The 42,731-nt window shown below is 70.7% G+C and carries 41 protein-coding genes; 15 read left to right on the forward strand and 26 right to left on the reverse strand.

Annotated elements, in window-relative coordinates; translation table 11 throughout:
• Positions 1–113: 113 nt before the first annotated feature.
• Complete coding sequence (locus ACFXI4_RS27950; protein WP_384995985.1) at positions 114–638, reverse strand: DUF4245 domain-containing protein; 525 nt, start codon at positions 636–638, stop codon at positions 114–116.
• 125 nt (positions 639–763) lie between these two features.
• Between ACFXI4_RS27950 and glpX the strand changes: the two genes are divergently transcribed.
• Positions 764–1,798 (forward strand): class II fructose-bisphosphatase, encoded by a 1,035-nt coding sequence (gene glpX, locus ACFXI4_RS27955; RefSeq protein ID WP_362730269.1) that lies wholly within the window; start codon positions 764–766, stop codon positions 1,796–1,798.
• A 163-nt stretch (positions 1,799–1,961) separates the two neighbouring features.
• Here glpX and ACFXI4_RS27960 read toward each other — a convergent pair whose 3' ends face one another.
• Positions 1,962–2,345 carry a WhiB family transcriptional regulator gene (locus ACFXI4_RS27960; protein WP_362730266.1) on the reverse strand — a complete coding sequence of 128 codons (384 nt, stop codon included), beginning with the start codon at positions 2,343–2,345 and terminating at the stop codon, positions 1,962–1,964.
• Positions 2,346–2,497: 152 nt separating this feature from the next.
• Positions 2,498–3,199 carry a DUF1707 domain-containing protein gene (locus ACFXI4_RS27965; protein ID WP_384995987.1) on the reverse strand — a complete coding sequence of 234 codons (702 nt, stop codon included), beginning with the start codon at positions 3,197–3,199 and terminating at the stop codon, positions 2,498–2,500.
• A gap of 169 nt (positions 3,200–3,368) precedes the next feature.
• Here ACFXI4_RS27965 and ACFXI4_RS27970 point away from each other — a divergent pair, with 169 nt between their 5' ends.
• Positions 3,369–5,039 (forward strand): fumarate hydratase, encoded by a 1,671-nt coding sequence (locus ACFXI4_RS27970; RefSeq protein ID WP_384995989.1) that lies wholly within the window; start codon positions 3,369–3,371, stop codon positions 5,037–5,039.
• 164 nt (positions 5,040–5,203) lie between these two features.
• On the opposite strand, the gene ACFXI4_RS27975 is transcribed toward ACFXI4_RS27970, so the two are convergent.
• Complete coding sequence (locus ACFXI4_RS27975; protein ID WP_362729402.1) at positions 5,204–5,581, reverse strand: hypothetical protein; 378 nt, start codon at positions 5,579–5,581, stop codon at positions 5,204–5,206.
• Between the two features lie 182 nt (positions 5,582–5,763).
• Between ACFXI4_RS27975 and ACFXI4_RS27980 the strand changes: the two genes are divergently transcribed.
• The 3 genes from ACFXI4_RS27980 (at position 5,764) to ACFXI4_RS27990 (ending at position 10,344) form a co-directional block, all read left to right on the forward strand.
• Positions 5,764–7,149 (forward strand): class II fumarate hydratase, encoded by a 1,386-nt coding sequence (locus ACFXI4_RS27980; protein WP_384995991.1) that lies wholly within the window; start codon positions 5,764–5,766, stop codon positions 7,147–7,149.
• An 84-nt stretch (positions 7,150–7,233) separates the two neighbouring features.
• Positions 7,234–7,947, forward strand: coding sequence for a DUF402 domain-containing protein (locus tag ACFXI4_RS27985; RefSeq protein ID WP_384995993.1), 714 nt, complete (start codon positions 7,234–7,236; stop codon positions 7,945–7,947).
• Positions 7,948–8,253: 306 nt separating this feature from the next.
• Entirely contained in the window at positions 8,254–10,344 is a 2,091-nt protein-coding gene (locus ACFXI4_RS27990) for a SpoIIE family protein phosphatase (protein ID WP_384995994.1), read from the forward strand.
• A gap of 164 nt (positions 10,345–10,508) precedes the next feature.
• On the opposite strand, the gene ACFXI4_RS27995 is transcribed toward ACFXI4_RS27990, so the two are convergent.
• A complete protein-coding gene (locus ACFXI4_RS27995; protein WP_384995996.1) occupies positions 10,509–12,917 on the reverse strand; it encodes a transglycosylase domain-containing protein in 2,409 nt (802 codons plus the stop codon).
• Positions 12,918–13,181: 264 nt separating this feature from the next.
• Between ACFXI4_RS27995 and ACFXI4_RS28000 the strand changes: the two genes are divergently transcribed.
• From ACFXI4_RS28000 to ACFXI4_RS28020, 5 genes are all read left to right on the forward strand, one after another.
• Positions 13,182–14,099, forward strand: coding sequence for an SPFH domain-containing protein (locus tag ACFXI4_RS28000; protein WP_384995997.1), 918 nt, complete (start codon positions 13,182–13,184; stop codon positions 14,097–14,099).
• On the forward strand, positions 14,096–14,350 hold the full coding sequence (locus tag ACFXI4_RS28005) for a hypothetical protein (protein WP_384995998.1): 255 nt from the start codon (positions 14,096–14,098) through the stop codon (positions 14,348–14,350). Before ACFXI4_RS28000 ends, ACFXI4_RS28005 begins: the two co-directional genes overlap by 4 nt.
• Before the next feature lie 200 nt (positions 14,351–14,550).
• A complete protein-coding gene (locus ACFXI4_RS28010) occupies positions 14,551–15,075 on the forward strand; it encodes a PadR family transcriptional regulator (protein ID WP_384996000.1) in 525 nt (174 codons plus the stop codon).
• Positions 15,072–15,761 (forward strand): ABC transporter ATP-binding protein, encoded by a 690-nt coding sequence (locus ACFXI4_RS28015; RefSeq protein WP_384996002.1) that lies wholly within the window; start codon positions 15,072–15,074, stop codon positions 15,759–15,761. The genes ACFXI4_RS28010 and ACFXI4_RS28015 overlap by 4 nt, the downstream gene beginning before the upstream one ends.
• Positions 15,758–18,103, forward strand: a complete 2,346-nt coding sequence (locus ACFXI4_RS28020; protein ID WP_384996004.1) for an ABC transporter permease — start codon at positions 15,758–15,760, stop codon at positions 18,101–18,103. Before ACFXI4_RS28015 ends, ACFXI4_RS28020 begins: the two co-directional genes overlap by 4 nt.
• Before the next feature lie 3 nt (positions 18,104–18,106).
• Here ACFXI4_RS28020 and ACFXI4_RS28025 read toward each other — a convergent pair whose 3' ends face one another.
• Positions 18,107–19,135: a LysR substrate-binding domain-containing protein gene (locus ACFXI4_RS28025; RefSeq protein WP_384996007.1), complete on the reverse strand. Its 1,029-nt coding sequence runs from the start codon at positions 19,133–19,135 to the stop codon at positions 18,107–18,109.
• A gap of 142 nt (positions 19,136–19,277) precedes the next feature.
• Between ACFXI4_RS28025 and ACFXI4_RS28030 the strand changes: the two genes are divergently transcribed.
• Entirely contained in the window at positions 19,278–19,829 is a 552-nt protein-coding gene (locus ACFXI4_RS28030) for a peroxiredoxin (RefSeq protein WP_384996010.1), read from the forward strand.
• 1 nt (position 19,830) lies between these two features.
• Positions 19,831–20,370, forward strand: coding sequence for an alkyl hydroperoxide reductase (locus tag ACFXI4_RS28035; RefSeq protein ID WP_384996272.1), 540 nt, complete (start codon positions 19,831–19,833; stop codon positions 20,368–20,370).
• Between the two features lie 29 nt (positions 20,371–20,399).
• Here ACFXI4_RS28035 and ACFXI4_RS28040 read toward each other — a convergent pair whose 3' ends face one another.
• From ACFXI4_RS28040 to ACFXI4_RS28060, 5 genes are all read right to left on the reverse strand, one after another.
• Positions 20,400–21,749: an AI-2E family transporter gene (locus ACFXI4_RS28040; RefSeq protein WP_384996012.1), complete on the reverse strand. Its 1,350-nt coding sequence runs from the start codon at positions 21,747–21,749 to the stop codon at positions 20,400–20,402.
• A 138-nt stretch (positions 21,750–21,887) separates the two neighbouring features.
• Positions 21,888–22,571 (reverse strand): transglycosylase SLT domain-containing protein, encoded by a 684-nt coding sequence (locus ACFXI4_RS28045; protein ID WP_362721732.1) that lies wholly within the window; start codon positions 22,569–22,571, stop codon positions 21,888–21,890.
• 427 nt (positions 22,572–22,998) lie between these two features.
• Entirely contained in the window at positions 22,999–24,324 is a 1,326-nt protein-coding gene (locus tag ACFXI4_RS28050; protein WP_384996016.1) for a PhoH family protein, read from the reverse strand.
• Between the two features lie 409 nt (positions 24,325–24,733).
• Positions 24,734–25,507, reverse strand: coding sequence for an isoprenyl transferase (locus ACFXI4_RS28055; RefSeq protein ID WP_362721737.1), 774 nt, complete (start codon positions 25,505–25,507; stop codon positions 24,734–24,736).
• Positions 25,508–26,475: 968 nt separating this feature from the next.
• Positions 26,476–27,282: a class I SAM-dependent methyltransferase gene (locus ACFXI4_RS28060; protein ID WP_384996018.1), complete on the reverse strand. Its 807-nt coding sequence runs from the start codon at positions 27,280–27,282 to the stop codon at positions 26,476–26,478.
• Between the two features lie 52 nt (positions 27,283–27,334).
• On the opposite strand from ACFXI4_RS28060, the gene ACFXI4_RS28065 reads away from it, so the two are divergent.
• Positions 27,335–27,856, forward strand: coding sequence for a DinB family protein (locus ACFXI4_RS28065; RefSeq protein WP_362732856.1), 522 nt, complete (start codon positions 27,335–27,337; stop codon positions 27,854–27,856).
• Between the two features lie 30 nt (positions 27,857–27,886).
• On the opposite strand, the gene ACFXI4_RS28070 is transcribed toward ACFXI4_RS28065, so the two are convergent.
• On the reverse strand, positions 27,887–28,765 hold the full coding sequence (locus tag ACFXI4_RS28070; RefSeq protein ID WP_384996020.1) for an LLM class flavin-dependent oxidoreductase: 879 nt from the start codon (positions 28,763–28,765) through the stop codon (positions 27,887–27,889).
• A gap of 274 nt (positions 28,766–29,039) precedes the next feature.
• On the opposite strand from ACFXI4_RS28070, the gene ACFXI4_RS28075 reads away from it, so the two are divergent.
• On the forward strand, positions 29,040–29,408 hold the full coding sequence (locus ACFXI4_RS28075) for a DUF192 domain-containing protein (protein ID WP_384996023.1): 369 nt from the start codon (positions 29,040–29,042) through the stop codon (positions 29,406–29,408).
• 4 nt (positions 29,409–29,412) lie between these two features.
• Here the strand turns inward: ACFXI4_RS28075 and ACFXI4_RS28080 are convergent, their stop codons facing one another.
• The 14 genes from ACFXI4_RS28080 to ACFXI4_RS28145 all read right to left on the reverse strand — a co-directional run bounded on the left by ACFXI4_RS28080 (position 29,413) and on the right by ACFXI4_RS28145 (position 40,665).
• Positions 29,413–30,039: an OmpA family protein gene (locus ACFXI4_RS28080; protein WP_384996026.1), complete on the reverse strand. Its 627-nt coding sequence runs from the start codon at positions 30,037–30,039 to the stop codon at positions 29,413–29,415.
• 7 nt (positions 30,040–30,046) lie between these two features.
• Positions 30,047–30,628 carry a hypothetical protein gene (locus ACFXI4_RS28085; protein WP_384996029.1) on the reverse strand — a complete coding sequence of 194 codons (582 nt, stop codon included), beginning with the start codon at positions 30,626–30,628 and terminating at the stop codon, positions 30,047–30,049.
• 36 nt (positions 30,629–30,664) lie between these two features.
• Positions 30,665–31,249 carry a pilus assembly protein TadG-related protein gene (locus tag ACFXI4_RS28090; protein ID WP_384996032.1) on the reverse strand — a complete coding sequence of 195 codons (585 nt, stop codon included), beginning with the start codon at positions 31,247–31,249 and terminating at the stop codon, positions 30,665–30,667.
• On the reverse strand, positions 31,246–31,431 hold the full coding sequence (locus ACFXI4_RS28095; RefSeq protein WP_362716182.1) for a hypothetical protein: 186 nt from the start codon (positions 31,429–31,431) through the stop codon (positions 31,246–31,248). Before ACFXI4_RS28095 ends, ACFXI4_RS28090 begins: the two co-directional genes overlap by 4 nt.
• Before the next feature lie 102 nt (positions 31,432–31,533).
• On the reverse strand, positions 31,534–32,295 hold the full coding sequence (locus ACFXI4_RS28100; protein WP_384996036.1) for a response regulator: 762 nt from the start codon (positions 32,293–32,295) through the stop codon (positions 31,534–31,536).
• 41 nt (positions 32,296–32,336) lie between these two features.
• Complete coding sequence (locus ACFXI4_RS28105) at positions 32,337–33,545, reverse strand: sensor histidine kinase (protein WP_384996038.1); 1,209 nt, start codon at positions 33,543–33,545, stop codon at positions 32,337–32,339.
• A 35-nt stretch (positions 33,546–33,580) separates the two neighbouring features.
• The gene (locus ACFXI4_RS28110; protein ID WP_384996040.1) at positions 33,581–34,468 is read right to left on the reverse strand and encodes a DUF5936 domain-containing protein; all 888 of its coding nucleotides are present in this window, start codon (positions 34,466–34,468) and stop codon (positions 33,581–33,583) included.
• 12 nt (positions 34,469–34,480) lie between these two features.
• Entirely contained in the window at positions 34,481–35,425 is a 945-nt protein-coding gene (locus ACFXI4_RS28115) for a type II secretion system F family protein (RefSeq protein ID WP_362716194.1), read from the reverse strand.
• A gap of 3 nt (positions 35,426–35,428) precedes the next feature.
• Positions 35,429–36,766, reverse strand: a complete 1,338-nt coding sequence (locus tag ACFXI4_RS28120; protein ID WP_362716197.1) for a CpaF family protein — start codon at positions 36,764–36,766, stop codon at positions 35,429–35,431.
• An 18-nt stretch (positions 36,767–36,784) separates the two neighbouring features.
• On the reverse strand, positions 36,785–37,141 hold the full coding sequence (locus ACFXI4_RS28125; protein ID WP_362716200.1) for a TadE/TadG family type IV pilus assembly protein: 357 nt from the start codon (positions 37,139–37,141) through the stop codon (positions 36,785–36,787).
• Entirely contained in the window at positions 37,138–37,467 is a 330-nt protein-coding gene (locus tag ACFXI4_RS28130; protein WP_362716202.1) for a pilus assembly protein, read from the reverse strand. Before ACFXI4_RS28130 ends, ACFXI4_RS28125 begins: the two co-directional genes overlap by 4 nt.
• 215 nt (positions 37,468–37,682) lie before the next feature.
• Complete coding sequence (locus tag ACFXI4_RS28135) at positions 37,683–38,945, reverse strand: CpaE family protein (RefSeq protein WP_384996045.1); 1,263 nt, start codon at positions 38,943–38,945, stop codon at positions 37,683–37,685.
• Between the two features lie 12 nt (positions 38,946–38,957).
• Positions 38,958–39,662, reverse strand: coding sequence for a Flp pilus assembly protein CpaB (cpaB, locus tag ACFXI4_RS28140; RefSeq protein ID WP_384996048.1), 705 nt, complete (start codon positions 39,660–39,662; stop codon positions 38,958–38,960).
• 70 nt (positions 39,663–39,732) lie between these two features.
• Entirely contained in the window at positions 39,733–40,665 is a 933-nt protein-coding gene (locus ACFXI4_RS28145) for a hypothetical protein (protein WP_384996050.1), read from the reverse strand.
• A gap of 202 nt (positions 40,666–40,867) precedes the next feature.
• Between ACFXI4_RS28145 and ACFXI4_RS28150 the strand changes: the two genes are divergently transcribed.
• Positions 40,868–42,592: a chitinase gene (locus tag ACFXI4_RS28150; RefSeq protein ID WP_384996052.1), complete on the forward strand. Its 1,725-nt coding sequence runs from the start codon at positions 40,868–40,870 to the stop codon at positions 42,590–42,592.
• Positions 42,593–42,731 lie beyond the last annotated feature (139 nt).

A 42,731-nucleotide genomic window follows, 5' to 3' on the forward strand; every position in this document is an offset into this window, starting at 1 on the left:
TGTTTTTTTTTATATACGCCAGTCCTCTCGAGTGACCCCACCCCCCCGCCGCTTTGCCCTGCCCCCCGCCACGGGCGGCCGCGCCCCACTTCCACGTCAGTACCGGGGGCGGGTCAGGACATCTTCAGCGCCCCGGCCATCTTCGTCAGCTGGGTGAAGGAGGCCGTGCCCGCCACCACCGTCGTGGAGCCCGGGGTGTCCGCCAGCACCAGCGCGTCGTAGCGGCCGCCGGTGTAGTGCGTCCACGTACGGTCGCCGATCCTCTCGGTCGTCCTCGTGGCCGTCGCGCCCTGGCTGGCGTCGGCGATGAAGTCCGCGGGCTTCTGAGTCGACTGCTCGATCTGGACGTACTGACCGTCGGGGGTCTGGTAGCCGAGGTGCCAGCGGTCGCCGTCCTCGCCCTGGAAGCGGACCGAGGTCGCCTTCCAGTCGCCGGGCAGGCCCTCCGGCGCGGCCACCGGGTAGCTCGCCGCGCGCCGGGCCGTCAGCAGCTCGACCCGGTAGTCGACCCGCCGGATGTCGGGAGCGTGATCGTCATGCGGGACGAGCAGGTAGATGAAGCCCGCCGCGAGACCGATCAGGGCCAGGGAGAGAATCATGTCCCGGACCGTCTTCTGCTTGCCGTTCGTGCCTGCCACGTCCCCTATCCTCGCAGGTGCCCGCTGCGCTCATCCGTGGGGTCCCCTGCTCATTTTGTCAGCCTGGCGATAGAGTCGACGGGAACCCTCATCCGGCCGTCGTCGTATCAGAAAGGTGCGCTCCGATGACCGAGCATCATCACTTGCCGTCCGAACTCGATGTCCCCTCCGAGGCCCCCGACCGCAACCTCGCCCTGGAACTCGTCCGTGTGACCGAGGCCGCCGCGCTGGCGGCCGGCCGCTGGGTGGGCCGCGGCGACAAGAACGGCGCCGACGGCGCCGCGGTACGCGCCATGCGGACCCTCGTCTCCACCGTGTCGATGAACGGCGTGGTCGTCATCGGGGAGGGCGAGAAGGACGAGGCCCCGATGCTCTTCAACGGAGAGCGCATCGGTGACGGGACCGGACCCGAGGTCGACATCGCCGTCGACCCGATCGACGGGACCACGCTGACCGCGAAGGGCATGCCCAACGCGATCGCCGTGCTGGCCGCGGCCGAGCGCGGTGCCATGTTCGACCCGTCCGCCGTCTTCTACATGGACAAGCTGGTCACGGGCCCGGAGGCGGCGGACTTCGTCGACATCAACGCGCCGGTATCGGTCAACATCCGGCGGGTCGCCAAGGCGAAGCGCGCCACGCCGGAGGACGTGACCGTCGTCATCCTCGACCGGCCACGGCACGAAGGCATCATCCAGGAGATCCGTGAGGCCGGCGCTCGCATCAAGCTGATCTCCGACGGTGATGTCGCCGGCTCGGTCTACGCGCTGCGCGAGGGCACCGGTGTCGACATGCTGCTCGGGATCGGCGGGACGCCCGAGGGCATCATCTCGGCGTGCGCGGTGAAGTGCCTGGGCGGGACCATCCAGGGCAAGCTGTGGCCCAAGGACGACGAGGAGCGCCGGCGGGCCGTCGACGCCGGTCACGACCTGGACCGGGTGCTGACGACCGAGGACCTGGTGACCGGGGAGAACGTGTTCTTCGTCGCCACCGGGATCACCGACGGTGAGCTGCTGCGCGGGGTGCGGTACCGGTCGGAGACCGCGCTGACCGAGTCGATCGTGATGCGGTCGAGGTCGGGGACGGTACGGAAGATCGACTCCGAGCACCGGCTGCGCAAGCTGCGGGCGTACAGCACGGTGGATTTCGACCGGGCGAAGTAACGCCTTACGCGAAGGGGCCGTGGGGCGCCGGCGACCACGGGTGCGTCGTGGCTTGTCGCGCCCACGCGGCGGAGCCGCATGCCGGCACAGCCCCGCGCCCTGACAGGACGTTGAGCCGACCGCGTCCAGAAGGCGCCCTCTGTGCGGAGAGGGCGCCTTCTTGTCAGCCGGCCTGCGCTATGCGGTTCGTCGCCGTCGCTCGTGCCGCCTTCTTCAGTTCCATGTCACGGCGCCTGCGCCTGGCCAGCACCACGCGGCGTTCCGCCGCGGTGAGGCCGCCCCAGACGCCGTACGGCTCGGGCTGGAGCAGCGCGTGTTCGCGGCACTCGACCATGACGGGACAGCGGGCGCAGACCCGTTTGGCCGCCTCCTCCCGGGACAGCCGGGCGGCGGTTGGCTCCTTGGAGGGTGCGAAGAACAGGCCAGCCTCGTCGCGCCGGCACACCGCCTCGGTGTGCCAGGGTGCGTCTTGGTCCCTGTCCCGCACTGGCACCCGCTGGGCCGGCACGGCAGCTACCTGCAGGGACGAATGCGGCGGTTGCAGCACGGTCTACTCCTGACGACGGCTTCGCGAGCGAGAGACGATGCAGCAAGGCCTACCCGCTGTACGCGGGCCTATGCACAGCGTCCCCAACAGCCGTGGCACGGCGGCCTGTTCACGACCCCGGGCGCCCCTCGCCGGGCGGTTGTTCGCGTCCGTCAACGATCCAGGTGTTTGCGCAACTTCCTGTCGACCTTGTCCTGAACCCGGTCCAGGATGTCCTCGATGAGCTTGCCGCGCTTCGGCCGCGCCTCCACGTTGCCGAGCACGGCCCAGCCCTCGACGTAGACGACCGGCGCGTCGGAGTCGACGGAATCCCGCGTGTCCGCCTCGAAGTTGCCCAGCACGCCGCCGCCCGTGCCGCGCAGCGACACGTTCTCCGGGACGCGGATCTGGACGTCCCCGAAGACCGAGAAGGCCCTGATGACGACCTGCTGGTACTCGAAGATCGCCTCGGTGAGGTCCAGCTCGACGGAGCCGAAGACCGCGTACGCGTGCAGTCGGCGGCCCGCCCGCCAGCGGCCCCGGCGGCGGGCGCTGCTGAAGACGGCCACCACGTTGCCGTCCGGCTCGACCGGGATCGCGCCGGGCGTCGGCCGGGGCGGAACCGGGGTGTAGGCGGGGGCGGCCGGGCCGGCATGGGCCGCCGGCAGGTCCCGTATGAAGACCTCCAGCTCGCCCACCGTCTTGGCGCTCAGCACGCCTTCCACACGCTCGGCGTGCTCGTCGGCGGTCAGGCGGCCCTCGGCGAGGGCCTCCCGCAGGATGTCGGCGATGCGGTCACGGTCGGCGTCCGAGGCGCGCAGCTCGGCGAGCGGCGTACCGGCGCGCTCCTGCGGGGTCTGCTTCTGAAGGTCCACGACAGCAGAGTACCGAAACGCGATAGATCGCGACTAGGGGTGTGGACAACCTCGGGCGTGCCGAACTGAGCCCTACCTCACAAGCTCCGGGTCAGAGCCAGGTCCTACGCTGGAGAGCGCCCGCCAGCGTCGGCGGGCGGCCGTCCGTCAGAGTGAGGAATGGGCTGAGATGCCTGAGTTCGCGTATACCGATCTGCTCCCCCAGGGCGAGGACACCACCCCGTACCGGCTGGTGACCTCGGAGGGCGTGTCCACCGTCGAGGGGCCGGACGGGCGGACGTTCCTCAAGGTGGAGCCGGAGGCACTGCGCAAGCTGGCCGAAGAGGCGATCCACGACATCCAGCACTATCTGCGGCCCGCCCACCTCGCCCAGCTCCGGCGGATCATCGACGACCCGGAGGCCTCGGCCAACGACAAGTTCGTCGCGCTCGACCTGCTGAAGAACGCGAACATCGCGGCGGCCGGCGTGCTGCCCATGTGCCAGGACACCGGCACCGCGATCGTCATGGGCAAGCGCGGACAGAACGTGCTGACCGAGGGCGGCGACGAGGCGGCGCTGAGCCGCGGCATCTACGACGCCTACCTGAACCTCAACCTGCGCTACTCGCAGATGGCTCCGCTCACCATGTGGGAGGAGAAGAACACCGGCTCCAACCTGCCCGCGCAGATCGAGCTGTACGCGGCCGACGGCGGCGCCTACAAGTTCCTCTTCATGGCCAAGGGCGGCGGCTCGGCCAACAAGTCGTTCCTCTACCAGGAGACCAAGGCCGTCCTGAACGAGGCCTCCATGATGAAGTTCCTGGAGGAGAAGATCCGCTCGCTCGGTACGGCCGCCTGCCCGCCGTACCACCTGGCGATCGTCGTCGGCGGCACGAGCGCCGAGTACGCGCTGAAGACCGCGAAGTACGCCTCCGCGCACTACCTGGACGAGATCCCGGCGGAGGGATCGGCGCTCGGCCACGGCTTCCGGGACAAGGACCTGGAGCAGAAGGTCTTCGAGCTGACCCAGAAGATCGGGATCGGTGCGCAGTTCGGCGGCAAGTACTTCTGCCACGACGTGCGCGTGGTCCGGCTGCCCCGGCACGGCGCGTCCTGCCCGGTCGCGATCGCGGTCTCGTGCTCCGCGGACCGCCAGGCCGTCGCGAAGATCACCGCCGAGGGCGTCTTCCTGGAGCAGCTGGAGACGGACCCGGCCCGCTTCCTCCCGGAGACGACCGACGAGCACCTGGACGAGTCCTCCGACGTGGTGAGGATCGACCTGAACCAGCCGATGGACACGATCCTCGCCGAGCTGACCAAGTACCCGGTCAAGACCCGGCTCTCGCTCACCGGCCCGCTGGTCGTCGCCCGTGACATCGCGCACGCCAAGATCAAGGAGCGGCTGGACGCGGGCGAGGAGATGCCGCAGTACCTGAAGGACCACCCGGTGTACTACGCCGGTCCGGCCAAGACGCCCGAGGGGTACGCCTCCGGTTCCTTCGGTCCCACGACGGCCGGCCGCATGGACTCCTACGTGGAGCAGTTCCAGGCCGCCGGCGGCTCCAAGGTGATGCTCGCCAAGGGCAACCGCAGCAAGCAGGTCACCGACGCGTGCGACAGCCACGGCGGTTTCTACCTCGGCTCCATCGGCGGCCCCGCCGCGCGGCTCGCCCAGGACTGCATCAAGAAGGTCGAGGTCGTCGAGTACGAGGAGCTCGGCATGGAGGCCGTCTGGAAGATCGAGGTCGAGGACTTCCCGGCGTTCGTCGTCGTGGACGACAAGGGCAACGACTTCTTCCAGGACCCGGCGCCGGCCCCGACGTTCACGACGATCCCGGTGCGCGGTCCCGGCCTGGCGTAGCGCCTTTCGGGGCGGCAGGGACGGAATCCGCCCCCGCCGCCCCTGCCCGCCCCGTCGCGGGGGCCGGGCCCCTTCGCCCCGCCGGGGCGAGGCCCCCGGACCCCGCTTCGGCCCGGAGGCCTCGTCCTCGAACGCCGGACGGGCCGGATGGTGCCACCCGGCGGTCAGTAGGGCATGCAGCCGAACCAGTTCACCGTGGCGCCGGCCTTGGTGTAGCCCATGCACCTGACGGTCTTGTCGTGCTTCGTCGTGGTTCCCGTGACCGGACTGTCCGCGTAGTCCGTCTTGTGGCGGCGCTCCACGAGGGTGTCGACCTCGACGCGGTACCAGCGCTTGCCGCCCCCGGACGGCACACTGCAGCCGCGGGCGGTGATGTTGCGGCTGGGGTCGCCACTCCAGACCGGCCGTTCGGCGCGGTCGCAGTGGGCACGGTGGGTGCCGCCGGACGCGGCCGCGGGGCCGGCTCCCGTGCCCAGCAGGGTCGCCGCGCCTATGGACACCGCCGCGATGGCGCCGAGCAGACCCTTGGGAGTGAAGTTCATCGGTTGGTCCTCCTGCCAGCCGTGGTGATGGCGGGGAATCGCCTGTCACCTTGGGCAGATAGTCACACTTATCCGTGATGTCCCGCCTGGCGGCAGCGGACGCAGTCCCCCGACCCGGTGACGTCGGTGGTGCCAATGCAGCAGGCCGGAACAACCGCGGCACCCCGATCGCTGATACCGGCATGAGCGACTACCGCATCGAACACGACTCCATGGGCGAGGTACGGGTCCCGGCCCACGCCAAGTGGCGGGCCCAGACGCAGCGGGCCGTCGAGAACTTCCCGGTCTCCGGCCAGCGGATCGAGCGCGCGCACATCGAGGCGCTGGCTCGGATCAAGGGCGCGGCGGCGAAGGTGAACGCCGAGCTGGGGGTGGTCGACAAGGACATGGCCCGGGCGATCCAGGAGGCGGCCGCGGAGGTCGCCGAGGGGAAGTGGGACGACCAGTTCCCGGTGGACGTGTTCCAGACCGGGTCGGGGACCTCGTCGAACATGAACACCAACGAGGTCCTCGCGACGCTGGCCACCGAGCGGCTCGGGCGCGAGGTCCATCCGAACGACCACGTCAACGCCTCGCAGTCGTCGAACGACGTGTTCCCGTCGTCCATCCACATCGCGGCCACCGCCGCCGTGACCAGGGACCTGATCCCTGCCCTGGAGCATCTCGCGGCGTCGCTGGAGCGCAAGTCCGGCGAGTTCGCCGACGTGGTGAAGTCCGGGCGGACCCATCTGATGGACGCCACGCCGGTGACCCTCGGACAGGAGTTCGGCGGCTACGCGGCGCAGGTGCGGTACGGCGTGGAGCGGCTGCGGGCCTCGCTGCCCCGGCTGGCCGAACTGCCGCTCGGCGGTACGGCGGTGGGCACCGGGATCAACACCCCGCCCGGATTCTCCGCCGCGGTGATCGAGGAGGTCGCGCGGGTCACCGGGCTGCCGTTCACCGAGGCCCGCGACCACTTCGAGGCACAGGGCGCGCGGGACGGGATCGTGGAGACCAGCGGGCAGCTGCGGACCGTCGCGGTCGGCCTGACGAAGATCGCCAACGATCTGCGCTGGATGGCCTCGGGCCCGCGGACCGGACTCGCCGAGATCGCGCTGCCGGATCTGCAGCCGGGGTCCTCGATCATGCCGGGGAAGGTCAACCCGGTCGTCCCGGAGGCCGTCCTGATGGTGTCCGCCCAGGTCATCGGGAACGACCAGACCATCGCCGTGGCCGGCGCGGCCGGGAACTTCGAGCTGAACGTGATGCTCCCGGTCATCGGCAAGAACGTGCTGGAGTCGATCCGGCTGCTGGCCAACGTCTCGCGGCTGCTCGCCGACCGGACCGTGGACGGCATCACCGCGCACCGGGAGCGGGCCCGCGAGTACGCCGAGTCGTCCCCGTCCGTGGTCACCCCGCTCAACAAGTACATCGGCTACGAGGAGGCCGCCAAGGTGGCCAAGAAGGCGCTGGCGGAACGTAAGACCATCCGCCAGGTCGTCATCGAGGGCGGATACGTCGACAAGGGCGATCTGACCGTCGGGCAGCTGGACGAGGCACTGGATGTCCTGCGGATGACACGGCCGTAACCACGTGCGAACGTTTCGCGCCGCCCGGCCAGAACCGTGCCGTCCGCCGCGGCGTCGTATGCCTATGGCACCTAATATCTGTGCATGGCAGACGGTGGAGCGGTGAGACGCGTGACGCGCGGGGAAACGGGCGGTACGACCGGTGGCGGAGCCGGGTTCTGGGCTCCGGGGAGCCAGATCCTGTGGCGGTACCGGGAGAACGCCGGGCACGGTTTCCACATCGCGCGCCCCGTCACCGTCGTCCGCGACGACGAGGAGCTGCTGGCGGTCTGGCTGGCGCCCGGCACCGAGTGCGTCCGGCCCGTGTTCGCCGACGGCACGTCGGTCGGCGAGGAGCCGCTGGAGTCCCGGTACACCAAGCCGCGCACCGTGCGTCGCGGGCACTGGTTCGGCACCGGGGTGCTCAAGCTCGCCCGGCCCGGTCAGCCCTGGTCGGTGTGGCTGTTCTGGGAACCGGGCTGGCAGTTCAAGAACTGGTACGTCAACCTTGAGCAGCCACTGGCCCGTTGGGACGGCGGGGTCGACTCGGAGGATCACTTCCTGGACATCTCCGTGCATCCGGACCGGAGTTGGCGCTGGCTCGACGAGGACGAGTTCGCCCAGGCGCAGCGGGACGGCCTGATGCGCGCGGAGACGGCCGAACGGGTGCGGGCGGCGGGCCTGGCCGCGGTGACCGCCGTACGGGCCTGGGAGCCGCCGTTCTCGGACGGCTGGCAGCACTGGCGCCCGGATCCGTCGTGGGCGGTACCGTCGCTGCCTGAGGACTGGGACCGTACGCCCGCGCACGTGTCCACATGAGACCCTTGATGCGCCCCCGGTGCACAACCGTAGGATCGTCCTCCGCAAGGGCGCGTTGAGCACAACTCCCGGAGCGTTCAGCCGGGCTTGACCGAACGTCACCGAGGGGCGGCAGGACGTGAGTGAGGGGTACGAGGGCAGCACCGGCGAGCGGGGCGCGGCCCGCAGACCGTCCGTCGGCGGTACAGGAACAGCCTCCAGCCACGCCGTAAATCCGTTCCTGGGACACGTAATCCGGGTATCGGAGTCTCGGCGGGACCACCTGCGCGCCCGGCGCGCAGCCCCGGACGGACGGATTCGACACGCGTGACGGAGCACCCCACCTCCTACGAGCGCCCACAGCCGGGCGCCGACCCCGCGGAGGCCCGCGGGGCGCTCCTGCGTACCCCGCAACCGCCACCGCAGCCGCAGGCGGCGCCCCTCCCGCTCGGCGCCACCGCCTTACCGGCACAGGCCCGCGCGGGCGAGACGCCCTCCGGCCCCGGTACCAGCACGTCCAAGGAGCACTCCGTCAACGGCCCCGAGCACGCCCAGCCCACCAGCGCTGAGCCCGACCCACACCGGCCGCGCCCCACCCCGGAGGGCATTCCGCCGCAGCCCGGCGCCGAGCAGGAGCGGGTGGCCGGCACGAGCGCCCAGGAGCGCCGTACCGGACGCGGGCTGCCACCCGGACGGCCGATGCCGATGCGCCGGGACGGCGACCGGCTGCGCTTCGTGGGCGCCGCGACCCGCCGGATCGCCCGGGGCATCGACCTGGACGAGATCGTGATGGGGCTGTGCCGGGCGACCGTGCCGACGTTCTCGGACGCGATCCTGGTCTATCTGCGCGACCCGCTGCCGGTCGGCGACGAACGGCCGGTCGGCCCGGTGGTGCTGCGGCTGCGCCGTACCGACCGGATCCCGGAGGAACGGGACACCGACGGCTTCCCGCCGCTGCCCGCGCCGGAACCGGAACCGGCCGACATCGGTCTGTCCGCGCTCACGGCGGAGCTGTGCGAGGTACGGCCGGGCGGTGCCCTCAACGAAGTACTGCGGGGCGTACGGCCGGTTTTCGCCGACTCCCCCGCCGCGCGCACCGCGCTGCCCGAACTCCTCGGTGAGGGCGCCGAGGCCCTCGTACCCGGCGGACAGCACGCGATCCTCGCCCCGCTGCGCGGCCGGCGCCGGGTGATCGGCGCGGCGCTGTTCCTGCGCCGGCCGGAGCGGCTCGCCTTCGAGACGGACGATCTGCTGGTCGCCGCCCAGCTGGCCACGCACACCGCGCTCGGCATCGACAAGGCGGTGCTGTACGGCCGGGAGGCCTACATCGCCGACGAACTGCAGCGGACCATGCTGCCGGAGCACCTGCCGAGCGCCACGGGCGTGCGGCTGGCCTCGCGCTATCTGCCGGCCGCGGAGACCGCGCGGGTCGGCGGTGACTGGTACGACGCGATCCCGCTGCCGGGCAGCCGGGTGGCGCTGGTCGTGGGCGACGTCATGGGGCACTCGATGACGTCGGCGGCCATCATGGGGCAGCTGCGGACCACCGCGCAGACGCTGGCCGGGCTGGACCTGCCGCCGCAGGAGGTCCTGCACCACCTGGACGAGCAGGCGCAGCGGCTGGGCACCGACCGGATGGCGACCTGTCTGTACGCGGTGTACGACCCGGTGTCGCACCGCATCACCATCGCCAACGCCGGGCATCCGCCGCCGGTCCTGCTGCACCTGGGCGGGCACGCCGAGGTGCTGCGGGTGCCTCCGGGGGCGCCGATCGGGGTCGGCGGGGTCGACTTCGAGGCGGTGGAGCTGGACGCGCCTGCCGGGGCGACGCTGCTGCTGTACACCGACGGTCTCGTGGAGTCCCGGCTGCGGGACGTGTGGACCGGGATAGAGCAGCTGCGGGAGAAGCTCGCCGCGACCGCGCAGCTGACCGGGCCGGATCATCCGCCGCCGCTCGAAGCGCTGTGCGACGAGGTGCTCGACATGCTCGGGCCCGGTGACCGCGACGACGACATCGCGCTGCTCGCGGCCCGGTTCGACGGCATCGCGCCGAGTGACGTGGCGTACTGGTTCCTGGAGCCGGAGGACGCGGCGCCGGGGCGGGCCCGGCGGCTGGCCCGGCGGGCGCTGTCGCGCTGGGGGCTGGAGGAGCTGACCGACTCCGTGGAGCTGCTGGTCAGCGAGGTCGTGACCAATGCGGTGCGGTACGCGTCGCGGCCGGTGACGCTGCGGTTGCTGCGGACCGATGTGCTGCGCTGCGAAGTCGGCGACGACGTGCCGCAGTTGCCGCGGCTGCGGCAGGCGCGGGCGACGGACGAGGGCGGCCGGGGGCTGTACCTGGTGAACCGGCTGGCCCGGCGCTGGGGGGCGACCCGGCTGAGCACCGGGAAGGTCGTCTGGTTCGAGCTGAACCGCTAGCCCCGCAGGGCTCCGGGTCGTCGGGAAGCTGCGGACCGGCTGTGGCTGGTCGCGCAGTTCCCCGCGCCCCTGGGGGGCCGCGCCCGCGCGGAAGCAGCCGCGCGTCGATACGGACCCGCCGCCCCCCCCGGGGCGGCGGGTCCGTATCGCTCGTGCTCGGACGGCTACTGGAAGTCGTCCGCCGGGTCCAGCGGGTTGTCCGTGATGCCGCCCGTCGGGGTCTGGCTCGGGGTCTGGGACGGGGTCTGGGACGGCGGCGCGGACTTCGTCGGAGTCTGGCTCGGGGTCTGCGACGGGGTCTGGGACGGCGGCGCGGACTTCGTCGGAGTCTGGCTCGGGGTCTGCGACGGGGTCTGGGACGGCGGCGCGGACTTCGACGGGGTCTGCGACGGCCGGACGGCCGCGCCCAGGTCGGTGTCGAGTTCGAACTTGGCCTTCTTCGTGACGCCGAACGTGTACGTCGCCCAGATCTGCGCCGGGTAGCCGCCACCGTTGATCCGGCCGGTGCCGGGGATCAGACCGGTGGCGCCGGTGAGGGACACCTGGCTGTGCTTCTTGTAGTCCTCACCGAACAGACCCACCGAGGTCACCAGGTCGGGCGTGTACCCCGTGAACCAGGCCGACTTGTTGTTGTCGGACGTACCCGTCTTGCCGGCCACCTGCTGGCCCCTGCGCAGCGGGTTCTGGGCCACCGACACCTTCGCCGTACCGTCGTCGACCACACCGGTCAGGACCGAGGTCACCTGGTCGGCCGCGCTCTTGTTGATCACCTGCTCGCCGATCGGGTCCGGCGGGTCGATCTTGCGGCCGGTCTTCTCCGCCGACGCGAGGATGGTCGGGGTGACCTTCTTGCCGTGGTTGTCGAGGGTGGCGTACACCCCGGCCATCTCCAGCGGGCTCGCGCCCATGCTGCCGAGCGTCTGCGCGGGCACCGCCGGCAGGTCCGTGGTGTCCAGGCCGAGGTCGTCGGCGACCTTCATCACGTTCTTCATGCCGACGTCCACACCCATCTGTGCGAACACCGAGTTGACGGACTTGTTCATCGCCGTCTGCACGGTGATGTCGCCGTAGTCGGCGTCGTCCTCGTTGGGCGGCGAGAAGGCGATGTCGCTGCCCTTGACCGCGCGGCCGCTGGTGCCGTCGTAGATCGTGTTGGCGTTGATCTCCTTGCCGTCCTGCGTCTTGGCGTCCTGGTCCAGCGCGGCGGCGAGGATGATCGGCTTGAAGGTCGACGCCGGCTGGTAGTCGGCGCGGGTGGCGTTGTTGGTGTAGTGCTTGTAGTAGTCGACGCCGCCGTACAGGGCGAGGATCTTGCCGGTCTTGGGGTCGACGGAGACGGCGCCCGCCTGGACGTTCTTGTCCACCGTGCGCTTCTTGCCGTCGAGCTTGCTGGTGAGCTGGCCCTTGATCGCCGCCTCCAGCTTGGTCTGCTTCTTCGGGTCGATGTTGAGGGTGATCGTCCAGCCCTGGTCCACGACCTGGGCCTCCGCCTCGGAGCGGGTGAGGCCCTGGTCCTTCATCAGCTGGTTCTCCAGCTGGGTGTTGGCCAGTTCGACGAGGTAGCCCTTCTGGCCCTCAAGGCCGGCGGCGGCCTTCGGCTCCTTCGGAATGGGGAACTTCATGGTGTCGCGCTTGGACTTGTCCAGCCAGCCCTGGCCGACCATGTTGTCGAGGACGTAGTTCCAGCGCTGCTGCACCAGCTTCTTGCCGATGGGGCCCGCCACCGCCCAGTCGTACTGGCTGGGCGCCTGGAGCAGCGCGGCCAGGTAGGCGCCCTGCTCCACCGAGAGGTCCTCGGCGTCGACGCGGTAGTAGGCCTGGGCGGCGGCCTGGATGCCGTAGGCGCCGCGGCCGTAGTAGCTGGTGTTGATGTAGCCCGCGAGGATGTCGTCCTTGGACGTCTCCCGGTCCACCTTCAGCGAGATGACCAGTTCCTTCAGCTTGCGCGTGACGGTCTGGTCCTGGTCGAGGTAGTAGTTCTTGACGTACTGCTGGGTGATCGTCGATCCGCCCTGGGTGCCGCGGCCCCGCGCGGTGTTGTAGAGGCCGCGGGCCATGCCCTTGAGGTCGATGCCCGAGTCGCTGTAGAAGGTCTTGTTCTCGGCCGCGACGAAGGTGTGCTGGACGTCCTTCGGGACCTTGGACAGGTCCACGATCTCCCGGTTGACGGTGCCCTTGCGGGCCAGGACCGAGCCGTCGCTGTACTTGTAGACGTTGCTCTGGGTCTGCGCGAGCGCGTTGCCCTCGGGGACGGACACCATCACGTACAGCAGGATGAACGCGCCGATCCCGAGGAGACAGACGCCGAAGAACGCTCCGAGCATCTTCTTCCAGGTGAACAGCCGGCGTATCCGGCCCTTGGCCGCCTTGCCGCCCTTGGCCGGCTTGCCCTTCGCCGCGGCCTTGCGGCGCTCCGCGCGGGTGCCCCCCTCGGCCCGCGCCGGCTGGACCGCCGTCGCGGTGCCGCCCGGGGCCTCGGGCGAGTCGTGCGCGGGCTGCGGCGACGAGCGGGGCCTGGGCGCGGCACGGCGACCGCCGCGCTGTCGCGCTTTTCTCTCTTCCGCTCGTCCCATGAGTCCGTCTGCTCCGCTTCGTCTCGGCTGTCACACGTGTGTACGGGCATCACACAAGTACGTGGCTCAGGTCAGCTCCGAAAACTAACACCGCCCTCTATGACAAAGAGCAGACGATCCGCCCTTTACGGACGTGACAATCAGCACCCCGTACCAACGGAACCGACGATCGGGAGACGCAGAGGGTTGCCTGGACGCATAAAGTGCTATCACTTGGATAGAAGAAAGTCAGCAGAGCGACAGACAGCTCGTCAAGGGGGAACCATGTCCGTTCACGACTCCGCGGCGACCGCCGACGTACCCGAGATGCCGGCCCCGCGCGTACGGGAGTTCGCCGCGCACAGCATCGGCGGCGGACTCGCCCTGCTGCTGGGCCTGCTGGGGCTGCTCGCCGCCGTCGCGTTGTTCGTGGCCGCCTCCGTGAACCCGGGCTTCGCGCTCGCAGGGGCCGCCGTCCTCGTCGCCTCCGTCATCGCGATGCGCGGCCTGAACACGGTGGCGCCGGGCGAGGCGCGGGTCGTGCAGCTCTTCGGGCGGTACCGGGGCACGATCCGGCAGGACGGGCTGCGCTGGGTCAACCCCTTCACCTCGCGGACGAGGATCTCCACCCGGGTCCGCAACCACGAGACCGCCGTCCTCAAGGTCAACGACGCCTACGGCAACCCGATCGAACTCGCCGCGGTCGTCGTCTGGAAGGTCCAGGACACCGCCCAGGCCGTCTTCGAGGTCGACGACTACACGGAGTTCGTCGCGACGCAGACCGAGACCGCGGTCCGGCACATCGCCATCGAGTACCCGTACGACGCCCACGACGAGGACGGGCTCTCGCTGCGCGGCAACGCCGAGGAGATCACCGAGAAGCTGGCCGTCGAACTCCAGGCGCGGGTGGAGGCGGCCGGCGTGCGGGTCGTGGAGTCACGGTTCACGCATCTCGCGTACGCTCCCGAGATCGCCTCGGCGATGCTCCAGCGGCAGCAGGCCGGAGCGGTGGTGGCCGCACGGCGGCAGATCGTCGACGGGGCGGTGGGCATGGTCGAGGCGGCGCTCGCGCGGATCGCCGAGCAGGACATCGTGGAACTGGACGAGGAGCGCAAGGCGGCGATGGTGTCCAACCTGATGGTGGTGCTGTGCGGGGACCGGGCACCGCAGCCGGTGCTCAACACCGGGACGCTGTACCAGTGACGGACTCGCCCGAAGGGGCACCACGGCGTCGGCCGCAGCAGCGCAAGCAGGTGCTGCTGCGGCTGGACCCGTCCGTGTACGACGCGCTGGCGCGGTGGGCCGGCGACGAGTTGCGGTCGGCCAACGCGCAGATCGAGTTCCTGCTGCGGCGCGCCCTCGCGGAAGCCGGCCGGCTTCCCGGCGGGACGGCCCCCCTCCCCCGCAGAGGCCGCCCTCCTGGCGGTTCCACCCCCGGCCCCCCGTCCGCCTGAACGGCCCCTCCGCGCCACCCGACTCGGACCGGCTCCCGCCCGGCCTTGCCGTTGCCCCCGCGTCCCCTGCTCCAACGCGAGCACGGCGACCTGTCGCACAACCGTGACAAACAGCTCCGAGCTGCACGTTCGCACGCCCCGCCATGATCTACACACCGTGCGTATACATCGTGCGTATACACCGTATGTAGAGTGCTGCCATGTCCATCGGTCACACCCTCCTGGGACTCCTGGAGTCCGGCCCGCGTCACGGTTACGACCTGAAGCGGGCCTTCGACGAGAAGTTCGGTCACGACCGGCCGCTGCACTACGGCCAGGTCTACTCGACGATGTCCCGCCTGCTGAAGAACGGGCTCGTGGAAGTCGACGGCATCGAGGCCGGCGGCGGCCCCGAGCGGAAGCGGTACGCCATCACCGACGCCGGCGTCACCGACGTCGAGAAGTGGCTGGCGACTCCGGAGAAGCCGGAGGAGTACCTCCAGTCGACCCTGTACACCAAGGTCGTGCTCGCCCTGCTGACGCACCGCGACGCCGGCGACGTCCTCGACGGCCAGCGCTCCGAGCATCTGCGCAGCATGCGCGTCCTCACCGACCGCAAGCGCCGGGGCGACCTCGCGGACCAGCTCGTCTGCGACCACGCCCTGTTCCACCTGGAGGCGGACCTGCGGTGGCTCGAACTGACCGCCGCCCGTCTCGACAAGCTCCGCACGGAGGTGACCAAGTGACCGCTCCCGCTGGTTCACTGCTCGCGGCCGAGGGGCTGCGCAAGGCCTACGGCCCCACGCTCGCGCTCGACGGGGCCGGGTTCTCGATACACCCGGGCGAGGTCGTCGCCGTGATGGGTCCGTCCGGCTCCGGCAAGTCGACCCTGCTGCACTGCCTCGCCGGGATCGTGACGCCCGACTCCGGCTCCATCCGCTACGCCGGGCGCGAGATGGCCACCATGAACGACACCGAGCGCAGCGCCCTGCGCCGCAGCGACTTCGGGTTCGTCTTCCAGTTCGGCCAGCTGGTCCCCGAACTGACCTGTGTGGAGAACGTGGCGCTGCCGCTGCGGCTGAACGGCACCTCCCGCAAGGAGGCCGAGAAGGCCGCGCTCGGCTGGATGGAGAAACTGGAGGTCGACGACCTGGGCCGCAAGCGGCCCGGCGAGGTCTCCGGCGGCCAGGGGCAGCGGGTCGCGGTGGCCCGGGCCCTGGTGACCGAGCCCCGGGTGCTGTTCGCCGACGAGCCGACCGGCGCGCTGGACTCCCTCAACGGCGAGCGCGTGATGGAGCTGCTGACGGACGCGGCCCGCTCCACCACCGCGGCCGTCGTCCTCGTCACGCACGAGGCCCGGGTGGCCGCCTACTCCGATCGCGAGATCGTCGTACGCGATGGCAAGTCCCGGGACATGGAGCGGACGGTATGAACGTCAGGCAGTGGTCCAGGGACCTCGGCCTGGGGGTCCGGTTCGCCTTCGGAGGCGGACGCGAGGGCTGGTTCCGGGCCACGCTGACCGCCGTCGGCGTGGGTCTGGGAGTGGCACTGCTGCTGCTCACCACCGCCCTCCCGAACGCGCTGGCCGTGCGCCACCAGCGGGATGTGGCACGGGCCGACTACACGTACGTCTACGTCCCCGTGAAGGCGAGCGACAAGACGTTCGTCGTCGCGGACGTCGAGACCCCGTACCACGGCAGGGACATCCGCGGCCGGATGATCCAGCGCGAGGGCGCGAAGGCCCCGGTGCCGCCCGGGCTCACCGCGTACCCGGCCGCCGGCGACATGGCCGTCTCCCCCGCGCTCAAGCGGCTCCTCGACTCCCCCGACGGCGCGCTGCTGCGCGCCCGGCTGCCGTACCGGATCACCGCGACCATCGCCGAGAACGGGCTGACCGGCTCGCAGGAACTCGCCTACTACGCGGGCTCCGACACCCTCGCCGGCCACATCGACCCGCCGAACGTGGCCCGGATCGACCACTTCGGCAGCCCCAGGCCGCCGGACGCGGAGACCGACCCGGTCCTCAGCCTGCTGATCCTCGTGGTGTTCGTGGTGCTGCTGATGCCGGTCGCCGTGTTCGTCGCGGCCGCCGTCCGCTTCGGCGGCGAGCGCCGCGACCGGCGGCTGGCCGCGCTGCGGCTGGTCGGCTCCGACGGCCGGATGGTCCGGCGGATCGCGGCCGGCGAGGCGATGGCGGGCGCGCTGCTCGGCCTGGTCTTCGGCGTCGGCTTCTTCCTGGCCGGCCGCCAGTTCGCGGGCAACGCCGAGGTGTTCGGCATCAGCGTGTTCCCGAGCTACCTCAACCCCTCGCCCGTGCTGGCCGCACTGGTGGCGGTCACGGTCCCGGCGGCGGCCGTGCTGGTGACCATGTTCACCCTGCGCGGGGTGGTCATCGAACCGCTCGGCGTGGTGCGGACGGCGAAGCCCAGGCGGCGCCGGCTGTGGTGGCGGCTGCTGCTCCCGGTGGCCGGTCTGGCGGCGCTGTACCCGATGGTCGGGCAGGGCAGCGGTGGCGGCGACTTCAACGAGTACCTGGTCACCGGCGGTGTCCTGCTGCTCCTGGTCGGCGTCACGGCGCTGCTTCCGTGGGTCGTGGAGGCGGTCGTCGCGCGGCTCGGCCGCGGTGCGGTGGCCTGGCAACTGGCCGTGCGCCGCCTTCAGTTGAGCAGCGGTACGGCGGCCCGTCTGGTCAACGGCATCGCGGTGGCGGTGGCCGGCGCGATCGCCCTGCAGATGCTCTTCTCCGGCGTCGAGGCGGACTACACCAAGCAGACCGGCAACGACCTCAGCCGCGCGCAGATGGAGGTCCAGGTACCGAACGGCGTCCCGGTGCCCGAGGTGGCCAAGGCGATGGCCGGCACGAAGGGCGTGCGGAAGGTGGTCTCGATCGCCGACGGCGAGGTGGGCGACAAGAAGAAGGAGCCGCAGCAGACCGCCTCGGTGAGCGTCGGCGGCTGCGCCTCGCTGCGTGAGATCGCCACCCTGCCGTCCTGCCACGACGGCGACGCCTTCGTGCTGAAGGGCTCCGAGGCCGACTCCGAGACGGCGAAACTGCTGGGGGCCGGCGTGAAGCACGACCGGACGCTCTACCTCAACCCCGCCTACGACGGACAGGACAACGGCCCCGTGAGCCGCTGGGCGGTACCGGCGGGGCTGAAGCAGGCGCACAGCCGCGAGGACCCCACCGGCTACAAGCGCAGCGGTTTCCTGCTCACCCCGGGCGCGCTGCCGCACGGTGCCAGCACCGCGGTGCGGGGCGTGGTCTACCTGTCCGTCGACTCCGGGGTGCGCGACGCCAACGAGTACGTGATCAACACGGCGACGCGGATCGACCCGCTCATGCAGGCGCAGACGCTGACCTCGTTCGAGCGCAGCAGTCAGTTCGAGTCCATCCACACCGGGCTGCTCGTCGGTGCCGCCGCCGTCCTGGCCCTGATCGGCGCGAGTCTGCTGGTCGGTCAGCTGGAGCAGCTGCGCGAGCGCAAGAAGCTGCTGTCGGCGCTGGTCGCCTTCGGCACCCGACGGCGCACGCTGAGCCTGTCGGTGCTGTGGCAGACGGCGATCCCGGTCGGGCTCGGTCTGCTGCTGGCCGGTGTGGTCGGGCTGACGCTGGGCTCGGTGCTGCTGAAGATGGTCGGCTCCTCCGTGCGGGTGGACTGGCCGGGCGTGGCGGCGATGACCGGCTTCGGCGCGGCGGTCGTCCTCGCGGTGACGCTGCTGAGCCTGCCGCCGCTGCTGCGCCTGATGCGCCCGGACGGGCTCCGTACGGAGTAGGGGTCACCCGTCGGCGCCGAGTACCCGGACGGGCAGCGGTCGCAGCGCCTCGCGCAACGCGTCCGCCAGCTCCCGGTACTCGGCGCCGCGCGCTGCCCCGGCGCGCATCGCGAGGGCGATCCGGCGGCTGGGGGCGGGCTCCGCGAAGGCACTGGTGAGCAGCCGGTCGCTGCGGCTGGTCTCGACCCTGACGGCGGTGTGCGGCAGCAGGGTGCAGCCGAGCCCGCCGGCCACCAGCTGGACGAGGGTGGCCAGGCCGGCGGCCGTGGTGGTGACCGGAGCGCCCTCCCGTGGCCCACCGCCCCCGTCGCCCGAGGGGCCTCGCCCCGCCCCCTTGAATTCCCGCCCGGCCTCCCGGCAGATGTCCAGGGCCTGGTCGCGCAGGCAGTGCCCTTCGTCCAGGAGCAGCAGGTTCAGCTCCTTGAGGGCCTCGCGCGCAATGCCGGTCCGCCCGCCGAGCGGCTGGTCCAGCGGGGTGACGAGGAGGAAGTCCTCGTCGTACAGCGGAAGTTCGCGGACACCCGGGATACCCAGGGGGACGGCGAGCAGCAGCAGGTCGAGGCGTCCGGCGGTCAGTCCGTCCAGCAGGCTGGCGGTCTGCTCCTCGTGGACCTGGAGATCGAGGTCCGGGTAACGGTCGTGGACCAGCCGCAGCACGGTGGGCAGCAGGTACGGCGCGACGGTCGGGATGACACCGAGCCGCAGCGCGCCGGTGAACGGCGCCCGCACCGCCTCGGCCTCCGCCAGCAGCGACCGCATCTCCTCCAGCACGGCCCTGGCGCGTACGGCCAGCCGCTCGCCGGCCGGCGAGAGCAGCACCTTGCGGGTGGTGCGCTCCAGGAGCGTGACACCGAGCGCCTCCTCCAGTGCCGAGACGGCTCCGGACAGCGCGGGCTGACTCATGCCTATCGCGGCGGCCGCGTCCCGGAAGTGGAGGTGTTCGGCGACGGCGGCGAAGGCACGCAGCTGGGCGAGACTGGGTTGCCGGCGCTTGCTCCCGGCACCGACACCGCTCCCAAGGGGATTACCCACAGCCACTGATAGCCACCTCCGATCAACCCGACCGAGTGTAGCTATTTCAGGAATCAATGCACCTTGTGCCACGATCAGCGGCGTCCAACCCATCGGAGGCGACCCCGCGATCCGGGGTGCATCCGCGCTGCAAGGAGAGCGTGTGCTCACTGTCGGTGACAAGTTCCCCGAGTTCGAACTGACCGCCTGCGTCTCGCTGGAGAAGGGCAAGGAGTTCGAGACGATCACCCACAAGACCCACCAGGGTTGGAAGGTGGTCTTCGCGTGGCCCAAGGACTTCACCTTCGTGTGCCCGACCGAGATCGCCGCGTTCGGCAAGCTGAACGAGGAGTTCGCCGACCGTGACGCACAGATCCTCGGCTTCTCCGGTGACTCCGAGTTCGTCCACCACGCCTGGCGCAAGGACCACGACGACCTGCGCGAGCTGCCGTTCCCGATGATGGCCGACTCGAAGCACGAGCTGATGCGCGACCTGGGCATCGAGGGCGAGGACGGCTTCGCCAAGCGCGCGGTCTTCATCGTCGACCAGAACGACGAGATCCAGTTCTCCATGGTGACCGCGGGCTCGGTGGGCCGTAACCCCAAGGAGGTCCTGCGGGTCCTCGACGCCCTCCAGACGGACGAGCTCTGCCCGTGCAACTGGACCAAGGGCGAGGACACCCTGGACCCGGTCGCGCTGCTGGCCGGTGAGTGAGTTGTCGCTCGACTCCCTCAAGTCCGCGGTCCCGGACTACGCCAAGGACCTGAAGCTCAATCTGGGTTCGGTCATCGGCAACTCCGAACTGCCGGCCCAGCAGCTGTGGGGCACGGTCCTGGCGACCGCCATCGCCTCCCGTTCCCCGATCGTGCTGCGCGAGCTGGCGCCCGAGGCGAAGGCGAACCTCACGCCTGAGGCGTACCGGGCCGCGAGGTCCGCGGCCGCGGTGATGGCGATGAACAACGTCTTCTACCGCACCCGCCATCTGCTCTCCGACCACGAGTACGGCACCCTGCGCGCGGGTCTGCGGATGAACGTCATCGGCAACCCCGGTGTCGACAAGGTCGACTTCGAGCTGTGGTCGTTCGCGGTGTCCGCGATCAACGGCTGCGGGATGTGCCTGGACTCGCACGAGCAGGTACTGCGCAAGGCCGGTGTCGGCCGTGAGGTGATCCAGGAGGCGTTCAAGATCGCCTCGGTGGTGCAGGCGGTGGGCGTGACGCTGGACGCGGAGAGCGTGCTCAGCGAGATCGAGTAGCCGCCGTCGTCCCGTGGACCCCGCTCATCTCAATGGGCGGGGTCTTCCGCGTTCCCCGATCCCACGGCGGCCCCGACGGCCTCGTCCTCGATCGCCTCGGGCGCGGGTTCGGGCGGCTCCCCGCTCCCGTACCGCTCGTTCGAGTACTGGTGCAGATAGCTGACCACCGTGTTCGTCACCGCCACCAGCGGTACGGCCACCACCGCGCCGCCGATGCCGGCGACCAGCCCGCCGGCCGCGACCGTGAGGACCACGGCGAGCGGGTGCACGCGGACCGCGCGGCCGAGGATGAAGGGCTGCAGGATGTGGCCCTCGATCTGCTGCACCGCCAGGACGACGGCGAGGGTCATGACCGCGGTGAAGACGCCCTGGGTGACGAGCGCGACCACCACCGCCAGGGCGCCCGAGGCGACCGCGCCGACCAGCGGGATGAACGAGAACAGGAAGATGAAGACGGCGAGCGGGACGGCCATCGGGACGTCCAGGAAGTAGATGCCCAGGCCGATGAATATGGCGTCGATGAGGGCGACCAGGACCGTGCCGCGGACGTAGGCGGTGAGCGTGCGCCAGGCCCGCGGGCCGGCGCCGGCCACGCCGTCACGGGCGGCGGCGGGCACGAGTTTGAGGAACCACTGCCAGATGCGCGCGCCGTCGTAGAGCAGGAAGAGTGTGGAGAAGAAGACCAGCAGGATGCCGGTCAGGGCCTCCACGACGACCTGGACGCCTTCCAGGCCGAACGAGGTGATCTGGTCGGTGTTGGCGCCGATCGCCTCGCGGAGGTTCTTGGCGATCTGGTTGATCTGCTTGTCGGTGACGTGGAAGGGGCTCTTCAGCAGCCAGTTGCGCAGGTCGTCGATGCCGTTCTGGACCTGGTCGGAGAGCGTGTCGATGTTCTCCATGACCTGCCAGGTCACGAACCAGCCCATCAGGCCGATCACCACGAAGCCGGAGATGGCGGTGAGCGCGGTGGCGGGCCCGCGGGGCATTCCGTAGCGGCACAGCCGGGCGACCGTGGGCTGGAGCAGGGCGGTGATCAGCAGCGCGATGACGAAGGCGAACACCACGAGTTGGACGGCGCTGATGACCCGCATCAGGATCCAGACCGTGCCGGCCAGCACCAGCAGCCGCCAGCCGGCCTCGGCGGCGACCCGCACGCCCCAGGGGATGGCCGTCACCGGGTCGGGACGCGGTGCGGGCTTCCGGGCGGGCACGGGGGCGGAGGCGGGAGCCGCCGGCGCGGGGGCCGACTGTGCGGGCACCGCGGGCGGCTCGGCTTCGGCGTGCTCGCGCTCCACCTCGGCCCGCCGCTCGTCCAACCGCTCGCCCATCTCGCTCAGTCCGGCGCCCAGCCTGCCGAGCCACTCGGGCACTCGCGACATGATCCGCTCTCTTTCCCCGTGTCTCCGGGTGCTCCTCACCACTACCCCTGGAGTCGTTCGGTCCGACCGTACAGGGCGACAGCCCCTCCCCCTAGGACGGGGAGGGGCTGTCGGAGGTTGAGAGAAGCCGAGCGGCCTCTAGTACCAGCTGTTCGCCTGCCAGAACGACCAGGCCTCACAGGGGCTGCCGTACCGGGAGTTCATGTAGTTGAGGCCCCACTTGATCTGGGTGGCCGGGTTGGTCTGCCAGTCGGCGCCCACGGAGGACATCTTGGAGCCGGGCAGGGCCTGGAAGAGTCCATAGGCACCCGAGGAGGCGTTGACCGCCCGGTAGTTCCAGCCGGACTCGTGGCTCACGATGTTGCTGAAGCACTGGTACTGGCCGCTGGCCACCATCTGCTGCGCCATCGCCTGGATCTGCGCCACGGAGTACGAGCTCTGGACCGCGAAGGTGACGGAGGAACGGCTGGCCGCTTCCTTCGCCTCGGCGCGCTCCTTGGCCTCCTTCGCCGCCTGCTCGGCCTCGGCCTTCTTGGCGGTCGCGGCCTTGGCGGCGGCCACCCGGGCTGCCTGCTCGGCATCCTTCTTGGCGGTCGCGTCGGCCTGGATGGCCACGGCGTCGGCCTGCTGCGTCAGGGACGCGGTCTGCACCGTTGCCTGCTGACCCGCGGGGATGTCCGCGAGGAGCGTGGTGTCGGCTGCCGTCGCCTCAGCGTCGTTGGGCTGTGCGACGCTGCCCGAGGCAACACCGACAACGCTTCCGACGGCGGTGACCGCGGTGGCCGAGGCCACTGCGAATCCCCGGACCGAAATCCGGCTCACACGGTTTCCTTCCAGCATCGCCCGCTTCGGTGACCCTGGCGGACGCAATCGTTCCCCTGACGCTGGCCTCCCAACTGCGGGGTCACGGGAGGCACGGGCCCGACGGGCGGCTCCCCGCTGGGGAGCGCCGTGCAGTGCTCGGGCGGCATACGACGTCGCTATGGAATTAGCTGTGATGCTTCCGTGTTGCCGTACCGCTGGGGGTACAGGTGTGTCGTATGCGGGGCCTGACAGGAGTGAGACTCTGCCGTAACCCGACGCCGGGTGGCAATTCCGAGTTGCGTGTGAAAGCTCACATCCCGTTTCCCCCAGCGGATTTCAGGAAAGCCGCACACACGAAGGCGCCGCCCGGCTAGGCTCAACGCCTTTGCCGGACGGCACCAACGGACGGGTAGTCAACCCAAGTTGGACACGGGGATCAGATGGATCAGATGTGTCCGTCCTCGAGCATTTCGGTCACAAGTGCGGCAATCTGCGACCTCTCGGACCGGGTGAGGGTGACATGCGCGAAGAGCGGGTGCCCCTTCAGCTTCTCCACCACGGCGACCACACCGTCGTACCGGCCGACCCGGAGATTGTCCCGCTGGGCCACGTCGTGGGTCAGAACCACCCTTGAGTTGGCGCCGATCCGGGACAGAACGGTCAGCAGGACGTTCCGTTCCAGCGACTGGGCCTCGTCCACGATCACGAACGCGTCGTGCAGGGAGCGGCCGCGGATGTGGGTGAGCGGCAGCACCTCCAGCATCCCGCGAGCGGTGACCTCCTCGATGACCTCGCGGCTGGTGACCGCCGAAAGGGTGTCGAAGACCGCCTGCGCCCAGGGGCTCATCTTCTCGGACTCGGAACCGGGCAGATAGCCCAGCTCCTGCCCGCCGACCGCGTACAGCGGCCGGAAGACCATCACCTTCTTGTGCTGGCGGCGCTCCAGGACCGCCTCCAGGCCCGCGCACAGCGCCAGCGCCGACTTGCCGGTGCCGGCCCGGCCGCCCATCGACACGATCCCGACGTCCGGGTCGAGCAGCAGATCGAGCGCGATGCGCTGCTCGGCGCTGCGGCCCTTGATGCCGAATGCCTCCCGATCGCCGCGCACCACACGGACGCCGCCCTCGGCCGTCACCCGGCCGAGCGCCTTGCCGCGCTCGGACTGGATGGTCAGGCCCGTGTGCACGGGGAGGTCGGAGGCCTCCGGGACGTACACGTGCCCTTCCTCGAAGAGGATGTCCACCTGTTCGCCGGAGAGCGTCAGTTCGGACATTCCGTTCCAGCCGGAGGCGCCCGTGATGGCGAGCTCGGCGCGGTACTCCTCGGCCAGCAGGCCGACCGACGACGCCTTGATCCTGAGCGGGAGGTCCTTCGAGACGACGGTGACGTCGTATCCCTCGGCCTGCAGGTTGCGGGCCACCGCCAGGATGCGGGAGTCGTTGTCCCCCAGGCGGTAGCCGCTGGGCAGGACACTGGGGTCCGAGTGATTGAGCTCGACACGGATCGTGCCGCCCAGGTCCCCGATCGGGATGGGCGCGTCCAGGCGGCCGTGCCGGACCCGGTAGTCGTCGAGCAGACGCAGGGCCTGCCGGGCGAAGTAGCCGAGTTCGGGATGGTGCCGTTTGGCCTCCAGTTCCGTGACCACCACGATCGGAAGCACGACCTCGTGCTCGTCGAAGCGGGTCATGGCGTTCGGGTCGGCCAGCAGGACGCTGGTGTCGAGAACATAGGTGCGCCGGTCGGACTTGCGGCGCGTTGTGCTGGTCACCACGGAAGGACGTACCCCCTCGGATGAGGTCGGGGAGCGACGAAGAGGAGCTGGACCGGTTGACGGCCGCCCTGCACGGGCCGAAAACCGGCCCCCCGCTGCTTCTTCCGTGCCGTGACCGCACGGTCGGGCTGGTGCAAAGGGCCTCCCGGGCGGACGACCCCGAGTCGCCCGCTGAGAACCGATGCCCGTGGTTCGGGCATCGACCTGCTTGCCTTATGCCCTCGAACATGCGCCGCCATGCCACGGTCTGCAACGACACGCAGGTGAACTCCGTGTTACCGGCGCCCCGGAATGGGTGATTTACGCCTCATGGGTGCAGTGGGGTCATTCAGCGTGGCGAGGAGGTCATCCAGCGTGGCGGCGGTGACGGGGGGCGTATGCCGTGTCGACGTCCGCCGTCACGATCACGTCACCCGCCGTAGCGGCGGTGGCGGGCCGCGTAGTCCCGCAGGGCGCGCAGGAAGTCGACCTTGCGGAACGCGGGCCAGAAGACCTCGCAGAAGTAGTACTCGGCGTGTGCGGTCTGCCAGAGCATGAATCCGGACAGCCGCTGTTCCCCGCTGGTGCGGATCACCAGGTCCGGGTCGGGCTGGTCGCCGGTGTAGAGGTGCCGGCCGATCATGTCGATGTCGACGGAGTCGGCGAGGTCGCCCATCCCGATGCCCTTGTCCTGGGCGTCGAGGATCATCGAGCGGACGGCGTCGGCGATCTCCTGGCGGCCGCCGTAACCGATGGCGACGTTCACCAGTATGCCGTCGACGTGCGCGGTGGCCTCCTCGGCCTCCTTGAGCGCGGTCTGCATCGGGGAGGGCAGGAGGTCGGGGGTGCCGACGTGGTGGACCCGCCAGCGGCCGTCGGCGGCGAGGGTGCGGACGACGTCCTCGATGATGCCGAGGAGCGGGACCAGCTCCTCCGGGGGGCGGTTGAAGTTGTCCGTGGACAGGAGCCAGAGGGTGACGACCTCGACGTCGGTCTCGGAGCACCAGCCGAGGAACTCCTCGATCTTCTCGGCGCCGGCGCGGTGACCGTCGACGGGGGTGGAGCCGGCGGCCTTCGCCCAGCGTCGGCTGCCGTCCACGATGACGCCGATGTGCTTCGGCACCTGAGCGTGGTCCAGGTGGCCTTCCACCCGGCGTGCGTAGAGCCTGACGAGCAGGCCGCGCAGCTTGTCGCGCAGGTTCACTTGAGGTCCGCCCCTCGTGATTCGGATGCGGGAGTCCGCGTGATCGGGATGCGGGAGTCCGCGGGATGCGCATGCGGGAGTCCGCCCGCCGAAGCCTACCCCGCGGGGAGTTGGGGGAGACGCGGGAGGGAGGGGCCTCCGGAGGCGGGGGTTCCGGTCGCCACCCGGCCGCGGGTCGCGTGGCTGGTCGCGCCCCGGGCCGGGGTCACTGACACATGCGGCCCCCGCGCCCGTTCGGGGTACGGCGTCGGGGCCGTACTCGGAGGCCGGACTTCAGGGCCGGACCGCGCGCCGACGGAGGACGGAAAAAAACGGGCCGGTCCGTGGGGGGGAGACGGACCGGCCCGAGGGGGGGGGTTCCACCATAACCCTTCGTAAGTGATGCCGCGCGCATCGGCGTGCCACAACTACTCTCCGGAGTCGCCCGGCGACGCCTCGGGGGGCCGGAAGCGTTGGATCCAGGGGCCCCCGATGGCCGATTCGCAGCGGAATCCCAGGGAAGGTGGGGGCATTCGGGGAGATCAAAAGGGTTTGGGCCATCCTGGGGGCGTCTCGGCGAGTTGCTCCACCGTCCCTCCGGCGGGCTACCCCGGCCGCGAACGACGGCTTGACGGGTGCCAGCAGGGCAATGCGGCACCGCGCAGCCCCCTCCACCGCACGGTGCCGCCCGCGCGGCTTTGCTCACGCGAATTACCTTGGTCTGAACTTACGTGAGCCGACGAGTGGATACGGGACACCAGAGGTAACGATGTGAAAACGCCATGGAAATGGTAGGTGAACGGAGAGGGCAAATATTCGCGTATGTACAGATACAAGAAAGAACGAACGACTTGTCATGGTTAGCCCAACGGTGTCATGAGATACCCCGCGGTGATCCCGCAGGCTCCCCAGGCACCGCCCAGCCGTCCGCCCCCTCGAACGACCGTTCTTGGCCATTCTTCGGGACCTGGCATTCCAAGGCGGGTGGATCAGGGCCGGAGCTCCGGCTTACGGGCGTCGAAGAGGTGCCTGGTGCTGTGCGCGACGAAGGGCCCCTCCGCCTCGATCCGCCGGTGCAGGGAGCGGAGTTGGGGCCCGTACGCCTCGACCGTGAAGCCGGGGACCATCCATACGACCTTCCGCAGGAAGTGCACGACGGCGGCGATGTCGTGGAACTCCATCCGCAGCCGTTCGGCCCGCAGGCTCACGACCTCCAGCCCGGCCGCCTGGGCCCCGGCGCGCTCCCGCTCGGGATGCCGGCCACCGCGGACCGGCTCCGGCTGCGGCCCGAGGAAGTACTCCACCAGCTCGAAGGCGCTGGCGGGCCCCACGTGCTGGGCGAAGTACGTGCCCCCGGGACGCAGCACGCGCGCGATCTCGGGCCAGTGCGCGCGCACCGGGTGCCGGCTGAGCACCAGGTCGAAGGACTCGTCGGCGAACGGCAGCGGGGCGTCCTCGGCCGAGGCGACGACCACGACACCGCGCGCACTCAGCAGAGCGCTCGCCTTACGGACGTTCGGCGCCCAGCCCTCGGTGGCGGCGAGCAGCCGCGGCCGTGCAGAGCCGTTCACGGCGGCCGTGCCGAGCGCGAAGTCGAGCACCTCGCCGCCGCCGGTCTGGACGTCGAGCGCGGCGGTGGCCCCGGCCAGCCGTGCGCCGGCCGCGCGGGCATAGCCCCAGGTGGGGCGCGCCTCGGTGGCCCGGCCCTCGAACCAGGAGAAGTCCCAGCCTTCGGTGGGCACGGCGGCGCCCTCGGCGACGAGGTCCTCGAAGGTGCGGTGCGTCTGATCGGCCATGGCCCGCATGATCCCAGCACATCGTCGGTGCCCGCTGCTAATTTCGCCCACCATGACGACGACCGAGGACACGTATACCGCCGGTGAGAAGGAAATCCTGCACGCGAGCCTGGACCGGCACCGGGACGCGGTGCTGTGGAAGCTGAAGGGCCTCGACGACGAACAGCTGCGCCGCCCGATGACTCCGTCCGGGACGAACCTGCTGGGGCTGGTGAAACATCTGGCGTCGGTGGAGTACGGCTGGTTCGTGGCGAGCTTCGGCGCCGAGGTCGAACCCCTCTGGTTCGACCCGTACACGGACGACGACCTGTCGGTCGGCCCCGGCGAGACGACCCGGCAGATCGTCGAGTTCTACGGCCGTGCGCGCGCCGCCTCCGACGCGGTGATCGCCGGGCGGCCCCTGGACGCGCTGGGCCGGCCGGACTGGCGGGACCATCAGGTCTCCCTGCGCTGGGTGCTGGTCCACATGATCGAGGAGACCGCCCGGCACGCCGGGCACCTCGACATCCTGCGGGAGCTGATCGACGGGGCGACGGGCGATCACCAGCGGCCGGTGCCCGAGGACACCGCCTGACCGGGCCGGACGGCGGCCGTACCGGACGGCTCACGGCACGAGCGGCCGGACCTCCTCGGCGGTGAACCGTACGAAACCCTCGGGATCGGGTTCGTCCGCCGTCGGCTGGAGGATGACGGTGTCGGCGCCGGCCTCGGTGAGCCGCCGTACGGCTTCGGCGACGGCGCCCGCGTCTCCGGCGACACCGAGATCGGGGACGGACTCCAGGCCCTCCGCACCGAGTTCGGCACGGAGCCGGGCGGCCGCGTCGGCCCCGGTGGCGGTGAGGAGATAGACGACGACCTCGTGCGGCTCCTCCGCGCTCCGCCCGGCGGCGGCGCGTCCCTCCTCGATGAGCCGCCACGCCCGGCGGACACCGTCGGGCGGGGTGGCTGCGGTGAGGATCGTCCCGTCGGCGGCCTCGCCGGTGAGACGGAGGGTGCGGGGGCCTTCGGCGCCCGCGAGGACCGGGACGGGCCCGGCGGGCGGCCAGTCGAGCGCCACGTCGTCGAGCCGGACGTAGCGCCCGTCGACGGTGAGCCGCTCGCCGCGCAACAGCGCGCGCAGGGCGTCGAGATACTCGCGGAGCAGGGTCAGCGGGGACTCGGCGCGGGCACCGACCTGGCCCATCCAGTCCTGCACGCCGTGGCCGACGCCGAGGACCACGCGCCCGGGGAACATCCGGTGCAGCGCGGCGGCCTCCATCGCGGTGATCGCGACGTTCCGCAACGGCACGGGCAGCAGCCCGACCCCGATCCGCACCCGCGCCGACCAGGCGAGGGCAGCGGCGGCGGTGGAGATCCCACCTTCCCGGAAACAGTCCTCCCAGAGCCACAGCTCCTCCAGCCCGGCCCCCTCCGCGACCCGAACCACGGCACGGAGTCGCTCGGGCGGCAGCTGGGGGCGGAATACGGCGCCTAGTGCGGTCATGGGACCTTCCTAACCGGAGGACCGGGAAAGCCACAACCGCATGGACCGAAGTCAGGCCTGACGGCGTCGCCGACTGCGGGTCCGGCAGCCGTACTCCTGCGCGGCGAACGCGTTCGAGGGCGGCGGCGCCGACGTGACCCCGCGGCCGACGGCGTGCTCCCCGCGCTGTCCACGAGCCGTTTCGCGCGCGTGCGGACGGCTGCGAGCATCACTCGTCCGTATTGCGGATACGGTCGATTCGAGGAACCGCTACGAGACGGGCGAGGGGCAGGCCATGAGGCACTGGCAGGACGGACGAGGAAGTCTGGTCATCCATGGCGACGAGAACCCGGTCACCGTCCCGCTGGAGATCGCCACGTCCTACCGGGCCCGCGCAAAGGGCCTGTTGGGGCGGGACTCGCTCGACGGGGCGATGCTGCTCTCCCCCGCCGGCAGCATCCACACGTTCCGGATGCGGATGCCGATCGACGTCGCCTATCTGGACCGGCGGCTGACCGTCATCGCCCTGCGCACCATGCCGCCGGGGCGCCTGGGGCTGCCGCGTCCGCGGTCCCGGCATGTGCTGGAGGCGGAGGCCGGGGCCATGGCGGGGTGGGGTGTGCGGGTGGGGACGCGGGTGAGCATAGAGACAGAGGCCGAGTAGCCGCTCACCCGGTCCTCGGGAACGTCACCTCCACGCGGCGGTTCTTCTTGCGGCCCTGCTCCGTGGAGTTGTCGGCGATCGGGTACTGCTCGCCGTAGCCGCGGACGTCGAAGGTGATGTTCGGGTCGTTCAGGTCCTGGTCGAGGACGCTCTGTACGGCGTTGGCGCGCTGCCGGGAGAGGACGTCCCCGTGGGCCGAGGAGCCCAGGTTGTCCGTGAAGCCGAAGACGCGCACCTGGGTGGCGTTCTGCTTCCTGATCTCCTCCGCGATCGTGTCGATCCGCGCCTTGGCCGCCGCGCTCAGCTTGGAGCTGTCCTTGCTGAACAGCACCTCGGCCTGGAGGGCGAACGTCACGTCCGCGTTGGTGTCCTCACGGCGCTCCTCGCCGCTCTGGTCCTCCACGACCGACTTGATGTCCAGGACCTTGGGATCGGCGAGGGTGGCGCCTTCGGGGAGCTTGAGGTCGGGGTCCGTCGGGTCGATCTCCACGGGCGCGGAGGCGGAGGGCTCGGTGCCCGGGGGAACGCTCGGGTCACCGCCGTCGGCACGGGCGGCCGTCGCGCCGTAGAGATTCGCGACCAGGAGGAGCGTGGCGGCGCCCAGGGTCAGGGGGAGGCGTGCTGTGGTCACGTCGGCCTCACCCGGAGATCTGGATCGTGCCGCTGGAGAAGGTGGGGAGTTGGAGCGTGACCTCGGTGGTGTCGGCGGGTGGGGCGGGGAACTGCATGAAGACGGGGATGGTCTGGCCCGCCGCGATCGTCGAGAGTCCGGTCGTCGTCAGGGGGCGGCCCTCCGTGTCGCGCAGGACGTAGTACCGCTTCTTGCCCTTGGAGTCCACGAGCGTCGCACCCCCGAGAGACGTCCCGTGCTGGACGATCTCGGTCTCGTCGCCGCGGATCGCCGAAGGAATCACGAGGGACTGGGAACCGTCGTTCTTGAAGACGCCGTTCACGGTGACGAAACCGCCCGAGTCGCGGTCGGCGGAGGTGATCTGGAGGAGCAGACCGTCCTGCCCCCGGAGTTCGGCCAGGGGCGCGGCCGACTGCCCGTCCTGTGCGCTCGGCTGTGATCCACCGCTCCGGGAGGCGGAGGCCGATGCCTGCGGCTTCTTGCCGTCGTCGCCGCCCCCGCCGCAGCCGGCCGCTCCGGCGGCCAGACCGGCCGCGACCAGCAATGCGACGGCTCCCCTGCGAGCCCGCGCAGTGCACCGAATGCTCATCGCTCCCGCTTCCTTCTTCACTCGTCGATTCGCTTGTCAATCGGCCAGATGGACGTCGAAGAGGTCCTCGGGTCCCGGAAGGTCCGTGAGGTCGCCCGGGTCCAGGGTCCAGTCGCGGTCCCGGCAGGTGAGTTCGGGCAGTACGCCGCTCCTACCGGGGAGGCTGAACTTGCAGAGCGGCTCGATCACGGCGGTGGCGTGCGCCTTCGACCTCATGCTCTCGGTGCCGGGGACCACGGAGTCGCCGACGGCCTTGTTCGTCTCGGCGTCGACCGTGTACCGCAAAGGAGGTTCGGGCGTGCATCGAGCCTTGGCGTCGTTCTGGGCGGCGAGTTCGTCAGCGCGCCAACAGGAGTCGGCCACTGTCACGTCTCCGTCGAAAATGTCCTGCCACTTGGTCGGATCGAGTACGTCCTGCACCCACTGATCGGCAAGCTCGTTGCGGGTGTTCACCGCCGCCGCGAGTGCCGCCGCGTCCGCGGCGGTCTGCGCCCCGTTTCGATTCACTGCGGCCTGGCCGACCGCGAAGTAGGCGAACGCGAGAAAAAGCAGGCCTCCCACCACTGTGATGTAGACGGGGAAGGCCTGCCCGGAGTCGCCGTACCGGCGGACGCGGCTCACACGATCTTGTTGATCTGTGCCGTGATCTTGTCGAGGATCGTGGAGCCGATGCTCGTACCCGTGATCGCCAGCACGATCGCCACCACCACCGCGATGATCCCCAGGTACTCGACCGCGGTCTGCCCCCGGTCGTCGGCGCGGCGCTGCAGCGCGACAAGCATCCTCAGCATCCGGTCGCTCATGGTGCTCCCCTCCGGGTTCGGTTCCGATCCTTGCACCGTACGGCGGAACATACCCGTGGGCGGAGGGTCCCAGGACCCAAATCCGGACCCAGTTCACCCTGTTCATCCTCGTGCCACCCCCAGCCACTTGGCCGTCGCCTGGGCGCGGGTGGTGGTGTGGAGCTTGGCGAAGATCCGGTTGATGTGGTTCTTGACCGTCTTCTCGCTGATGAAGCAGACGGCGGCGATCTGCTGGTTGGTCATGCCGGACGCGATGAGGTCCATGATCTCCGCCTCCCTGCTGCTCAGTTGAAATCGGGACTTCGATGACTGTCCCACAGGTGATTGCAGTCGCGAAAGCCCTTTGGGGAGAAAATGTGTTGGGAGAGCGGGACGTTCGGGATTTGCATGTGCAGTTGCATGCCCTCTGATATGGGCGAGCAACGCGTTCGTGGCCGTCGGCGTGAAGTGCGGCCGGCCCCCGCCCACGTCCCGTACCGCCTGGGCGAGCTGTGCTGTCGTGAACTCGCCGTGGACCAGGTAGCCGCCGGCGCCCAGGCGTACGGCCTCCTGCACGATCTCCGCCTCGTCGCTGTACGTCAGCATCATGACCGGGGCCAGCCGCACCAGGTGCGGCAGTGCCGCCATGCCGTCGATCCCGGGCATGCGGACGTCGAGGAGGATGACGTCGGGCCGCAGGCGCTGGGCCGCCTCGTAGGCCGCGCGGCCGTCGTCGGCCTCCGCCACCACCGTGAGGTCGTCCAGCGCGGAGAGGACGGCCGTCAGGCCGGCTCGGACCACCGGGTTGTCGTCGGCCACCAGGACACGCAGGGGCGGGGGCGGGGGCGGTGGTTCTTCGCGCTCCCTGAAGGGGGGGTGCGGCATCTGGGGGCCTCCTCTCGTCTTCGTCGTCTCCGTCGTCTTGGTCATGTCAGTGGCAGCTCCACTCGGACCTCGGTGCCCTCGTCGGTGGTCAACCGGAGGTGCGCCCCCATCGACGCGGCGCGTTCCGTCATGCCGAGGAGGCCGAAGTGGCCGGTTCGGCCCAGGACTTCGGGGGTCGTGTCCGGGGGCAGGCCCCGGCCGTCGTCCCGGATGGTCACCACCAGGTGGGTGGGTGTGGTCCGCGCGCGTACGTCGACCCTCGTCGCCCGTGCGTGGCGGTAGGCGTTCTCCAGGGCCTCGGCGGTGATGCTCAGCAGCCGGCGGCTGGTGGCGGGGGCGAGGGGGAAGGGGGCGGCCGGACCGTCGTACGTGGCGGGGAGGGCCGTGCGGGCGGTGAAGGCACGTACCAGAGACCCCAGTTCGTCCAGTACGTCGGCCGGCTCGGCGTCGGTCGCGGTCCGCAGGTCCGACAGGAGGTCCCGGGACTCCCCCGCCGCCTTGCGGGCCGCGGTCGCCACCAGTTCCGCCTGCTGCCGGATCAGGGCCGGGTCCAGCCGGTCCGGGGACGCGGCGGCCGACTCCGCGAGGCCGTCGGCGATCAGCGCGACGCCGTGCAGGGTCTTGGTCACCGAGTCGTGCATCTCGCGGGCCAGACGGGCGCGTTCGGCGCTCACCGCCTCCGTCGCCGCCAGGCGGGCGCGGGTCTCGGTGAGGGCCTCGGTGGCGGTGCCGAAGCGCAGCATCAGGGTGCGCAGGGTGGAGCCCAGCGCACCGGTGATCACGCACAGGCCCGGCAGCAGGAGGGAGTCGGCCACCGCGGTGTGGTGCTCCAGCGTCGCCGTCACGGTCAGCAGGATCAGCGACTGGAGGGAGGCGAAGACCGCCGCTCCGCGCCAGCTGTAGAGGAGGCCGGCGAGGAGCGGGGTGCAGACGCTGACGTACGCGAGGGTCGTGTCGGGCCCGGCCGAGACCAGGAGGAAGGAGCCGAAGAGGGTGTCGAGGGCCAGCAGGGTGGGGTGGCGCAGGAGGAGCGGGCCGAAGCGCTGCCAGTCGCGGAAGAGGACGTAGGAGATCATGAAGGTGACGACCACCGCCGAGCCGACCAGGCGGGTGCCCAGGCCGGGGGTGGCGTTGAGGAGGGCTGCGGGGGCCGCCACGGCGATCATGGCCAGGCGGAAACCGAAGACCTGCCGGCCCATCGCCCGCAGGGCCCGGATCTCGACCTTCCCGTCGTCCTCCCGTGCCGTCATCGTCCTCACCCGCCCTCCCCCGGCTGCCTCTCCCGCTACTTCCCCGTGACGGACCCGAAGTCGACCCCGGAGCCCAGCAGCAGGCCGGCGGCCAGCAGGAGCATCGTGGCCGGGACCATGAACGTGGTGATCATCAGCGTGGCCCTCGGCACCGCCCGGGCCGCCTTGCGACGGGCGTTCTGGGCGTCCGTGCGGCGCATGTCCTTGGCCAGGGCGACCAGGGTGTCGACGATCGGCGCGCCCAGTTCCTCACCCTGCTGGAGTGCGGTGACGAACATCGCCACCTGTTCGGAGTCGTTGCGGCGGCGGAGTTCCGCGAAGGCCTGGCGGCGGCTCATGCCCAGGTCCAGCTGACGCAGGGTGATGCGGAGTTCGTCCGCCCAGGGGCCCTCGTAGTGCGAGGCGACCCGGTCGAGCGCCTGGCGGAAGCCGAGGCCGGCGCTGACCACCACCGCGAGGACGTCCAGGAAGTCGGGCAGGGTGCGTTCGATGACGTCCTTGCGGATCCGCATCGCCGACCAGATACCGACCTCCGTCCAGAACGCGCCGAACAGGAGGAGCAGGACGGCCACCAGCCACTGGCCGCGGAGCAGGAAGACCAGGAAGCCGACGGCGCCCAGCGCCCCGTAGACCGCGCGGCGGGCCGCGTACCGGTCGATCGTCAGGCCGCCCGGGTTGCCCGCCAGGTCGATCCTGCGCCGGTACCTGGCGACCATGCGCGGCCCCATCAGGCGCAGCACGGCGGGTGCGTAACGCATGCCCATGCGGTCGACGAGGGAGTTGGCGGCGCCGGTGCGGGTCGCGCCGACCTCCAGGGCGATCGCCAGGTCGGAGGGGAGTTTCACGTCCGCGCGGTACATCCGGACGCCCGCGAAGACGCCCCAGACGCCGAGGGCCATCAGGAGGGCCAGAAGCAGTGCCATGGTGACATCCCCCTATACGTCGATGCGGCTGAGACGGCGGATGAGGACGAAGCCGATGACGTAGAGGCCGAAGGCGATGAGGACCGCGGCCTGCCCGAGGGCGGTGCCCGTCATGCGGTCCAGGGTGTCGCCCTTGACCCCGTTCATCAGGAACAGGGCGCCGATGCCGAGCGCCGGGACGGCGTACGACGTCATCGTCACCTGGGAGAGCTGGGTGCGGACCTCTCGCCGGGTCTCCTTGCGCTCCTCCAGGGTCTCGGTCAGGTTGCGCAGGGCGGAGACCACCTGGCCGCCCGCCCTGTTGGAGAGGACGAGGGTCGTGACCAGGACGACCAGCTCGCGGGACGGGAGCCGTTCGGCCAGTTCACCGAGTGCGTCGTCCATGGAGTGGCCGATCGCCAACTGGTCGGCCACCTTCCCGAGTTCCTCGCCCGCCGGGGCCTCCAGCTCCTCCGCCGCCATGCCGATCGCGGTGCGCAGGGCGAGGCCGGCCTGCGTGGCGTTGGCCAGGATGCGGGCGAGTTCGGGAAGCTGGCCGATGAACCGCTCGATGCGCTTCTGGCGCTGCCAGTTGAGGAACTGCACGGCGGCGAAGACTCCGAGGAGGCCGGCGATCGGCCCGAAGAACGGGGCCAGGGTGGCCTGGCCGATGAGCCAGAGGGCCACGACGGCGGCCAGCATGTAGACGAAGAACTCGCCGGGCGTCACGTCCAGGCCCGTCGCCGCCAGCCGGAGTTCCAGCCGCCTGCCCAGCCCAGTGCCGCGCAGCCGCCGGTCCAGGTTGCGGAAGCGGCGCCGACGGCCGGTGAGCGGGGCCTGGCCGGTGTAGGAGAGGCGGTCCACGAGGGCGGCGCGCTGGGCCCGGCCGGAGGCGTAGGTGTGCAGGCCCACCACGGCCAGGAGACAGGTCAGCAGGGTGACGCCGGTGGTGAGGGTGACGAGGTCATGGAGGGTCATGGCCTACCTCGCTTCTCGGGTGGTGAGCTGGTCGAAGTGCTGGGCCACGCCGAAGGCCTGGGGAATCGGCTGGCTCGCCATGTAGAGGCGGTCGGCGGTGCGCCGCGGGAGCGGGAAGTACTGGAAGGTGCCGTGGACGTGGCCGTCGTGGGTCATGGGCCGGGCGTCGAAGCGGGCCACCGTCGCCAGCCGGTACGGCTCGCTGCCGTGGCTGTCCAGCACGGCGATCTCGGTGATACGGCGGGCGCCGTCCGCGAACCGGGTCAGCTGCACGAGGACCTCGACCGCGCTGTTGATCTGGTCGTGCAGGGCGACGAAGGGGACTTCGACGTCCGACATGGAGGCCAGGGTCTGGAGCCGGGTCAGGGCGTCCTCCGCGCTGTTGGCGTGGACGGTCGCGAGCGAACCGTCGTGGCCGGTGGACATGGCCTGGAGCATGTCCAGGGACTCGCCGCCGCGGACCTCGCCGACCACGATCCGGTCGGGGCGCATCCGCAGGGAGTTGCGGACCAGGTCGCGGATGGAGACCTGGCCCTTGCCCTCGACGTTGGCCGGGCGGGACTCCAGCCGGACCACGTGCGACTGCTGCAACTGGAGTTCGGCGGAGTCCTCGATGGTGATGATGCGTTCGTGCGCCGGGATCAGCCCGGACAGGGCGTTCAGCAGGGTCGTCTTCCCGGTGCCGGTGGCACCGGAGACGATGATGTTGAACTTCGCCTGCACCAGGCCGGCCAGCAGGTACACCATGTGCTCGTCCAGCGAGCCGAAGCCGATCAGCTCCTGGAGGGTGAAGGAGCGCGGGAAGCGGCGGATGGTGAGGATGGGGCCGGTCAGGGAGAGCGGCGGGATGATCACGTTGACGCGCTCCCCGGAGGGCAGGCGGGCGTCGACCATCGGATTGGACTCGTCCACACGGCGGTTGACGGTGGAGACGATCCGTTCGATGGTCTGCATCAGCTGGTCCGCGGACGCGAACCGCAGTGGCAGCTGCTCGACCCGGCCGCCACGCTCGACGAAGATCGCGTCCGGGCCGTTGACCATGATCTCGGTGATCGACGCGTCCTCGAGGAGCGGCTCCAGGATGCCGAGGCCGAGGGCCTCGTCGACGACCCGGCGGATCAGCTGGGAGCGTTCGGCGGTCGAGAGCACCGGGCCCTCGCGGCTGATGATGTGGCCGAGGACGCGTTCCAGCCGGGCCCGGCGCTCGGCGGCGGCCAGCGCGCTCATCTCCGCGAGGTCGATCTCCTCCAGGAGCTTGGCCCGGTAGGAGGAGACCAGATGGCCGTCCTCGCCCCGGCTGCCGTGCTCCTCGGGGGAGTTGATCCGTGCCCGCAGGCTCATGGTTGCCGTGCTCCTCGTTCAGTGGTCGACGGGCATCGTGGCGGACTTGGTGGCGTTGCCGAGGTCCACCCAGAGGATCTTCGGGATGTGGACGGTCGCGGTGACGGTGACCGAGTCGCCGCCGCCGGAGGTCGCACAGGTCACGCCGAGGCTGACCGCGGCGGCGCAGGCCGAGCCGGCGTCCTGCCGCAGGGCGGCGGCCCGGGCGCCCGCGCGGGCCGCCGTCCCCGCCTGTTCGGCGGCGTAGGCGACGGCGCCGAGCTGGATGCCGGCCAGTCCGACGATGAGCAGGACCGGGATGAACCCGAGGTACTCGACGGCCACCTGTCCTCGGTCGCGGCCGCGGCGTTCGTCGCACCGTTCACGGAGCCTCACTGCTTCACCTCCTCCACCGTGCCGGCGTGGCCGTGCACGGTGACCGGGAAGTCGATCGTGCCGGGGAAGAGCACCGGGACGCGCAGGGAGACGTCCGCGGTGACCATGCCGGTGCCGCCGCAGTGGTCCACCGTGGCGCCCTGCCGCCAGGCGCCGGAGAGGTCCTCCAGCGCGGCGCGCCGACAGGCGGCGAACCGTTCCCCCGGGGGGACGGCCGTACCCGCCCGTACCCCTTCGTCGGCGGCGTTCCCGGCGAGCGTGAAGGCGTATCCGACGAGGACCGCCTGCCACATGAGCACCAGGGTGAGGATGATGACCGGCGTCATGCCGAGGAGTTCGATGGTGACCTGGCCGCGGTCGCGGGCGCCGTCGCGTGCGGGTGCGTGGGGGCTGGTCGCGCGGTTCCCCGCGCCCTTTCGGGGCGCTTCCCTGCGGGACCCGGCCAGAACGCGCCCCGCTGAAGCGCGCCCGAGGGGCGCGGGGAACCGCGCGCTCGGCCCCCACGCACCCGCACCCGGCCCACCACCCGTCCGGCGGATCCTCATGGCAACTCCTTCCGTCGCCGGAATCCGACCGCCGCCCGCTCCCCGCTCCGGGCCCGGGCGGCGGCCCGGCGCGGTACCGTGCCCTCCGCCGTGCGGACCAGACCCAGCTCCCCCGCCAGTGCCCACAGCGCCTGTTTCACCGTGCTCCGGGCGTCGAGTTCGTGCATGCGTCCCGCGTCCACCGCGCTCTGGAGTTCCTTGAAGTTCGCGGGGATCGCCGTGCCCGCGAGCGCGGTGCCGGTGATGCGCTGGATCAGGGCCGGCTGGATCTCCGTGGCCCTGGTGTGCCGGTTGACGACCACCGTGGTCTCCTCGGCCTTGCGGATCTGCAGCCGGTCCCACATCCGCACCGTGCGCTTGGCGGCGCGTACCGCGACCACGTCGGGCGTGGTCACCAGGACGGCCAGGTCGGCGGTCTCCACGGCCGCCGCGCCCGCGCCTCCGAGCTGGGCTCCGCAGTCGACGACCACAATCTCGTAGCGGGAGCGCAGGGCGCTGAGGATCTGGCGGGTGGCCCGGTCGGTGACCTCCTCGCCGCGTTCTCCCTCGGCGGGCGCGAGCAGCAGGGCGAGCCCGGAGTCGTGCCGGAAGACGGCCTCGGCCATGACGCGCGGGGAGATGTCGTTGACCGCGGCCAGGTCGGCGACCGAGCGGCGGAACTGGACGTCCAGGTAGGAGGCGACGTCCCCGGTCTGGAGGTCGAGGTCGACCAGCGCGGTGGAGTGACCGGAGGCCTGCGCGGCGAGGGCGACCTGGATCGCCACCAGGGTCGCGCCGGTGCCGCCCTTGGCGCCGCTGACGGTGACGACGGTGCCGCCGACGCCGGCGAACGCGTCCGCGCCGTGGCCGAGGTGGCGTCGTACGCCCGTGGACCACTGGGCGACCGCCTGGACGCGGCCGGCCAGCTCCTCGTAGCTCATGGGGAGCCCGACCAGGCCACGGGCGCCGGAGTCCATCGCGGCGGCGAACAGGCCGGGGCTGGTGTCCGTGGTGACGAGGACGACGCCGACCGCCGGGAAGCGCAGGGCGACCTCGCGGATCAGCTCCAGGGCCGGGACCGGTCCGATGCGTTCGTGGACGACGACGACCTCGGGGAGTTCGTCGACGGACTCGGCCGCGAACCGGGCCAGGGTGTCGACGAGTTGGGTGGAGTCGGCGACGGGCGGCAGCGGTTCGCTGTCCGGGAGCTGGCTGAGCAGGGAGACCAGTGCGCGGACGGCGTCCGGGTCACCGACGGCGGGGAGGATCCTGATGGGCATGCGAGGCGCCTCTCACTTGTCCGTCGCGAGTTCGTAGGTGCGGTCCTTGTCCGGCACGGTGGTCGTCGTGCCGGGCGCGACCAGGGCGAGCCGGACCCGCTGGGCGAAGGACTCCGCGTAGGTGAGGCGCTGGGCGTCGAGCGTGGACAGCGCGAAGGTGATGGGGACGGCGTCGCTGGGCTGCTGGTTCCTGTTGTCCGGGTCGACGTAGCTGAGCTGGGCGCCGACGTCCAGGACCCGGGCGTTGGTCACGATGATCTTCGACTGGTCGGGGGCGCTCTGCTGCTTGCCCTCGAAGGTGGCGTAGACGTTGACCAGCGAGCCCGGGGTGATCTTCCCGGCCACTCCGGTGGCCGCGTCGATCATGATCGCGACCTCCTGCTCGCCGGCCTTCAGCGCGGGCTGGTCGACGATCATGTCGGTCTGGAGCAGCGAGCCCTTCTTCAGCGTGGTGACCGCGATCTTTCCCTCGATCGCGGTGAGGCTGGTGACGGCGTTGGCGGACAGCCACCGCCGGGGCATCTCGACCTTCTGGAACTGGCCGGCGCTCAGTGTCGTGTACGGCTTGACGTCCGAACGGACCTTGTACGCGGTGACCTTGGGGCCGACCTCGGACTTCGCGTTGTCGATGACCGAGAGCACGCCGGCGAAGGCGCCGAGCGCGCAGATCACCGACAGGATCAGGAGTATCACGCCGCGGCGCTGACGGGAGTTCATGGACCGTGCGACCTCATCGGGGAAGCGGGGAGTGGGGAACTGATCGGTGAGTGGCGGTGGGCGGTACGGGTCAGGCGGGCGTCGTCCGTCGTTCCAGCGCGCGGTGCGTCGGCGGGTCGTAGACGGGCGGGATGGCGGAGCAGAAGACACAGCGGTCGCCGATGACGTCGATGCCGCACCAGTGGCAGCTGGTCCGCCGGACCGAGGTGACCAGTTGGTAGAGGACCGACAGGTCGGAGAGATAGCTGGTGAACTCGATCACGCGGCCCGTCCCCCACCACTGGGCGGACTCGGCCGGCAGCGGGGTCTCGCGCAGCCCGTACGCGCCCCAGGACCTGGCGAGACCGCCGATCCACTCGGACTGCAGCTGCCCTCTGGCGACCAGCAGCCAGGTGCTGAAATCGGGTCCCGCCAGGGTCGTGTCCGGACCGACCCGGACCAGTTGCGGCTGGGGGTGCGCGACGACGGCGAACTGGGTGCCGGGCATCCAGGACTTGGTGTGCGCCTTGAGGGTGACCGGGACCCGGTCCAGCTTGGCGACCGAGCCGAGGACCGCGCCGGAGTGGATGTAGTGGGTGAGCAGCCGGCCGGCCGACGCGAGGACGCCGGGGCTGAGGTCGCAGGAGGCCAGCTGCCGCAACTGCCGGGCCAGCACGGCGATGCCGAGGGGCGGCAGGTCGGGGCGGAACAGGGCGATCCGGTCGCTCTCCAGCAGGGCGCGCAGGGTGTGCAGGCGCCGGGTCACGGCTTCGGGCACGGCCGCGGAGCAGACGACGATCAGGTGTCCGTGCTGCTCGATGAGCGCCGCGATCTCGGCGAGGGCGTGGTCGAGGGGCCGCTGGTCCAGGTCCCGGAGCACGACGGCGGGCATGGTCCGCTCGTCCTGCACGGGCAGCGCCATGTCGGCGCTGGTCACGGCAATGGCAGTTGGCACGCGCAGCTCCCCGCTCTCCACACCCCGGCGGCCCACCGGTGTTACTCCAATGAGCCGGGACGACTTCATTGCGTGACTACCTCAGCACTGTAACCACGCCTCTGTGACCGGAGAACAGCGTTTGTCCAGCTGTCTGGGATCCGTGACCATACAAGTGGCGCCAAACCGGGACAGGTTGAGCATATGTCCGGGGCCTGATCCGGTCAGCGGCTCCACTGAATTTGGTCTGGACCTATTGACACGTGAATTGGTCTGGACCACCTTGATTGTCATGCCCAGACTCATCCCCCGACTCGTGTCCCGGCATGCCGGACAGCGAGGTATCCGAACCTGGTCGGCCGTGGCGGCGCTCGCCACGGCACTCGCGATGGCGGGCCTGGCCTCCTCCCCCGCCTCCGCCGCCGACGTCAACAACGTGAAGAACGCCGGCTTCGAGTCGGCCCTCGCCAACTGGACCTGTTCGGCGGGCAGCGGTACGACCGTCTCCTCGCCCGTCCACTCCGGCGCCGCCGCCCTGAAGGCGACCCCGGCCGGGCAGGACTACGCCCAGTGCAGCCAGACGGTGGCGGTCAAGGCCAACTCGACCTACACCCTCAGCGCGTGGGTGCAGGGCTCCTACACCTACCTCGGCGTGACCGGCACCGGCACCACGGACGTGTCGACCTGGACCCCGAACACGTCCTGGACCCAGCTGTCGACGACCTTCACCACCGGCTCCTCGACCACCTCGGTGACGGTCTGGACGCACGGCTGGTACGGCCAGCCCGCCTACTTCGCCGACGACGTCTCGGTCTACGGCCCCGACGGCGGCGGCGGTTCCGACCCGGCCCCGACCGTGCCCGCCACCCCGGCCGGCCTCGCGGTCTCCGGTACGACGTCCTCCTCCGCGTCGCTGTCCTGGAACGCGGTGTCGGGCGCGACCGGCTACAACGTCTACCAGGGCGGCACCAAGGTCGCGGCGGTCGCCGGCGCCTCGGCCACGGTCACCGGCCTCGCCGCCTCGACGTCGTACTCCTTCCAGGTCACCGCGACCAACTCGGCGGGCGAGTCCGCCAAGTCGACGGCGGTGACGGCGACCACGACCGCCTCCGGCGGCAACGGCGGCGGCACGCTGCCCAAGCACGCGGTGACGGGCTACTGGCAGAACTTCAACAACGGAGCGACCGTCCAGAAGATCTCCGACGTGCCCTCCTCCTACGACATCATCGCCGTCGCCTTCGCGGACGCGACCGGTACACCGGGCGCGGTGAGCTTCACCCTCGACTCGGCCGGACTCGGCGGGTACACGGTCGACCAGTTCAAGGCCGACATCAAGGCCAAGCAGGCGGCCGGCAAGAAGGTCATCATCTCGATCGGCGGCCAGAACGGCACGATCTCGGTGAGCGACTCGGCGTCCGCGACGAACTTCGCCAACTCCGTCTACTCACTGATGCAGACGTACGGCTTCGACGGCGTCGACATCGACCTGGAGAACGGCATCAACGCGACCTACATGAGCCAGGCGCTGCGTTCCCTGTCGTCGAAGGCCGGCTCTTCGCTGATCATCACCATGGCGCCCCAGACGATCGACATGCAGTCGACGTCCAACGGGTACTTCCAGACGGCGCTGAACGTCAAGGACATCCTCACCGTCGTCAACATGCAGTACTACAACAGCGGTTCCATGCTGGGCTGTGACGGCAAGGTGTACAGCCAGGGTTCGGTGGACTTCCTCACCGCGCTGGCCTGCATCCAGCTCCAGGGCGGGCTGTCCCCCTCCCAGGTGGGCCTCGGCCTGCCGGCGTCGACCAGCGCGGCGGGCAGCGGCTACGTCTCGCCGACGGTGGTCAACAACGCCCTGGACTGCCTGACCAAGGGCACCGGCTGCGGCTCCTTCAAGCCGTCGACGACCTACCCCGGCCTGCGTGGCGCGATGACCTGGTCGACCAACTGGGACGCCTCGGCCGGCAACGCGTGGTCCAACTCGGTGGGAGCACACGTCCACGCCCTGCCGTAGCACCCCTGAGAGGCGCGGGGGCGCCCCCGGGTGGGGGCCCCCCCGGGGGCGGGGGTGCACCCCCCCGGGCGCGTATAAAAAACAGACGCAGCCGACCACAAAAGCAGAGTAGATCTCGCAGCACGCCGGAGCAGTTGCG

Origin of the sequence: Streptomyces sp. NPDC059224 (genome assembly GCF_042754285.1) — a bacterium.
GTDB lineage: Bacteria > Actinomycetota > Actinomycetes > Streptomycetales > Streptomycetaceae > Streptomyces.

What these genes read in the sequence shown, in the direction of transcription:
- glpX (WP_362730269.1), top strand. Translation starts at nt 764, where the DNA reads ATGACCGAGCATCATCACTTGCCGTCCGAACTCGATGTCCCCTCCGAG.
- ACFXI4_RS27970 (WP_384995989.1), top strand. Translation starts at nt 3,369, where the DNA reads ATGCCTGAGTTCGCGTATACCGATCTGCTCCCCCAGGGCGAGGACACC.
- ACFXI4_RS27975 (WP_362729402.1), bottom strand. Translation starts at nt 5,581, where the DNA reads ATGAACTTCACTCCCAAGGGTCTGCTCGGCGCCATCGCGGCGGTGTCC.
- ACFXI4_RS27980 (WP_384995991.1), top strand. Translation starts at nt 5,764, where the DNA reads ATGAGCGACTACCGCATCGAACACGACTCCATGGGCGAGGTACGGGTC.
- ACFXI4_RS27985 (WP_384995993.1), top strand. Translation starts at nt 7,234, where the DNA reads ATGGCAGACGGTGGAGCGGTGAGACGCGTGACGCGCGGGGAAACGGGC.
- ACFXI4_RS27995 (WP_384995996.1), bottom strand. Translation starts at nt 12,917, where the DNA reads ATGGGACGAGCGGAAGAGAGAAAAGCGCGACAGCGCGGCGGTCGCCGT.
- ACFXI4_RS28000 (WP_384995997.1), top strand. Translation starts at nt 13,182, where the DNA reads ATGTCCGTTCACGACTCCGCGGCGACCGCCGACGTACCCGAGATGCCG.
- ACFXI4_RS28010 (WP_384996000.1), top strand. Translation starts at nt 14,551, where the DNA reads ATGTCCATCGGTCACACCCTCCTGGGACTCCTGGAGTCCGGCCCGCGT.
- ACFXI4_RS28020 (WP_384996004.1), top strand. Translation starts at nt 15,758, where the DNA reads ATGAACGTCAGGCAGTGGTCCAGGGACCTCGGCCTGGGGGTCCGGTTC.
- ACFXI4_RS28040 (WP_384996012.1), bottom strand. Translation starts at nt 21,749, where the DNA reads ATGTCGCGAGTGCCCGAGTGGCTCGGCAGGCTGGGCGCCGGACTGAGC.
- ACFXI4_RS28060 (WP_384996018.1), bottom strand. Translation starts at nt 27,282, where the DNA reads ATGGCCGATCAGACGCACCGCACCTTCGAGGACCTCGTCGCCGAGGGC.
- ACFXI4_RS28065 (WP_362732856.1), top strand. Translation starts at nt 27,335, where the DNA reads ATGACGACGACCGAGGACACGTATACCGCCGGTGAGAAGGAAATCCTG.
- ACFXI4_RS28070 (WP_384996020.1), bottom strand. Translation starts at nt 28,765, where the DNA reads ATGACCGCACTAGGCGCCGTATTCCGCCCCCAGCTGCCGCCCGAGCGA.
- ACFXI4_RS28075 (WP_384996023.1), top strand. Translation starts at nt 29,040, where the DNA reads ATGAGGCACTGGCAGGACGGACGAGGAAGTCTGGTCATCCATGGCGAC.
- ACFXI4_RS28085 (WP_384996029.1), bottom strand. Translation starts at nt 30,628, where the DNA reads ATGAGCATTCGGTGCACTGCGCGGGCTCGCAGGGGAGCCGTCGCATTG.
- ACFXI4_RS28095 (WP_362716182.1), bottom strand. Translation starts at nt 31,431, where the DNA reads ATGAGCGACCGGATGCTGAGGATGCTTGTCGCGCTGCAGCGCCGCGCC.
- ACFXI4_RS28100 (WP_384996036.1), bottom strand. Translation starts at nt 32,295, where the DNA reads ATGCCGCACCCCCCCTTCAGGGAGCGCGAAGAACCACCGCCCCCGCCC.
- ACFXI4_RS28105 (WP_384996038.1), bottom strand. Translation starts at nt 33,545, where the DNA reads ATGACGGCACGGGAGGACGACGGGAAGGTCGAGATCCGGGCCCTGCGG.
- ACFXI4_RS28110 (WP_384996040.1), bottom strand. Translation starts at nt 34,468, where the DNA reads ATGGCACTGCTTCTGGCCCTCCTGATGGCCCTCGGCGTCTGGGGCGTC.
- ACFXI4_RS28115 (WP_362716194.1), bottom strand. Translation starts at nt 35,425, where the DNA reads ATGACCCTCCATGACCTCGTCACCCTCACCACCGGCGTCACCCTGCTG.
- ACFXI4_RS28120 (WP_362716197.1), bottom strand. Translation starts at nt 36,766, where the DNA reads ATGAGCCTGCGGGCACGGATCAACTCCCCCGAGGAGCACGGCAGCCGG.
- ACFXI4_RS28130 (WP_362716202.1), bottom strand. Translation starts at nt 37,467, where the DNA reads ATGACGCCGGTCATCATCCTCACCCTGGTGCTCATGTGGCAGGCGGTC.
- ACFXI4_RS28135 (WP_384996045.1), bottom strand. Translation starts at nt 38,945, where the DNA reads ATGCCCATCAGGATCCTCCCCGCCGTCGGTGACCCGGACGCCGTCCGC.
- cpaB (WP_384996048.1), bottom strand. Translation starts at nt 39,662, where the DNA reads ATGAACTCCCGTCAGCGCCGCGGCGTGATACTCCTGATCCTGTCGGTG.
- ACFXI4_RS28145 (WP_384996050.1), bottom strand. Translation starts at nt 40,665, where the DNA reads ATGAAGTCGTCCCGGCTCATTGGAGTAACACCGGTGGGCCGCCGGGGT.
- ACFXI4_RS28150 (WP_384996052.1), top strand. Translation starts at nt 40,868, where the DNA reads ATGCCCAGACTCATCCCCCGACTCGTGTCCCGGCATGCCGGACAGCGA.